Origin of the sequence: Nonomuraea cypriaca (assembly GCF_015645445.1) — a bacterium.
GTDB lineage: Bacteria > Actinomycetota > Actinomycetes > Streptosporangiales > Streptosporangiaceae > Nonomuraea > Nonomuraea cypriaca.
This window is the reverse complement of sequence record NZ_JADOGI010000024.1, coordinates 1-55269: the sequence shown is the minus strand read 5'-3', so window position 1 is coordinate 55269 and position 55269 is coordinate 1. Positions and strand designations below refer to the sequence as shown.

The 55269-nt window shown below is 69.2% G+C and carries 61 protein-coding genes and 3 pseudogenes (1 of these 64 only partly in view); 28 read left to right on the top strand and 36 right to left on the bottom strand.

What is annotated here, in order from left to right; genetic code table 11:
- The 7 genes from ITP53_RS10825 to mmsA form a co-directional block, all read right to left on the bottom strand.
- A protein-coding gene (locus ITP53_RS10825) for a CocE/NonD family hydrolase (RefSeq protein WP_195895210.1) crosses the window boundary here: on the bottom strand, window positions 1-24 show its beginning. Its footprint begins 1884 nt before the window's first position; 24 of the gene's 1908 nt are visible here — the first part of the coding sequence; its start codon is at window positions 22-24; the stop codon falls past the left edge of the window.
- Window positions 25-302: 278 nt separating this feature from the next.
- Window positions 303-1340 carry a phospholipase D-like domain-containing protein gene (locus tag ITP53_RS10820; protein ID WP_195895209.1) on the bottom strand — a complete coding sequence of 346 codons (1038 nt, stop codon included), beginning with the start codon at window positions 1338-1340 and terminating at the stop codon, window positions 303-305.
- An 18-nt stretch (window positions 1341-1358) separates the two neighbouring features.
- Window positions 1359-2165, bottom strand: a complete 807-nt coding sequence (locus ITP53_RS10815; RefSeq protein WP_195895208.1) for an LLM class flavin-dependent oxidoreductase — start codon at window positions 2163-2165, stop codon at window positions 1359-1361.
- A 51-nt stretch (window positions 2166-2216) separates the two neighbouring features.
- Window positions 2217-3398 (bottom strand): hypothetical protein, encoded by a 1182-nt coding sequence (locus ITP53_RS10810; RefSeq protein ID WP_195895207.1) that lies wholly within the window; start codon window positions 3396-3398, stop codon window positions 2217-2219.
- A 17-nt stretch (window positions 3399-3415) separates the two neighbouring features.
- Window positions 3416-4537 (bottom strand): substrate-binding domain-containing protein, encoded by a 1122-nt coding sequence (locus ITP53_RS10805; RefSeq protein WP_195895206.1) that lies wholly within the window; start codon window positions 4535-4537, stop codon window positions 3416-3418.
- Window positions 4538-4587: 50 nt separating this feature from the next.
- Entirely contained in the window at window positions 4588-5886 is a 1299-nt protein-coding gene (mmsB, locus tag ITP53_RS10800; protein WP_195895205.1) for a multiple monosaccharide ABC transporter permease, read from the bottom strand.
- Window positions 5883-7403 carry a multiple monosaccharide ABC transporter ATP-binding protein gene (gene mmsA, locus ITP53_RS10795; RefSeq protein WP_328814359.1) on the bottom strand — a complete coding sequence of 507 codons (1521 nt, stop codon included), beginning with the start codon at window positions 7401-7403 and terminating at the stop codon, window positions 5883-5885. Before mmsA ends, mmsB begins: the two co-directional genes overlap by 4 nt.
- A 282-nt stretch (window positions 7404-7685) precedes the next feature.
- Between mmsA and ITP53_RS10790 the strand changes: the two genes are divergently transcribed.
- Together ITP53_RS10790 and ITP53_RS10785 are read left to right on the top strand one after the other, a co-directional pair.
- Complete coding sequence (locus ITP53_RS10790; RefSeq protein ID WP_195895203.1) at window positions 7686-8927, top strand: ROK family transcriptional regulator; 1242 nt, start codon at window positions 7686-7688, stop codon at window positions 8925-8927.
- A gap of 156 nt (window positions 8928-9083) precedes the next feature.
- Complete coding sequence (locus tag ITP53_RS10785; protein ID WP_195895202.1) at window positions 9084-10244, top strand: extracellular catalytic domain type 1 short-chain-length polyhydroxyalkanoate depolymerase; 1161 nt, start codon at window positions 9084-9086, stop codon at window positions 10242-10244.
- Window positions 10245-10331: 87 nt separating this feature from the next.
- Here ITP53_RS10785 and ITP53_RS10780 read toward each other — a convergent pair whose 3' ends face one another.
- Complete coding sequence (locus ITP53_RS10780; protein ID WP_195895201.1) at window positions 10332-10694, bottom strand: hypothetical protein; 363 nt, start codon at window positions 10692-10694, stop codon at window positions 10332-10334.
- Between the two features lie 107 nt (window positions 10695-10801).
- Window positions 10802-11689 (bottom strand): AraC family transcriptional regulator, encoded by an 888-nt coding sequence (locus ITP53_RS10775; protein ID WP_195895200.1) that lies wholly within the window; start codon window positions 11687-11689, stop codon window positions 10802-10804.
- Between the two features lie 76 nt (window positions 11690-11765).
- Between ITP53_RS10775 and ITP53_RS10770 the strand changes: the two genes are divergently transcribed.
- The 5 genes from ITP53_RS10770 (at window position 11766) to ITP53_RS55940 (ending at window position 15695) form a co-directional block, all read left to right on the top strand.
- The gene (locus tag ITP53_RS10770) at window positions 11766-12602 is read left to right on the top strand and encodes an alpha/beta fold hydrolase (RefSeq protein ID WP_195895199.1); all 837 of its coding nucleotides are present in this window, start codon (window positions 11766-11768) and stop codon (window positions 12600-12602) included.
- A 17-nt stretch (window positions 12603-12619) separates the two neighbouring features.
- Window positions 12620-13252 (top strand): cysteine hydrolase family protein, encoded by a 633-nt coding sequence (locus ITP53_RS10765; protein ID WP_195895198.1) that lies wholly within the window; start codon window positions 12620-12622, stop codon window positions 13250-13252.
- On the top strand, window positions 13249-14505 hold the full coding sequence (locus tag ITP53_RS10760; protein ID WP_207755793.1) for an MFS transporter: 1257 nt from the start codon (window positions 13249-13251) through the stop codon (window positions 14503-14505). Before ITP53_RS10765 ends, ITP53_RS10760 begins: the two co-directional genes overlap by 4 nt.
- A 222-nt stretch (window positions 14506-14727) precedes the next feature.
- Window positions 14728-15231, top strand: coding sequence for a DoxX family membrane protein (locus ITP53_RS10755; RefSeq protein WP_195895196.1), 504 nt, complete (start codon window positions 14728-14730; stop codon window positions 15229-15231).
- A gap of 86 nt (window positions 15232-15317) precedes the next feature.
- Complete coding sequence (locus ITP53_RS55940) at window positions 15318-15695, top strand: hypothetical protein (protein ID WP_207755819.1); 378 nt, start codon at window positions 15318-15320, stop codon at window positions 15693-15695.
- On the opposite strand, the gene ITP53_RS61005 is transcribed toward ITP53_RS55940, so the two are convergent.
- From ITP53_RS61005 to ITP53_RS10735, 3 genes are read right to left on the bottom strand one after another with little or no spacing between them, the layout of a single operon-like run.
- Window positions 15583-15858 (bottom strand): NADPH-dependent FMN reductase, encoded by a 276-nt coding sequence (locus ITP53_RS61005; protein ID WP_207755791.1) that lies wholly within the window; start codon window positions 15856-15858, stop codon window positions 15583-15585. The two genes, ITP53_RS55940 and ITP53_RS61005, sit on opposite strands and share 113 nt — an antisense overlap.
- Window positions 15855-16460: an LLM class flavin-dependent oxidoreductase gene (locus ITP53_RS10740; protein WP_195895194.1), complete on the bottom strand. Its 606-nt coding sequence runs from the start codon at window positions 16458-16460 to the stop codon at window positions 15855-15857. Before ITP53_RS10740 ends, ITP53_RS61005 begins: the two co-directional genes overlap by 4 nt.
- Window positions 16461-16469: 9 nt before the next feature.
- A complete protein-coding gene (locus ITP53_RS10735; protein WP_195895193.1) occupies window positions 16470-16634 on the bottom strand; it encodes a hypothetical protein in 165 nt (54 codons plus the stop codon).
- Between the two features lie 84 nt (window positions 16635-16718).
- On the opposite strand from ITP53_RS10735, the gene ITP53_RS10730 reads away from it, so the two are divergent.
- Entirely contained in the window at window positions 16719-17825 is a 1107-nt protein-coding gene (locus ITP53_RS10730) for a hypothetical protein (RefSeq protein ID WP_195895192.1), read from the top strand.
- 51 nt (window positions 17826-17876) lie between these two features.
- Here the strand turns inward: ITP53_RS10730 and ITP53_RS10725 are convergent, their stop codons facing one another.
- From ITP53_RS10725 to ITP53_RS10715, 3 genes are all read right to left on the bottom strand, one after another.
- Window positions 17877-18089, bottom strand: a complete 213-nt coding sequence (locus tag ITP53_RS10725) for a hypothetical protein (protein WP_195895191.1) — start codon at window positions 18087-18089, stop codon at window positions 17877-17879.
- Between the two features lie 195 nt (window positions 18090-18284).
- Window positions 18285-19061, bottom strand: coding sequence for an ABC-2 transporter permease (locus ITP53_RS10720; protein WP_195895190.1), 777 nt, complete (start codon window positions 19059-19061; stop codon window positions 18285-18287).
- Window positions 19062-19099: 38 nt separating this feature from the next.
- A complete protein-coding gene (locus ITP53_RS10715) occupies window positions 19100-19816 on the bottom strand; it encodes an ABC transporter ATP-binding protein (RefSeq protein ID WP_195895189.1) in 717 nt (238 codons plus the stop codon).
- Window positions 19817-19979: 163 nt separating this feature from the next.
- On the opposite strand from ITP53_RS10715, the gene ITP53_RS60200 reads away from it, so the two are divergent.
- The gene (locus ITP53_RS60200) at window positions 19980-21128 is read left to right on the top strand and encodes a sensor histidine kinase (RefSeq protein ID WP_195895188.1); all 1149 of its coding nucleotides are present in this window, start codon (window positions 19980-19982) and stop codon (window positions 21126-21128) included.
- Between the two features lie 108 nt (window positions 21129-21236).
- A complete protein-coding gene (locus tag ITP53_RS10705) occupies window positions 21237-21629 on the top strand; it encodes a nuclear transport factor 2 family protein (protein WP_195895187.1) in 393 nt (130 codons plus the stop codon).
- Between the two features lie 47 nt (window positions 21630-21676).
- Here the strand turns inward: ITP53_RS10705 and aceE are convergent, their stop codons facing one another.
- Complete coding sequence (gene aceE, locus ITP53_RS10700; RefSeq protein ID WP_195895186.1) at window positions 21677-24136, bottom strand: pyruvate dehydrogenase (acetyl-transferring), homodimeric type; 2460 nt, start codon at window positions 24134-24136, stop codon at window positions 21677-21679.
- A 55-nt stretch (window positions 24137-24191) separates the two neighbouring features.
- On the opposite strand from aceE, the gene ITP53_RS10695 reads away from it, so the two are divergent.
- Window positions 24192-24836 carry a GntR family transcriptional regulator gene (locus tag ITP53_RS10695; protein ID WP_328814358.1) on the top strand — a complete coding sequence of 215 codons (645 nt, stop codon included), beginning with the start codon at window positions 24192-24194 and terminating at the stop codon, window positions 24834-24836.
- A 22-nt stretch (window positions 24837-24858) separates the two neighbouring features.
- Here the strand turns inward: ITP53_RS10695 and ITP53_RS10690 are convergent, their stop codons facing one another.
- The 5 genes and pseudogenes from ITP53_RS10690 to ITP53_RS10670 form a co-directional block, all read right to left on the bottom strand.
- Complete coding sequence (locus tag ITP53_RS10690) at window positions 24859-26583, bottom strand: protein kinase domain-containing protein (RefSeq protein WP_328814357.1); 1725 nt, start codon at window positions 26581-26583, stop codon at window positions 24859-24861.
- A gap of 178 nt (window positions 26584-26761) precedes the next feature.
- Window positions 26762-27493: a dienelactone hydrolase family protein gene (locus ITP53_RS10685; RefSeq protein WP_195895184.1), complete on the bottom strand. Its 732-nt coding sequence runs from the start codon at window positions 27491-27493 to the stop codon at window positions 26762-26764.
- Window positions 27494-27627: 134 nt separating this feature from the next.
- Window positions 27628-28911, bottom strand: a complete 1284-nt coding sequence (locus ITP53_RS10680) for a flavin-dependent oxidoreductase (RefSeq protein WP_236050676.1) — start codon at window positions 28909-28911, stop codon at window positions 27628-27630.
- Window positions 28912-28995: 84 nt separating this feature from the next.
- Entirely contained in the window at window positions 28996-29154 is a 159-nt protein-coding gene (locus tag ITP53_RS10675) for an MmyB family transcriptional regulator (RefSeq protein WP_195895182.1), read from the bottom strand.
- Between the two features lie 309 nt (window positions 29155-29463).
- Window positions 29464-29736, bottom strand: a pseudogene (locus ITP53_RS10670) (AraC family transcriptional regulator); the annotation flags it as partial.
- A gap of 164 nt (window positions 29737-29900) precedes the next feature.
- On the opposite strand from ITP53_RS10670, the gene pip reads away from it, so the two are divergent.
- The gene (pip, locus tag ITP53_RS10665) at window positions 29901-30833 is read left to right on the top strand and encodes a prolyl aminopeptidase (RefSeq protein WP_207755781.1); all 933 of its coding nucleotides are present in this window, start codon (window positions 29901-29903) and stop codon (window positions 30831-30833) included.
- A gap of 403 nt (window positions 30834-31236) precedes the next feature.
- Window positions 31237-32283, top strand: a complete 1047-nt coding sequence (locus ITP53_RS10660) for a DUF418 domain-containing protein (protein ID WP_195895180.1) — start codon at window positions 31237-31239, stop codon at window positions 32281-32283.
- On the opposite strand, the gene ITP53_RS10655 is transcribed toward ITP53_RS10660, so the two are convergent.
- Entirely contained in the window at window positions 32261-32506 is a 246-nt protein-coding gene (locus ITP53_RS10655) for a BON domain-containing protein (RefSeq protein ID WP_195895179.1), read from the bottom strand. The two genes, ITP53_RS10660 and ITP53_RS10655, sit on opposite strands and share 23 nt — an antisense overlap.
- 53 nt (window positions 32507-32559) lie before the next feature.
- Between ITP53_RS10655 and ITP53_RS10650 the strand changes: the two genes are divergently transcribed.
- The gene (locus ITP53_RS10650; protein WP_195895178.1) at window positions 32560-32733 is read left to right on the top strand and encodes a hypothetical protein; all 174 of its coding nucleotides are present in this window, start codon (window positions 32560-32562) and stop codon (window positions 32731-32733) included.
- Between the two features lie 75 nt (window positions 32734-32808).
- Here ITP53_RS10650 and ITP53_RS10645 read toward each other — a convergent pair whose 3' ends face one another.
- A complete protein-coding gene (locus ITP53_RS10645) occupies window positions 32809-34500 on the bottom strand; it encodes a sensor histidine kinase (protein ID WP_195895177.1) in 1692 nt (563 codons plus the stop codon).
- 61 nt (window positions 34501-34561) lie between these two features.
- Entirely contained in the window at window positions 34562-35002 is a 441-nt protein-coding gene (locus ITP53_RS10640) for a pyridoxamine 5'-phosphate oxidase family protein (protein ID WP_328814356.1), read from the bottom strand.
- Window positions 35003-35122: 120 nt separating this feature from the next.
- On the opposite strand from ITP53_RS10640, the gene ITP53_RS10635 reads away from it, so the two are divergent.
- On the top strand, window positions 35123-35779 hold the full coding sequence (locus tag ITP53_RS10635; RefSeq protein WP_195895176.1) for a helix-turn-helix domain-containing protein: 657 nt from the start codon (window positions 35123-35125) through the stop codon (window positions 35777-35779).
- 224 nt (window positions 35780-36003) lie between these two features.
- Here ITP53_RS10635 and ITP53_RS10630 read toward each other — a convergent pair whose 3' ends face one another.
- Window positions 36004-36843 carry a hypothetical protein gene (locus tag ITP53_RS10630; RefSeq protein WP_195895175.1) on the bottom strand — a complete coding sequence of 280 codons (840 nt, stop codon included), beginning with the start codon at window positions 36841-36843 and terminating at the stop codon, window positions 36004-36006.
- An 82-nt stretch (window positions 36844-36925) separates the two neighbouring features.
- Here ITP53_RS10630 and ITP53_RS10625 point away from each other — a divergent pair, with 82 nt between their 5' ends.
- From ITP53_RS10625 to ITP53_RS10610, 4 genes are all read left to right on the top strand, one after another.
- Window positions 36926-37945, top strand: a complete 1020-nt coding sequence (locus ITP53_RS10625; protein ID WP_195895174.1) for a Rossmann-fold NAD(P)-binding domain-containing protein — start codon at window positions 36926-36928, stop codon at window positions 37943-37945.
- Window positions 37946-38159: 214 nt separating this feature from the next.
- Entirely contained in the window at window positions 38160-38681 is a 522-nt protein-coding gene (locus ITP53_RS10620) for a phospholipase (RefSeq protein ID WP_195895173.1), read from the top strand.
- A gap of 96 nt (window positions 38682-38777) precedes the next feature.
- Complete coding sequence (locus ITP53_RS10615) at window positions 38778-39206, top strand: MarR family winged helix-turn-helix transcriptional regulator (RefSeq protein ID WP_195895172.1); 429 nt, start codon at window positions 38778-38780, stop codon at window positions 39204-39206.
- Window positions 39196-39696 (top strand): aspartate carbamoyltransferase, encoded by a 501-nt coding sequence (locus ITP53_RS10610; RefSeq protein WP_195895171.1) that lies wholly within the window; start codon window positions 39196-39198, stop codon window positions 39694-39696. The genes ITP53_RS10615 and ITP53_RS10610 overlap by 11 nt, the downstream gene beginning before the upstream one ends.
- Before the next feature lie 29 nt (window positions 39697-39725).
- Here ITP53_RS10610 and ITP53_RS55930 read toward each other — a convergent pair whose 3' ends face one another.
- The 5 genes and pseudogenes from ITP53_RS55930 to ITP53_RS10590 all read right to left on the bottom strand — a co-directional run bounded on the left by ITP53_RS55930 (window position 39726) and on the right by ITP53_RS10590 (window position 42990).
- Complete coding sequence (locus ITP53_RS55930; RefSeq protein WP_236050675.1) at window positions 39726-40019, bottom strand: hypothetical protein; 294 nt, start codon at window positions 40017-40019, stop codon at window positions 39726-39728.
- A 139-nt stretch (window positions 40020-40158) separates the two neighbouring features.
- Window positions 40159-40473 (bottom strand): annotated as a pseudogene (locus ITP53_RS61000) (class I SAM-dependent methyltransferase); the annotation flags it as partial.
- A gap of 66 nt (window positions 40474-40539) precedes the next feature.
- Window positions 40540-40980 carry a DUF4396 domain-containing protein gene (locus ITP53_RS10600; RefSeq protein ID WP_207755770.1) on the bottom strand — a complete coding sequence of 147 codons (441 nt, stop codon included), beginning with the start codon at window positions 40978-40980 and terminating at the stop codon, window positions 40540-40542.
- 169 nt (window positions 40981-41149) lie between these two features.
- Complete coding sequence (locus tag ITP53_RS10595; RefSeq protein ID WP_195895169.1) at window positions 41150-41800, bottom strand: class I SAM-dependent methyltransferase; 651 nt, start codon at window positions 41798-41800, stop codon at window positions 41150-41152.
- Between the two features lie 5 nt (window positions 41801-41805).
- The gene (locus ITP53_RS10590) at window positions 41806-42990 is read right to left on the bottom strand and encodes a cytochrome P450 (protein WP_328814355.1); all 1185 of its coding nucleotides are present in this window, start codon (window positions 42988-42990) and stop codon (window positions 41806-41808) included.
- Window positions 42991-43066: 76 nt separating this feature from the next.
- Between ITP53_RS10590 and ITP53_RS10585 the strand changes: the two genes are divergently transcribed.
- The gene (locus tag ITP53_RS10585) at window positions 43067-43660 is read left to right on the top strand and encodes a TetR/AcrR family transcriptional regulator (RefSeq protein WP_195895168.1); all 594 of its coding nucleotides are present in this window, start codon (window positions 43067-43069) and stop codon (window positions 43658-43660) included.
- Between the two features lie 458 nt (window positions 43661-44118).
- Window positions 44119-44985: a serine hydrolase gene (locus ITP53_RS10580; RefSeq protein ID WP_195895167.1), complete on the top strand. Its 867-nt coding sequence runs from the start codon at window positions 44119-44121 to the stop codon at window positions 44983-44985.
- A 280-nt stretch (window positions 44986-45265) separates the two neighbouring features.
- Here ITP53_RS10580 and ITP53_RS10575 read toward each other — a convergent pair whose 3' ends face one another.
- Together ITP53_RS10575 and ITP53_RS10570 are read right to left on the bottom strand one after the other, a co-directional pair.
- A complete protein-coding gene (locus ITP53_RS10575; protein WP_195895166.1) occupies window positions 45266-46177 on the bottom strand; it encodes an NADP-dependent oxidoreductase in 912 nt (303 codons plus the stop codon).
- Window positions 46178-46199: 22 nt separating this feature from the next.
- Window positions 46200-46880, bottom strand: a complete 681-nt coding sequence (locus tag ITP53_RS10570) for a TetR/AcrR family transcriptional regulator (protein WP_195895165.1) — start codon at window positions 46878-46880, stop codon at window positions 46200-46202.
- Between the two features lie 87 nt (window positions 46881-46967).
- On the opposite strand from ITP53_RS10570, the gene ITP53_RS55925 reads away from it, so the two are divergent.
- Window positions 46968-47498, top strand: a complete 531-nt coding sequence (locus ITP53_RS55925; protein ID WP_207755769.1) for an MFS transporter — start codon at window positions 46968-46970, stop codon at window positions 47496-47498.
- Entirely contained in the window at window positions 47495-48118 is a 624-nt protein-coding gene (locus ITP53_RS55920; protein ID WP_207755767.1) for an MFS transporter, read from the top strand. The genes ITP53_RS55925 and ITP53_RS55920 overlap by 4 nt, the downstream gene beginning before the upstream one ends.
- 47 nt (window positions 48119-48165) lie before the next feature.
- On the opposite strand, the gene ITP53_RS10560 is transcribed toward ITP53_RS55920, so the two are convergent.
- Window positions 48166-48744, bottom strand: coding sequence for an NADPH-dependent FMN reductase (locus tag ITP53_RS10560; RefSeq protein WP_195895164.1), 579 nt, complete (start codon window positions 48742-48744; stop codon window positions 48166-48168).
- Window positions 48745-48825: 81 nt separating this feature from the next.
- Here ITP53_RS10560 and ITP53_RS10555 point away from each other — a divergent pair, with 81 nt between their 5' ends.
- The 4 genes from ITP53_RS10555 (at window position 48826) to ITP53_RS10540 (ending at window position 50316) form a co-directional block, all read left to right on the top strand.
- The gene (locus ITP53_RS10555) at window positions 48826-49152 is read left to right on the top strand and encodes a PadR family transcriptional regulator (protein ID WP_195895163.1); all 327 of its coding nucleotides are present in this window, start codon (window positions 48826-48828) and stop codon (window positions 49150-49152) included.
- The gene (locus ITP53_RS10550) at window positions 49149-49505 is read left to right on the top strand and encodes a DUF1048 domain-containing protein (protein WP_195895162.1); all 357 of its coding nucleotides are present in this window, start codon (window positions 49149-49151) and stop codon (window positions 49503-49505) included. Before ITP53_RS10555 ends, ITP53_RS10550 begins: the two co-directional genes overlap by 4 nt.
- A 1-nt stretch (window position 49506) precedes the next feature.
- On the top strand, window positions 49507-49833 hold the full coding sequence (locus tag ITP53_RS10545; protein ID WP_195895161.1) for a DUF1048 domain-containing protein: 327 nt from the start codon (window positions 49507-49509) through the stop codon (window positions 49831-49833).
- A gap of 96 nt (window positions 49834-49929) precedes the next feature.
- The gene (locus tag ITP53_RS10540) at window positions 49930-50316 is read left to right on the top strand and encodes a DoxX family protein (protein ID WP_195895160.1); all 387 of its coding nucleotides are present in this window, start codon (window positions 49930-49932) and stop codon (window positions 50314-50316) included.
- 266 nt (window positions 50317-50582) lie between these two features.
- On the opposite strand, the gene ITP53_RS10535 is transcribed toward ITP53_RS10540, so the two are convergent.
- Complete coding sequence (locus tag ITP53_RS10535; RefSeq protein WP_195895159.1) at window positions 50583-51017, bottom strand: nitroreductase family deazaflavin-dependent oxidoreductase; 435 nt, start codon at window positions 51015-51017, stop codon at window positions 50583-50585.
- Window positions 51014-51775 (bottom strand): SDR family oxidoreductase, encoded by a 762-nt coding sequence (locus tag ITP53_RS10530; protein WP_195895158.1) that lies wholly within the window; start codon window positions 51773-51775, stop codon window positions 51014-51016. The genes ITP53_RS10535 and ITP53_RS10530 overlap by 4 nt, the downstream gene beginning before the upstream one ends.
- 70 nt (window positions 51776-51845) lie before the next feature.
- Between ITP53_RS10530 and ITP53_RS10525 the strand changes: the two genes are divergently transcribed.
- On the top strand, window positions 51846-54989 hold the full coding sequence (locus ITP53_RS10525) for a BTAD domain-containing putative transcriptional regulator (protein WP_195895157.1): 3144 nt from the start codon (window positions 51846-51848) through the stop codon (window positions 54987-54989).
- Here the strand turns inward: ITP53_RS10525 and ITP53_RS55915 are convergent.
- Window positions 54979-55269, bottom strand: a pseudogene (locus tag ITP53_RS55915) (DNA-binding transcriptional regulator); the annotation flags it as partial. The gene ITP53_RS10525 and the pseudogene ITP53_RS55915 overlap by 11 nt on opposite strands.

The following is a 55269-nucleotide window of genomic DNA, read 5'->3' as shown; positions in this document are numbered from 1 at the left end:
CGTCCTGCGACGTACCCGGCTCATGCGTGTTCCGCCAATGATGCAAGTAAAAGCGATATCATGCGGCGAACAGTACAAACGACCGTTCTGCGGAGCACTGGCCGTTTGTCGCAAACGCACGCGCTCGATTCCGACGGTTGACGAATCCCGCCGCCGGGTGCCTGACTGGATCACATGGGGGCATCCGGGGCGCCGAGATAAGTCGGCGGACAGACGTCCCATATCGGGCATCGCCGTTCCATTGCAGTTCCGCGACTGCGCCTTCGGTTTCTGGATCTCAGTGGCAGCACGTTCCCAAAGGATCACTCTGCTCGTTCGTCGGGTGACTCGACCGTGGAAGGCAGATTCCTGGCCTGCCCCTTGCTGGTCTGGACGTCGACGTCGGCGGCCTCCTGGACCTCCCAGAAGTTGTACTTGAAGGCGCGATGAACCTCGGGATCCGTGATCCGCAGCATGGTCTCGTCGTTCTCGCGGAGCGATGAAGGATTGAGATTCATGCTGCCGGTGAAGACCACCTTCTGGTTGATCTCGCCGTTGTACGTGCCGTCGATCAAGAGGTCCTTCTGGTGCGTTCCAGGAACGTTCCTGAACGTCCGGATCTCCGGACCGTGATAGCCGTTCGGCGGCTTCAGCAGCGCTTGCAGGGCGGCCTCGCCGGCGTGCCGGTACACGATGTCGACGTAGCAGCCCTGCTGGTCCAGGTCCCACAGCCGCCTCGCCACGGTCTCCCGCGCGATGTGCCAGGTGGAGACCCGGATGATCGTACGATGGTCGCCGGTGGTGCCGCCCTCCGTGTTCCCCTTGCACTTCACGTGGCCGAGAATGTTGTACATGGTGTCGCCGTCCTCGCGGGGCGAGTGATAGACCTTCATGGTGGGCGTCTCGACCGGCGGATGCGTCTCGTAGTAGTCGGGGATCAGCTTCATCTTCACCATGTCGTCGAAGTAGGCCAGATAAGCGTCGTAGACAGCCTTGTCGGAGAGGGTGTAGGAGCTGTTCCACTGGCCCGTCCCGGAGCCGCCTTGCTTGAGGTTGGCGCTCGACTGCATCACGACGTCGGCGCTGCCGAGGGTGTTGGAGAACAGATATAACTTGTTGTGCATCTTCGACCCGTCGTCGCCGGGGACATCGCCGATGCATGCGGTCGAGGAGCTGCCGTCGTGCCGGCAGTGGGTCGCCCAAGACGGGCTGCCGGTCTCGCCGCCAAGCGCCGCGGCGAGATCCTTGAATTGATCGGTGTCCTTGGCGCCCCCGTCGGCGAGAACCTTGACGTTGACGCCCTTGGCATGCGCGGCCTTCAGGGCGGCGGTCATGCCCTCGGCCGCTTTGTCCTGAGCCACGCCCGCACCGCGGGTGCTTCACGTGGGCGGGCCCGCCTTGACGCGCTGCACCAGCCGTTCCACAGAACCCCGGTAGCCGTGGAGGTGCTCCAGCCACCACGTGGCGCCCGCCTCGGCGTAGGCCCGCACCGGCGAGCCGGGCTCGCTCACCCCGATGACCACCACGTCGAGGTGACCTGCGGTAGCCCGGTGCCGGCGCAGTTCGCTGACGTGAGCGGCCAGGGAGTCGGGCGAGAGCGTCATGCGGCCCTCCTGGTCGTCGCCGGCGACGATCCAGCCGTCCCAGCGGGCGGCACGACGAAGGGCGCCCTGAGCCGTGCCGCCGACCCACACCGGGACCCGGGGCCGCTGGAGGGGCAGCGGCGCGAGCCGCACCCCGTCGACGGTGTAATGAGCTCCCCGGTGGTGCACCTCGTCGCCGGACCAGAGCGAGGTCATCACGTCGAGTGCCTCGTCGAGCACCACCCCGCCGGGACGCGCTGAGCCGAAGGCGGTGAACTCCTCCGTCACGCCGCCCAGCCCGGCGCCCAGGATCGCGCGGCCACCGCTCAGCCTGTCGAGCGTCGCCACAGTCTGGGCCAGCCTCTCCGGGCGGTGCCGGGCCACGGGCGTCACCGCCGTCCCCAGCCTGATGCGCGTGGTCGCCTGGGCTACGGCGGCCAGCGCCACCCACGGGTCGGCCGACGGCGTGCCCCAGGCGAAGGCCAGGTGATCCCACACCAGCAGGGCGTCCCACCCGGCGGCCTCGGCCTCCCGCGCGAGGGTGACCAGGCGCGCCGGCTCCGCGAGGTCACCGAGGATCGCGACGTCGATGCCGTAACGCATGCCCCCACCCAAGCACGCGGCACCGACAGTTCCCGGGGTGCCGTCGAACCGCTACGATGCCCGGCAGTTCGGGGGCTGCGGCTTGAAGCGGATCTCCAGGAAGCGCGCGCGGTTGTTGCTGATGTCGCGGAAGAGGTCATCGATGCCGGTGCTGTTGACGTTGTACGAGACGGCGAGCGTGTTCTTACGGCTCAGCACCGGGTGCGCCGCGACGTTGTAGGTGTAGATGTCGCCCGACGCGGTGTCGTCGTACTCGGGCTGTCCCTCCGGGGTGTCGTAGATCTGCCGGCGCGTGACGCCGGCGAAGGAGAACGGGCTTGACGCGGTCAGGGTGTAGATCGCGGAGCCCAGGAAGCTGTCCGTCGTGACCATGACGTACTGCTCGTTGACCTCGGAGACGCCGTACGACGAGCCGACGTCACCGGCGATCGCCGTCGCGTCGTGCTCGTTCGACGACCATCCGTCTCCCGTGTAGAACTCCCACGTCCCGTCCAGCTCGCCCTCGCCGGCCCGTGCGACGAGGGCCTCCTTGGTCCCCGGGAACTCCTTGAGCTGCCGTACGCCGTAGATGTAGATGTAGCCGTCCACGGGCAGAAGCTCGACACCCCAGGTGATGTCGGCCGAGTCGTAGGTCGGGACGACTCGCTCGACCTTCAGGTCCGGCAGCGAGAGAACGGCGAGGTCGGTCCCGATCCACTCGAAGCCGAAGTGGCCCTCCCCGGCCGCCTGCTGCTTCGCTTCGAAGACGTAGAGCCTGCCCTCGTCGACGATGCCGTCGGCGTTCCAGTACCACGGCTGGTCCGTGCCGGGCGGCCCCACGATCGGCAGCGGCTCCCCCGCCGCCGTACCGTCGCCCAGCACGGTGGTGACCGGCCGGTCACTGCCGCGCCGGGTCGTGACGATCGTGTTGTGCACCGGGTCGTGCGGCTGGATGGAGCGTCCCGGCCCGACCGGTCCGAGGAACGTGTCGTTGAACAGCCACGCGATGCGCCCGTCGGGCAGCGCGGCGGAGTACGTGCCGTCGGCTCCGGCCCATTCGCCGGCCACGGCGCGATCTCCGAAACGCTCCCAGTCCCGCTGAGTGCGCACATCGGGCTCGACGTCGGCGACGATGAGGTCGCAGGTGGGTGCGGTCCGCCCCGCTACCGCCCCGAAGGCGGGTGCGGCGGTCAACGATCCGGTCGCCCCCACGAGGAGCACGACGAGGACGGTCCGGGTACGCGCAAGTCTCACGACGGTGCCCTGCCTTGTTACTTGGTGAGGGGGGCCAGCTTCGGGTCGTTGGCGTAGGCCTCGGCCGCGTTCTCCTTGGTGACGATGACCGGCGGGAGGAGGTACGCCGGGACGACCTTGACGCCGTTGTCGTACGTCTTGTCGTCGTTGATCTCGGGCGTGCCCCCTGTCTGCAGGGTCTTGACCATGTTCACGGTCTCCGCGACCAGCTTCCGGGTGTCCTTGTTGATCGTCGAGTACTGCTCACCGGCCACGATCGACTTGACCGACTCGACCTCGGAGTCCTGACCGGTCACGACCGGGACCGGCTTGCCGGCGCCCTTCACCGAGGTGATGATCGCGCGGGCGAGGGTGTCGTTCGGGGAAAGGACGCCGTCGAGGGTCTTGCTGCCGTTGTAGGTCGAGGTCAGCAGCGAGTCCATCCTCTGCTGCGCGTTCTCGGCCTTCCAGCCCTGGATCGCGGTCTGCTTGATGTCGGTCTGGCCCGAGCCGACGACGACGTCACCCTTGTCGATGAGCGGCTTGAGCACCTCCATCGCGCCGTTGAAGAAGACGCCGGAGTTGTTGTCGTCCGGTGAGCCGGAGAACAGTTCGATCGTCCACGGGCCCTCCGCCTTCTTCGCCTTCATGCCGTCGAGCAGGGCCTGTCCCTGCAGCTGGCCGACCTTGAAGTTGTCGAAGGCGATGTAGTAGTCCACGTCCGGCGCGTTGGTGATGAGCCGGTCGTAGGCGATGACGGTCGCGCCGGCCTGCTTGGCCTGCGCCACCTGCGTGGCCAGCTGTGCGGCGTCGGTAGCGCCGATGATGATGACCTTCGCACCCTTGGTGACCATGGTGGAGATCTGCGCCTGCTGGTCCGCGACGGTGGTCGACGCGCCCGCGTACTGGACGTCGGACTTGAAGCCGGCCTCCTTGAGGCCGTTGGTGAACAGGTCGCCGGCGAGCACCCAGTTCTCCGAGGTCTTCGCCGGCAGCGCGACACCGATGAGAGCGTCGGCCGCGAAGCCCTTGGCGGCGCTGGTGCTGCCGCCGGTGTCGGCACTGGTGGCGCCTTCACGCTCGGTGGAGCATGCGGCGCTCAGCGTGAGCAGCGCCACGGCGCCGGCCACCGCGATGCTCCTGGTAAGGAATTGACGCATGGTAAGAAGCCCTTCTTGGGAGTGTGGCACCGTCTGTGGTGGTCGAGCGGTCAGCCGGCAACGGAGGCCTTGTCGGGATCGGAGCTCGTACTCGATCGATCTGCCGGTGTGGCCGGACCCTCCCGGCGGAACGGGCGCATCAGCGCCCCGATGATCGAGAAGCGCCCCTGACTCTTGTTGTAGACGTCCAGGGCGACGGCGAGGAGCAGGACCAGACCCTTGATGATCTGGACCATGTCGGAGCCGACGCCTTCGAGCTGCAGGCCGTTGTTGAGCAGGGCCATGACGAGACCGCCGACGATCGAACCGCTGATCGTGCCGAGGCCGCCGGAGACCGCCGCGCCGCCGATGAAGACGGCCGCGATGGCGTCGAGCTCCCAGCTCAGGCCGTCCTGCGGGCCTGAAGCCGCAGATCGCGCCACGAAGATCATGCCGGCCAGGGCCGCCAGCACGGACATGTTCATCATGACGAGGAAGTTGACCCGCTTGAGCTTCACGCCGGACAGCTCCGCCGCCCGGGCGTTGCCGCCGACCGCGTAGATGTGCCGGCCGCCGATGGTGTTGCGCGTGTAGTACGAGTACGCGAGCACCAGGACGATCAGGATGATGCCGGAGATCGGCAGGCTGGTGCCGACGCGGCCGCCGGCGAAGCGCAGCGTCGCGAAGATGATGACGCCCAGCATCACGGCCAGCCGCAGCAGCGAGATCCACATCGGCGCGACGTCGGCGTTCATCTCGCGCCGCGTCTGCCGTGACTTCCACTCCCGCCATATGACACCCAGACAGGCGGCCAGGCCGAGCAGCAGCGTCAGATTGTTGTACCCGGTGTTCGGCCCCACCTCGGGCAGGAAGCCGGCACCGATCTGGCGGAAGCCGGCAGAGACCGGCACCGTGTCGGCGTTGCCGATGTACTGGTTGCCGCCGCGGAACAGCAGCATGCCCGCCAGGGTCACGATGAACGCCGGCACCCCGACATAGGCCACCCAGAAACCCTGCCAGGCGCCGATCAACACGCCGACGAGCAGGCCGAGCACGATGCCCAGCGGCCATGGGATCGAGAACTCCTGCATCCCCTTGGCGACCACGATGCCGGTGAAGGCGGCGACCGAGCCGACCGAGAGGTCGATGTGCCCGGCGACGATCACCATCAGCATGCCGATGGCCAGGATCAGGATGTAGGAGTACTGGCTGACCACTGCGATGAGGTTGCCGGAGGTCAGGGTCAGACCGTCGGTCCAGATCTGGAACAGCACCACGATCGCCACGAGCGTGAAGATCATGCCGAACTGGCGGGCGTTGGAGGTCGTGCCTCCGAAGAGGTTCTTCTGCAGGTCTTTGAGTCGGCTCATGCGGTCGGCGTCTTCTTCATAGAGGTCATCTGCTTCATGAGCAGTTCTGGATCGGCGTCGCGGCGCGCCACATCGCCGGTGATGGTGCCTTCGAACACGGTGTAGATGCGGTCGCACAGGCCGATGAGCTCGGGCAACTCCGAGGAGATGACGATGACCCCCTTGCCCTGGGCGGCGAGCCGCTGGATGATCCCGTAGATCTCGTACTTGGCGCCCACGTCGATGCCGCGGGTCGGCTCGTCGAGGATCAGCAGGTCCGGGTCGGTGAACATCCACTTCGCCAGGACGACCTTCTGCTGGTTGCCGCCCGAGAGCTTCGTGACGCCCTCGTCGACGCTGGGCGTCTTGATCCTCAGACTCTTGCGGTACTCCTCCGCGACCCGGTGCTCGCGGACCTGATCGATGACCCCGCGCGTGGAGATCTTCGTCAGCTTGGCCGCCACCATCGAGGTCTTGATGTCGTCGATCAGGTTGAGGCCGATCGTCTTGCGGTCCTCGCTCACGTAGGCGAGGCCGTGCCGGATGGCGTCCGCCACCGACCTCAGCTGGATCTCCTCGCCGTCCTTGAAGACCTGGCCGGACAGGTAGACGCCGTACGAGCGGCCGAACAGGCTCATCGCGAGCTCGGTGCGCCCGGCGCCCATGAGGCCGGCGAAGCCGACGACCTCACCGCGCCGGACGTTGAAGGTCGAGGCCTTGCACACCAGCCGTTCGGCCGAGTTCGGATGCCGTACCGTCCAGTCGCGGACCTCGAAGAACACCTCGCCGATGTCGGCCGTGTGCTCGGGGAACCGGCTGTTCAGCTCGCGGCCGACCATGCCGCGCACGATGCGGTCCTCGTTGACCCCCTCGGCCTTGACGTCGAGGGTCTCGATCGTCCGGCCGTCGCGCAGGATCGTGATGGAGTCGGCGACCGCCTCGATCTCGTTCAGCTTGTGGGAGATGATGATCGAGGTGATGCCGCGCTCGCGGAAACCGCGCAGCAGGTCGAGCAGGTGCTGGGAGTCGGCCTCGTTCAGCGCCGCGGTCGGCTCGTCGAGGATGAGCAACTTCACGTCCTTCGCGAACGCCTTCGCGATCTCGACGAGTTGCTGCTTTCCGACGCCGATGTCCTTGATCAGGGTGTCCGGGTCCTCCACGAGCCCGACCTGTTCCATCAGCTCGAGCGCCCGGCGCTGGGCGGCCTTCCAGTCGATCGCGCCGCGCCTGCGCGGTTCGTTGCCGAGGAAGATGTTCTCGGCGATCGACATCCCCGGCACCAGCGCGAGCTCCTGGTGGATGATGACGATGCCGGCCTGCTCGCTGGCCCGGATGTCGTGGAAGCGGACCTCTTCTCCCCGGTAGACGATGTCGCCGTCATAGGTGCCGTACGCGTGTACGCCGCTGAGCACCTTCATGAGCGTGGACTTGCCTGCGCCGTTCTCGCCGCAGATCGCGTGGATCTCGCCCGCCCGGACCATGAGGTTGACATCGGCGAGCGCCGTCACGCCGGGGAACGTCTTGGTGATCGATCTCATCTCGAGCAGGCTCGAGGCATCAGTCATGGCCGGGGCTCCGCGCGTCGGGAGCCGCGAGGACCACGCTGATCCCGTGCTCGAGGGATGCGGGATGTCCTGGACATCAGCTTGCCTCCGATGGCCTGGTCTATCGGCCCGCAGTCACGGCGCCGTGCGCGGCTTTGCGGGGTGCCTATGTGTCCAACGTGTTACAGCTATGGGGAGGAGACTAAATCTATTTGTTTTACTAAGTCAACGCCCTGGTAAAGGATGTCCGAGGCGACATAGCAGAGAGGACCTCGGGTGCGGCAAGCAGGTACGAATCTCCCCAAGGTGGGGCGGTACAACCGAGCGGTCGTGCTGGACCAGATCCAGCTCTGCGACGGCATCAGCCGCGTGGAGATCGCCCAGCGCACCGGCCTCACACCGCAGAGCGTCTCGGGCATCGTACGCCGGCTGCTCGACGAGGGCATCGTGCGGGAAGACCACGCCAACCGGGTCTCCAACGGCGGAAAACCCCGTACCGCACTGAGGATCAACGCCGGCGCGGGCAGCGCGGTCGGCGTCCACTTCGACCCGGTCGAACTCACCTGTGCCGTGGTGGACCTGCTCGGCCGGCCGCTGGTCGTCAAGCGGCGCCCCACCCCACCCGGCATCGAGCCGTCGCACGTCGTCTCGGCCATGACCGAACTGGTCGCCGACGTGCTCGACGAAGCGGATGTCCCGCGCGGTCAGGTGCTGGGTCTCGGCCTGGCCACCCCGGGCCCGATCGATCAGGATCTCGGCTTGGTCGTCTCCCCGCCTCAGCTCGCGCATTGGACACGGGTGCCGTTGCAGCAGATGCTGCGCGACGGCACCGGCCTGCCGGTGACGCTGGACAACGACGCCACCGCCGCCGCGGTCGGCGAGCGATGGTCCGGCGCCGGCAGAGGGGTGGCGAACTTCGCGTACTTCTTCTTCGGCACCGGTATCGGCGGTGGACTCGTCCTCAATCACCAGGTCTACAGAGGCGGTTCGCTGAACGCCGGGGAGTTCGGCCACTCCTCCGTGGTGCCCGACGGGCCGGAGTGTTACTGCGGGAACCGGGGTTGCCTGGAGAGGCTGGTCAACCCGTCCGCGATCGTCACCGAGGTGCACCGCCGGCTCGCCCGCGGGCACGCCGCCGGCGTGCTGCGGGAGCCGTTCGACCGCGATCCGAGCTTGGTCGACCACGCCGCGATCCGGATCGCGGCGAGCACCGGCGACCCGCTCGCGGCCGCGGTCATCGACGAGGCCGCGGAACACGTCGCCTCGGTCGCGGTCAACGTCGCCAACTTCATCGATGTGGACCTCATCGTTCTCGGGGGTCACGGCATCGAGCACGTCGAGACGCGGTACGTCGATGCCGTCGCCTCGGCACTGGCCACCAGACCGCTGTCCCGCCGCATCCGGATCGTCGACGTCACGCCTTCCCCGCTCGGCGCGGCCGCCGCGGTCGTGGGCAGTGCCGCGCTCGTCCTGCACGCCACGTACTCTCCGCAACTGTCGGCGCTCCTCGCCGACTGATCAGAGCCGACTGATCGGAACAGGACGGTCATGGTGGCCGGCACGGGTGGTGCCGGGCGCACATGCCTGGCACCTCAAAACCGGGCTCGTGACACATATCAGGGGGTACGCGTAAAACGTACGGTCAGCGGCAAGTGCCTCACCCCGGAGTCGACCATGTATGCACTCCTCAGCCGCGCCGTGACCGCGCTCCTCCTCTCCTTCGCGCTGATCACCCTCCCGACGGCCTCCCAAGCGGCCACCCTCGTCAGGGTCACCGGGTTCGGCTCGAACCCCGGCGCACTCAACATGTGGGCCTACGTGCCCGACAACCTCCCGCCCGGCTCCCCCGCCGTCGTCGCCCTGCACGGCTGCACGCAGAGCGCGAGCGCGTACCACGCCAACTCGGGCTGGCGGAAGTTCGCCGACCAGCACGCCTTCGCCCTGATCTTCCCGGAGGCCACGACACCGCCCACGAACTGCTTCCAGTGGTTCCAGGAGGGCGACATCCGGCGCGGCCAGGGCGAGGCGCTGTCCATCGCCCAGATGGTGACGTACGCGACGAGCGCCTACCGGCTGGACCCGGCCCGGATCTCCATCACCGGCCTGTCGGCGGGTGGCGCGATGACCGCCGTCATGATCGCCACCTACCCCGAGTTGTTCCACGCCGCCTCGATCGTCGCCGGTCTCCCGTACCGCTGCTCTCCGCCCGCTTCAACCACCACCTGCATGCTCGGCCCGGTGAGCAGGACCCCCGCTGACTGGGGCTCCCTGGTCCGGGCCGCGTACTCCGGCTACACCGGCCCCAGGCCGAAGACGGCGATCTGGCACGGCCAGGCCGACTACACGGTCAACAAGGCCAACGGCGACGAGTTGAGAGACCAGTTCACCAACGTGCTCGGCCTGCCCAGGACCCCGGCCTCGACGGCGAGCCTGCCGGGCGGCACGACCCTGGAGACGTACGGGACGGGCGCGCTGCGGTACTACAAGATCGCCGGGATGGGCCACGGCACCCCGGTGGACCCGGGCGCCGCGGCCGACCAGTGCGGCACGGCGGGCGCCTATTTCCTGGACACCATCTGCTCGGCGTACCACGACACCCGCTTCTTCGACCTCGCCGGCGGCGCTCCCGACCCCGACCCCGATCCCGACCCGACGCCGCCGATCGGGTGCTTCACCGCCAGCAACTACGCCCACACCCAGGCGGGGCGCGCCCACCAGTCGGGCGGCTACGCCTACGCGAACGGCTCGAACCAGCCGATGGGCCTGTGGAACACGTTCGTGAGCACCACCCTCCGGCAGACCGGCCCGGCCTACTACGAGGTGGGCACCTGCTAGAGGCTCGGGGGTGGGCGCGCACGATGAGATGTCATGGCGGTTCCGCGCACCGAGGCCGGTCACGTCCGGTGGGCTCGGGAGGGTTGTTCAGCCGACGGAGCCGCTGAGGCGGCTGGTGCCGTCGCCTGATCCTGAGCCTGCGGTGCGAGTGACGAGCTGGCCGTCGACGTAGGCGGTGGCACTCACCGAGCCGGCGCCCTGGCGCCGCATGGTAAGGCTCCAGGTGTCCTCGCCCTGTTCGGTGAGGGTGATGTCCTTCCGCCAGGGAAGCCTCACCTGGGGCTCGGTCGTGGAACGGCCGTTGATGACGTAGGTGATGGCGAGCCTTCCTTCGCCGGTGACGTCGAAGGTGAGCGTGTGCGGCTCGTCACTGGAGGAGCAGGCGGCCAACAGCAGCACGACGGCGGCGGCGGGTGCCAGCGAACGCGGCCATCTGCCCGATGCGGTCATTCGACACTACTCTTCGCAACGATCATCGCACACAGCCTACAAGACACCACGAACCACAGCAGAACAACCATTGATCTTATGCCCTGGTGCAGATAGCGGTAGCCGTCTCACCTCCGGCCGGCGGTCGAAGCGAGATCCCTGGCAACGTGAGGCTTGGTGGGTGTTCGGTGGGTGGGCCAGGCGAGGTCGTCAACCGCCAGGAATGACTCGCCGGCCACGGACGCAGGGGTTACTCCGGTGAATGCCATGACGTCCCGATGCAGGTGGGACTGGTCGACGTAGCCGGCGTCGGCCGCGACTCGGGCCGCGCCTTCACCCGCGACCAGGCGGTGGGCGGCATGGTCGAAGCGGACCAGCTTCACGGCGCGCTTGGGTGGCAGGCCGAGCTGCGACCGGAACCGGGACCACAGGCGCTTACGGCTCCATCCGACCTCGGCCGCGAGTCCGTCGACCCGGACCAGACCGCGGCCGCCGACGATCCGGTCCCAGGCCCAGGCCACCTCCGGGTCCACGGACGGCCCCGCCTCGTGCCGGCGGGCGAGCAGCGCGTCCGTCAACGCGAAGCGATCCTGCCACGACGAGACATGGCCCAGTCGCTCACGGATCCGTGACGCGTCCCGGCCCCACAGGTCGTCGAGCGCCACCACGGCGCCGTCGAGGTCGGCGGGGGAGGCGCCCAGAATCGCGCGTGCGATCACCGGGGACAGGCGCACCTGCACGCACTCGACGTTCTCACCCCGCGCCCAGACCGCGCCTCCGGACCCGAGCCCTGGCCCAGCGACGACACTTCCCCGCTGCTGCCGCCCGCCGGCACAGTCCACGACGGGCGAACCCGGGCCGAACTCCAGAAGCAGTGTCACGGCCGGGTGCGGGACCATCCGGAGCGCGTCCAGGTCAGGGACGCGGAACCCGGCCATGGTGACACCGGCCACCCGGCTGGGCCGCTGCGGGCATGCGACGTCCCACGCAGCAGCGCCGTGCACGAACGTCCGCACCGTCCCATGCTACGCGAGCCGCCTGGGGGGAACATTTGTCCAATCCGCCGGCGAGTACCGGCGCGACAGTGGCCTCATGACCATTTCTGACATGAACGGCGACGCCGAGAGTTCGACCCTGTCCCTGGACGACGGCGACATCCACGTGTGCCAGGACGGCCCCCGCGACGCCCCCGCGCTCCTGCTCATCCACGGGTCCGCGTCCTCGGCCCGCTCGTGGGACGCGCTGGTTCCGTTGCTGACCAGATCCCATCGCGTCATCCGGATCGACCTGCTCGGGCACGGCCGGTCGGCCAAACCGGACGACCGTAGCTACGCGGCCCCGGACCAGGGACGCCGGGCCGGCGTGGCGCTGGACCGGCTCGGCGTCGAGCACGCCCTGGTCGTCGGCCATTCCAGCGGCGGCGTGGTCGCCACCGCCCTCGCCGAGCAGCGACCCGACCTGGTGACCGCGCTCGCGCTCATCAACACCGGACCCAGCCTGGACGCCTTCATCGCACCGGAGACCGCCGCGATCGGACCCTCGCAGTGGCCGCTGACCGACGAGCAGATCCGCCGGTTCGCGAGCACCGGTTTCAGCCGCACGGGCTACCGGATCCCACAAGAGCTCCTGGACGAGGTGCGCGGTATGACCTACCACACGCTCACCACGACGATGCGGGCCACCAGCGAGTACCTGCAGCAGCGGACGCTCCCGGATCGGCTGACGGCACTCGGCAAGCCGCTAATGGTGATCTTCGGCGAGGACGACCGCAGATGGCGATCCTCATCCGCCGCCGACTACCGGACCGTTCCCGGCGCGAAAGTCGAGTTGCTGCCCGGTCTCGGACACTCCCCCATACTCGAGGATCCGCCGCGGACCGCCACCCTCCTCCTGGCCTTCACCGCGATCCACGCGGCGCGGGCGTACTGAACAGTGCTGACTACTCCGTGGCGGCCGCTCTCGCCGCCACCAGCGCGGTCCTGCTGGCCGCCGCCTGCACCGGCGCCTCCTCGGGCGCCGCCAGCCAGAACGCCGAGGGCCTGACCACCATCACGATCGCCGAACCCCTCCACAGCGTCGGTTACCTCCCCCTGTACGCCGCGCGCGCCGCCGGGATCAAGGTCGTGTTCATCCAGACCACGCACGACGAGCTCGTCGACTCCCCGGCCTGGCTGGCCCGCCGCGGCGACCCCGACCGGGGTGTCAAGCCGGCCGTGCCCAACTGCGCCACCGGTACGTGGGGCGCGGAGTTCTACCAGGTCAAGCCCGAGCCGGGCGAGGCCGTGGTCAACAAGCACCGCTACTCCGCGTTCGCGGGCACCGACCTCGACATGATCCTGCGCGTGGCCGGCATCGAGTCGATCCTCCTGACCGGCGTGGCCACCAACGTGTGCGTGGAGTCCACGCTGCGCGACGGGCTGTTCCTCGACTACCACGTCACCCTCGTCGAGGACTGCTCGGCCGCCTACTCCCAGGCCGCCCACGACGGCACCGCGGAGAAGGTGGCCACCTGCTTCGGGCAGGTCATCACCAGCGACGAGGTCAAGGCCGGCTGGGCCGAGCTCGTCGCCGCCCAGTGACGACCAGGTCAGTGCGCTCCACGAAGATCCCGGGTACCGCGACCTTCGCGGTGCTCGGGATCTTCTACTGGTCGACGCACACCATGCTGCGCCCCCTGATGGGCCCCGCCGTCCTCGAGCAGGGCGGCACCCAGTGGGAAGCCAGTCTCGTGCTTGCCTCGTTCGCGATCCTGCCCACCCTGGCCGCCATCCCCATCGGGGCCCTGACCGACCGATGGGGCACCCGTACGCTGCTGGTCTGGGGAGCCGTCCTCATGGTCGCCGGCGGCGCGACGCTGTTCGCCCCGCCCCTGCTGTGGATCCTGATCGCCGGGCAGGCCATCATCGGCCTGGGCACCCTGGCCTTCTGGGTCGCCCTGCAGACGACCGCCACCCGTCCCCGTGACGGCGAGAGCACCGACCGCAAGAACTCCCGCATCGCCACCTTCTCCCTGTTCATGGCGGCGGGCCAGTCCGTCGGACCGGCCCTGGGCGGCTTCCTGCACACCGCGGGAGGCTACCTGCTGGCCTTCGTCGTCTACACCGCGCTGGCCGTCCTGCTGATCGTCCTGTCCCTGACGCTGCTGCCCGGTGACCGGCCCGCTCCGGCGACGACCGAACCCGTGACCACGCTGCGTTCGTACGGCGAAGCGGCCCGCATGATGCGCAACCCCACGGTCCTGGTCACCGTTCTGGTCAGCTTCGCCGCGCTGATCATCTTGGACATGCGCACCGCGTACATGCCGGTCCTGCTCGTCGACGAAGGTCTGCCTCAGTGGCGGATCGGCGCCCTACTCTCGGTGGCCGCCGTCGCCGGATTCCTCGCCCGCCCGTTCTTCGCCCCGGCGCTGCGGACCCTGGGCACGTCGTGGACCGTTGGTCTCGTCCTGGGCGTCGGAGCGGTCTCGGCAGCGCTCGTCGTGGTCGCCCCGACCAACGTCGCCGTCCTCGTGATGCTGTGCGCGGTGAACGGGTCCGCCGTCGGCTTCGCTCAGCCGTTGACCCTCACCCTCATGTCCGAGGAAACCCCCGCCGACAAGCGCGGCATCGCCTCCGGCCTGCGCTCGACGGCCAACCGAGGCGCTCAGCTCGCCGACCCCGCCCTGTTCGGGGCCCTCGGCCTGGTCATGGCCCTGCCCGCGGTGTTCCTGGCGGTCGGAGGACTGTCCCTGACCATCGCCGTCGTCAGCGCTGTCGCGCTCCGTCTGCCCCGAAGACCGCCCGCGGCCGGACGACGTCACGAAGAGAAGTCAGCGACACTGGCCGAACTCTGATCGAGCCGTACGCCACGGCTACGCCCGCTGGGGTATGACCGCAGGAGCTCTGACGTGGCGGTCCCTTTCCCTTGGGGGGAATCCCTGAGGTCTGTGGTGGTATGCGCCGACCCCGGGATACGTGCGAAGGCGTAGGCCAGTTGTCTCCCCCAGCCGGACGTTCCCAGCCGTCGATTTCGCGAGTCTGAACCTAGACGAAACGACATCGGCAGGGAGCACGAGATGACCACCACCATCGAAACCATGATCTCCAAACTGGCCGCCTGGCTGGCCCGGCACAGCATCGACGTCCTGCGTGTCAGTCTCGGGCTGGTCTTCGTGGCCTTCGGCACGCTCAAGTTCTTTCCAGGAGTCAGTCCGGCGGAGGCGCTCTCGGTGGCCACGCTCGAGAAGTTGTCCCTGGGAATGCTGTCGGGCTACGCGGCACAGGTCGTGATCGCCGGGATGGAGGTCTTCATCGGACTCACCCTGGTGACCGGCAAGCTACTGAGGACCGGGCTGGTCGTGATGGCCGGTGCGCTGGCCGGGTTCTTCGCACCGTACGTGCTGTTCTTCACCAACCTGTTCCCCGGCGCGCCGACGCTGGAGGCGCAGTACATCTTCAAGGACATCGTGTTGGCCGCCGCGGCCATGGTGATCGGTGCTCGCGCCCTCGGCGCCCGCCTGGTCCCCGCCCACGAGCGTATGGAGCGAGTGCATGACGGCCGCGAGCGTGTGGCGGCCTAGCCGGATGCGGTTGTGCCTTCTGGACCTGGTCCAGGAGGCACAACCGTCTGTGACGGTCGGCACGTGACGACGACGGCTTCGCCACCATGCTCGCCCCGGACGACAGCGCGGGGCTCAAGGTCTCGCCCCAGGAACTCGCCCGGACGCACGCACGCCTGCTGACCACCGCCGGTGACGACCCGCGCGCCAACCGGATCATCCTGCGGAACATCTACACCTGGTACGCCGACGTGCGTAAGCGGGATCGGGAGAAGCTGCCGGCCGGATGGGACCTGCGGCGCAACACCCAGCCCGCCCAGGAGTTGTACGCGCTGCGCACGACCTCCGGAAGCGCGCTGGTCTGGTACGGCATCACGGAAGAGGACACCTACACCGCCCGCGGCGGGGCGCCCGGGATGAAGTTCGACAGCGGCTCCCTGGCCGAAGACCTGAGCACTGATCGACGAGATCGAAGAAGTGCTTGAACATGCCGGGGTAGGAACCGCGGAACACCGGTGTCGCCGCGACCAGGAGGTCGGCTTCCTCGGCGAGCCGGATCGCGGCCTCGACCTCGCGCGTGACGTCGTCGCGCTCGAGCGCTCCGGTGAAACCTGGGCCCAGGCGGTACACGTCGATCCGAGAGGTCATGCCGCCTTCCCTTCACGCGCCTCGACCTCACGGCGCACGACCGGCGCCACCTCTGTGCCGAGCCGCTCGATCGCCTCGAGGTGCTCCTTCTGCGGAAGCCCACCGAAACCCATTTGAATCATGGCGCGGCTCAGGCCGTACAACTCGTGATAGGCGAGCAGCTTGTCGATGATCTCTTGCGAACTGCCCACCAGCAGACCGGACCCCCGCGACGTCTGTGCGTCGAAGGCGATCCGGGGAAGAAGGAAACCTTCGCCCCGCTGGTGGTTGTTATCCGCCATGCCCTTCGCGAAGTAGGGGTACATGACGTCTCTCGCCTGCTGACTGGTGCTCCCGACGTACCCGTGCACATTGATGCTGATCGGCAGCGTGTCCACGTCGTGGCCCGCCTTCGCGGCGGACTCCCGGTAGAGCGCGACGGTCTGCTCGTGGAGGGTCATCGGCCCCAGCAGCAGGGCCAGCGCCATCGGCAGACCGAGTCGGCCGGTGCTGACGGCGGACGCCGGCGATCCGCCGACCCCTACCCAGATCGGGATCGTGGCGCCGTCGGCGCGGGGCGCGATGTCGGCGTCGACCAAGGGTGCGCGGAAGCGCGCCGGCATTACAGCGATCTACGCGAACTGTTCTTCGGCCGGCTTGACGATGACGACCTCCGTTGTCTCGTCGGCATCTGGGCCCACCTCGACCCTGCCGTCGACACCGACCGCGACACCGACGAGACCTGCTGAGCGGCGTGCCGATTCACTCCTGAAGCGCCGCGGATCCTCGTCCGACATACTGTTCCAGCGCTCACCGGCGCGCGATACCGAAGGCCGGCGCGAGCGTCTCCCCCATAGTTCTCTCCTACTCCGGGTGGCAATATGGCCGGCGACACCGTGGAAGCGCCCGTACGACCTGATCGGACGGACGAGACCGTCCCCGACTTCGCCGACCGCCTCGCCGAGACACTGGCGCAGGGATATCGGCGAGCCTTGATCGTGTGGCTCGCGCGGCGCGTGGCCGTGCTCCTGTCCAGCACCAGGACCAACTGGCTCGCGGCGAGCGTGTCCGTGCTGGCGATGGCCTCCTGGCCGTACCTCGTGGACCTGGCGCTCGCGTTCATCGCGCCCGAGCAGTCGCTCCACGGCCCGCGGACCTCTCTGTACAGCGTGGCGGCCACGCTCTTCTGCGTGATCGCACTCGCCCTCGCCTGGGGCGCCTGGACGCACGCGGAGAAGCTCGTGGCCCCGCTCGCCGACCTGGTCGCCGACTCGCCGGAGAGGGAGGACCTGATCCTCTGGCTCCGCCGGCGGATGAGGTTACGCGGCCAACTACTGTGCGCGTTCGCCGGGGCTGCCTCCTCGGCGCCGATACTGGTGCTCACCTCCATGCAACCCGGCGACGTCATCGAGCCGAACGCGGCGGTGTACCTGCACACCTGCTGGCTGGGCTTCCTGGGCGGCATCACGCTCTACTGGCTCATCACGGTGGCCGACCTGCCACTGCGGCTGCGTAAGTACACCCGACTGCGCCTGGCGTGGATCGATCCCGCCCGCACGTTCGCGATAGTGCGACTGTGCCACTGCTACGCGCTGGTCTCCGCGGCCATGGCGCTGGGTGTCGTCACCATCGAGGTGGCCGCGATCGTGCTGGCCTACCAGAACCCCGGTCCGTATCTCAACGCCTTCCTCCTCGGCTTCCCGGTGGTGGCCGCGGCCATCGCTCTGTACGTGGGCGTACAGCCTTACGTGACTCTCTCGCGCATGGTCCGCCGCCACCTCGACGAGGTCATCTCACCGCTGATGGCGCCAAGCGACGGCCCGCCCGACGCGCTCACCCGGCTCGGCGACTCCGAGCAGGACATCAACGCGTACACCTATTTCGCCGCGCTACGGACGCTGCCGATCAGAACGGCGGCGATCCTGCAGTACGTCACCGGCATCCTGGCCTCACTGATCGTCTATTTCCTGCAGCAGAGCCTCTCATGAAGCTGCTTCCCGCGGCGGAGCCTCTCATGAAGCGCGGGCGAACCCGCCGCGTCATTCGCCGTGCCTGCCGGACGCGTTCCTGAGCCCGCGTAGCCCCAGGAAGGCGACGACAAGACCGGCGACGAGGACGACGGGCCCGATGATCGCCCACATGGTCACGCCGCTCATCACGCTGCCGCCGACGATGCCCAGCCCCTGAAGCGTCCACAGCAGGCCCATCGCTGCCAGGAGGACGCCGAGCACGAGAAAGACCCAGGCCTTCACCGCTCTTCGCCCCCGCGGACCAGGCTGTTCGGGATGCGTGTGGACAAGGACGTGGGGATGGTAGGTGACATCGGGGCACTCCCCTTCGGTGGCTTACTGCGATGCAGACCAGCATGGCGGTGGAATCACCTGCCGACAATGGGCCGGCGGGAACGCCCCGTCAGCGAGGGGTGTCACCGGGGCGCGCGCCTCACGTCAGTGCACCTCCTTGCGGAGCACGCGGACCGCGCCGAGCGTCGCCGGGAGGACGAGCCAGAAGACCATGGAGACGGCCAGCTGGGCGGCACCCAGGCCGGTCCAGCCGCCGCTCCAGAGGGGAGCCGTGGTGGTGCCCAGGTCGAGCCAGGAGGCCACGGACGCGCCCGCGTCGCCCGCCTGGGCGACGAAGGCCCACACCATCGGCGACAACAGGTAGATCACGATCGCGACGGGCGCGTTCAGCAGCAGCAGGCCCAGCGCCATGCCTTGGCACAGGCTGATGACGTTCATCGCCGTCAGCCCCAGCAGGGCGAGGGGGGTGACGTTCCAGGCGTCCTGAGCGCCGGCGACAGCCGTGACCGGCGCGGCGACCAGCACGGCGAACGCGGTCGCGACCACGCCGAGACCCAGGGCCGGCACGGACTTGGCGGCCAGTGCGCGCAGGCGGCGGGGTTCGAGTGTGAAGGTGGTCAGGGCGGTGCGATGGCTCCACTCGCCGGTCACCGTGAGGATGGCGATGACGGGGAGGAGGATGTAGCCGACACTGGCGGTGCCGATGAGGGTGTGCAGGTCCGCACGGATGGTGACGGCGCGGGCGACGACGGCGGCGACGGTCAGGGCAGGCACGATGGCCGTAAGGATCTTGCTGCTCCGGGTGTCGAACAGTTTGCGGGTCTCGACCAGCACCAGCCGGTGAAAGGGGACCCGCTGGGGCTGACCCGGCAGCTCGCCGGGACGGTCGATGGTGGTGTGGTCAGGGTGATGCGCGGTCATGCGGGGCTCCCGTCCGCGGTGGCGGTGTCGCTGAAGGGTCAGGGGGATACGTTTCTGCCGGCGGCCGCGGTCAGGTCGAGGAACGCCTGCTCCAGGCCGCGGCCCCGGCCGAGCTCGGCCGGGGTGCCCTCGGCGAGCACGCGGCCGTGCCCGATCATCACGATCTGGTCCGCGACCTGCTCCACCTCGTGCAGCAGGTGCGAGCTGAGCAGCACCGCGCAGCCCGCGTCGGCCAGGTCGCGCAGGAGGCCGCGCATCCACTGGATGCCCTGGGGGTCGAGGCCGTTGACGGGCTCGTCCAGGATGAGCGCCCTGGGCCGGCCGAGCAGGGCGTGGCCGATGCCGAGCCGCTGACGCATGCCGAGCGAGTAACCGCCGACGACGCGCCCGCCCTCGCGGCCGGTCAGCCCGACGAGGCCGAGCATCTCCTCCACGCGCGACCGGGGCAGGCCGAGCGTCATCGCGGCGAGGGTGAGGACCTCCCTGCCGGTGCGGCCCGGGTGCTGCGCGCTCGCGTCGAGGAGCGTGCCGACCTGGGCGGCCGGGCAGTCGAGCTGCTGGTACGTGCGGCCGAACAGGGTGGCCGTGCCCGAGGTGGGACGCGAGAGACCGACCAGCACGCGCAGGGCCGTCGACTTACCTGCGCCGTTGGGGCCGAGGAAGCCGGTGACGGTCCCCGCTTCGACGGTGAAGGACACGTCGTCGAGTGCCTTCACATCCTTGTACGCCTTGCTGACGTGGTTGAACCGAATCACCCCCACAGTCCATCGGAACGCCGGCCGCGGATCATCGGGCCCAGGTCGCGAGCCGGATGGCCGCGAGGCCACGCTCGCCGGCTCCAGGGGTGGACCCGCGTCTCCATGAAGGTCGACCTGGGTCGCTAAGAGCCACCCAGGTGCGCCTCCTAGGCTGTCGTCCGTGCACAACGTGACCGAGGCCCAGCCGCCGCTGGACAAGCTGGGCATCGCGCTGCGCTACCTGTTCGCCGCGATGCCGCTGCTGCTGTCCGGACTCATGCTGACCTTGCTGGCCCGGAACGAGAGCGTGCCGCGCGCGGTGCTGGTGGCGCTGCCGCTCGACATGCTGCTCGGGGTGGCCGCGCTGGTGCTGATGTGGTGGCGGCGCCGCTGGCCGAGGGTGATCGCGCTGGTCACCGCGGTACTGGCGGCGTTCTCCTCCTCGGCGATGGGGGCCGCGCTGGTCTCGTACGTGTCGCTGTGCGCGCACCGGTCGTGGCGATGGACCGCGCCGGCCGGTGTCGTGCTCTGGGGGTGCCTGACGATGGCGGGGGTCTGGCAGGGCAGCCGCTCGTTCGTGCTGGGGTACGCCGCGATCGCCGGCGTGGCGGTCGGCATGGTGACCGTGTTCGCCCTGTACCTGCGCGAGCGGCGTGAGGCGGCCGCGGCACGGCGTGCGGCGGACCTGGCCGGGCAGGCGCAACGGGTGGAGCAGGCCCAGCTGGCCGAGCGGCTCAAGATCGCGCACGAGATGCACGACGTGCTGGCGCACCGGATCTCGTTGCTGTCGATGCTCGCCGGCGGACTGGCCCACCGCACCGACCTGACGGCTGAGCAGCACCGCGACACCGCGCTGGCGATCCAGGAGAACGCGCATCAGTCGCTGAACGAGTTGCGCGCGGTGCTGGGATCGCTGCGGCGGGCAGACGGGCCGCAGGCGCCGCAGCCGACGCTCGGTGAGCTGGATGCGCTGTTCGAGGAGGTACGGGCGGCGGGCCAGCGGGTGGATGTGAGCAATGCGATCGACGGGCACGAAGGGTTGCCGGTGCGGACGGGGCGGCACGTGTACCGGATCGTCCAGGAGGCGTTGACGAACGCGCGTAAGCACGCGCCGGGCAGCCTGGTGCGTGCGGAGCTGGCCGGACGGGCCGGCGACGGCGTGCGGATCGAGGTGTCGAACGCGGCCTTTCCCGGAGTACGAGGACCGGGTGCGGGATTGGGGCTGGTGGGACTGGCCGAACGGACGCGGCTCGCGGGCGGCGGCCTCAGCCACGAGATACGAGACGGCCGGTTCGTGCTGGACGCCTGGCTGCCCTGGGACGCTCTCTGAGACCCTGTTCGACGTCCGCGCTCGACGTCCGGGCCGGCCACGTCACCGTTCGACTCCGCAGGCCCTTCGCGCGGATCAGGCCGGCCGGACCCTTGTAGGCTCCACGGCATGGATGCCGACCGGTTCGATGAAACGACGTTGGATGATGCCGAGAGCCGCTTTCAGGCCGCGCTGCTGGCCAACGATGTAGCCGCCCTCGACGGTTTCCTCCACGATGACGTGCGCTTCACCGGTCCCGACGGCTCGACGATCGACAAGGCCGAGGACATGGCCGCGCACCGCGCGGGCGCTCTCGTGCTCGCCACTGTCGCCGAGTTGAAGCGGGAGGTGCAGGTCATCGACGGGGTCGGGATAACGCGGGCATTACTGCATCTCGTCGGCACGGCCGGTGACGACAAGATCGACCTGACCCTCGCGTACACGCGGACCTGGGTCCCCTCGCCGGCCGGTTGGGTGGTGGCCGCGGCACATGGTTCTCCGGCCCCGCCAGCGCACAACTAGACTGCGACCTGGCCGCCGCCTGACGGCCAGGTCACGGTACCGCCCGTTCATCCCCGGGCGGCCTCCTCGACGCCCTTGAGCACCGCGTCGGCGATCGACCGCGGATCGACCCCGAAGTGCGCGCGTACCGACTCGCGGGTGCCGGACAGGCCGAACCCGTCGGTGCCGAGCGACGTCCACGGCCGGTCGATCCAGGGCCGGATCTGGTCGGGCACGGCACGCATCCAGTCACTGACCGCGATCACCGGGCCGTCGATCCCGGCCAGGGCCTTGCGCAGGTACGGCACACCCGTCGCGGTCATGGCGTCACGGCGCAGCTCGCTCCACGACGTGACGGACCAGACGTCGACGCCCAGGCCGTACTCCTCCTGCAGCATGCGCTGCGCGGCCAGCGCCCAATGGATCGCGGTGCCGCTGGCGAGCAGGTGGGCCTGGCCGCCGCCGGCGGCGTAGCGGTAGATGCCTCTGAGGATGCCCTCCTCGACCCCTTCCGGCATCGCGGGCTGGGGCATCGGCTCGTTGTAGAGGGTCAGGTAGTAGAACACGTCCTCACCGGCGGGCCCGTACATGCGCTTGAGACCGTCGCGTACGATCGCCGCCACCTCGTAGCCGAAGGCGGGGTCGTAGGCCAGGCACGCGGGGTTGGCGGAGGCGAGGAGCTGGGAGTGCCCGTCCGCGTGCTGCAGGCCCTCCCCCGTCATCGTGGTCCGGCCGGCCGTGGCCCCGATGAGGAACCCGCGGCCGAGCTGGTCGGCCAGCGCCCACATCTGGTCGCCGGTGCGCTGCCAGCCGAACATCGAGTAGAAGATGTAGAACGGGATCATGGCCTCGCCGTGCGTGGCGTAGCTGGACGCCGCGGCGGCGAACGAGGCCATCGAACCGGCCTCGGTGATGCCTTCGAGCAGGATCTGCCCGTCGGTCGCCTCCTTGTACGACAGCAGCAGGTCCCGGTCGACGGCCTCGTAGCGCTGGCCGAGCGGCGAGTAGATCTTGGCGGTGGGGAACAGCGACTCCATGCCGAACGTCCTGGCCTCGTCGGGCACGATCGGCACCCAGCGGCGTCCCGTCCCGGGCTCCTTCATGAGGTCCTTGACGAGGCGGACGAAGGCCATCGTGGTCGCCACCGGTTGCGTGGAGCCCTTCTCCAGCGCGCGGAACGCGCGCTCGCCAGGCGCGGGCAGCGGCTGGTAGGAGACTCGCCGACTCGGCACGGGACCACCCAGGGCACGCCGCCGCTCGGCCACGTAGCGGGCCTCCGGCGAGTCCGGCCCGGGGTGCAGGTACGGCGGCAGGTCGCCATCGAGCTCGCGGTCCTGCACGGGCAGGCCGAGCCGGTCGCGCAGGGCGCGGAACTCGTTCTGGCTGAGCTTCTTCATCTGGTGGTTGGCATTGCGCGCCTCGATGCCGGCGCCGAGTGTCCAGCCCTTGACGGTCTGCACGAGGACCACGGTCGGCGCGCCGCGGTTGTCCAGGGCCCTGCGGTAGGCGGCGTGCACCTTGCGCGGCTCGTGGCCGGCCCGCGAACCGCCGACGACACGCCGCAGGTCCTCGTCCGAGTACGGCACGTCCAGCCCGTGGAACAGGTGCTCCCTGATGTAGGCACCGTCGGCGGCGGCGAACGTCTGGAACTGCCCGTCGGGCACCGTGTCCAGTCTGGCCACCAGCTCGTCCGAGCGGAGCAGCTCGTCCCATTCCCAGCCCCACAGCGCCTTCACCACATGCCAGCCGGCACCCCTGAAGACGCTTTCGAGCTCTGTCACGATGCGGGTGTTGCCGCGTACGGGGCCGTCGAGCCGCTGCAGGTTGCAGTTGATCACGAAGGTCAGGTTGTCCAGCCCTTCGCGGGCGGCCAGGGTGAGGGCGGCCGTGGACTCCGGCTCGTCCATCTCACCGTCGCCGAGGAAGGCCCACACGTGGCCGTTCGACGTGTCCTTGATGCCGCGGTGGTGCAGATAGCGGTTGAAACGGGCCTGGTAGACCGCGTTGAGCGGGCCGAGGCCCATGGAAACGGTGGGGAACTGCCAGAAGTCCGGCACGGCCCGCGGATGCGGGTACGAGGGCAGCCCGCCCTCGGGCTCGCGCCTGAACAGGTCCAGCTGCTCGCGGCTCAGCCTGCCCTCCAGGAAGGCGCGGGCGTAGATCCCCGGCGAGGCGTGGCCCTGGAAGTAGACCTGGTCGTTCTCACCGTGGAAGAAGTGGTTGAAGCCCACCTCGTACAACCAGGCTGCAGAGGCGTAGGTCGCCAGATGGCCGCCGAGCCCCAGCTTGCTGCCTCTGGTGATCATGGCGGCGGCGTTCCACCGGTCGTATGCCGCGATGCGCTCCTCGAGCGCCAGGTCACCCGGATAGTCGGGCTCCTCCGGCGTCGGCACGGTGTTGAGGTAGCGGCTGCTCGTGGCCAGCCTGCGCAACAGGTAGTCGGCCCGTTCCGAGCCGGCCGCCCGCCGGACCGCCTCCAGCGATTCGAGCCATTCGGCGGTTTCCTGCGGATCGAGGTCTTTCTCCATACCACCATTAAACACCCTATGATCGATCGTTGGACATCTGTACTACGATGGTGTCGTGAAACCAGTCGTGCGCTCGCCGCTTCGTGACCAGATCCGGCAGGCTGTGCTCGACGGCCTCGTCGACGGCCGCTGGGGGCCAGGCGACGCTCTGGTCGAGCGCCGGCTCGCCGCCGAGCTCGGCGTCAGCCAGGCCCCGGTGCGCGAGGCGCTGCGCGAGCTGGTGGCGCTGCGGCTGATCGAGTCCTCCCCCAACAAGGGCGCGCGGGTCCGCAGGCTCACCGAGACGGATCTGCACGAGGTCTTCGAGGTGCGGGCGGGACTGGAGGAGACGGCCGTACGACTGCGCCGCCCTTCCGTGGCGGCCCTGCGCGTCCACCTCACCGGCCTGTACGCGGCGGCCGCCGCCGATTCCCTGATCGACCAGGTGCGCCACGGCGTGGCCTTCCACCGCGAGATCGTCAGGGCGTCCGGCAACGACGTGCTGCTGTCGGTGTGGGAATCCCTCGGCATCGAGGTGTGGACACACCTGTCGATTCGCCTGTTCCGGACGCGGGCGGTGGAGAACGCCGCCGATCACGAACCACTCGTGGCGGCGTTCGAACGCGATGACCCACACGTGGGCGTGCTGCTGCGCGAGCACATCCTCGGCTACTCCCCGGCCGCTCGCGGAAAAGAGCAGGCGCCGAGATCATCGAGCTGACGCGGGACGGCAGGCGGCTCGGTCAGGGGAGAGTGTTCCAGTCGCGGAGGGTCTTGGGGTCCTCGATCACCCTGTCTTCGTAGGTGACGTCGGTGACGCGGATCTTCATGTACTGAGTGCCGGAGAACACCCAGTAGTCGTTCCGCTCACCCGGCACGGGCATCACCGCGTCGATCCCCTGGCTGAACGCGGGGAACCTGCCGAGGGTGCCGGACCACCCGTCCAATGGCGACGGACCAGAGGTGACCTGGCCGCCGGGTCCTTCGCCGTCCAGCGTGGTACGGACGTACTGGTCACCTGCGAACACCCAGTACTGGTTCGGGTCGTCCGGCGTGCGCATCACCGCGTCGATGCCGTCGTCAGGAAGATCTCCGAAGGCGTTCTCCCAGTCACTGAGCGGACTCGGACCGGCCACCAGAGTGTCGTCGTACCCCTGGTCGGCGTCGGCGAGCCGGATGCGGAGGTAGTGGCGCCCGGAGAAAACCCAATACTCGTTGCGCGTGCCAGGAACACGTAACGAGGCGTCGATCCTGTTCTGGAATCCTGGCAGGTCCTTGAAGGTGCCGTCCCATGCCTGGAGTTGCGCGGGAGCCGCCAGGCGCTGACGCACCGGGTAGCCAGAGGCCGACATGTGGACCCGCATGTAGCGGTCGCCGGAGAACACCCAGTAAACGCCCGGGGCATCGGGATTCGGGTCGTCAGGGACCGGCATCACCTCATCGGTGCGTGTCGGGCCCGTGGCGGCCATGGAACTGGGGCCGGTGGACGGTTTCGCGCTGCCCGCCGTACCCGACGCTTCGGAATCGGCGCCGCTCCAGCGGCTCACCAGCGCACCCGCGCTGACGACGACGGCGAGCAGGAGAGCGGCGAAAGGCGCCGCCAAGCCGAGCAGGCGACGGCGCGGAACGGCGCCGGACTTCCGTGCGCCCTTCGTGACGTCCTGCGTGGCCGGCGCCGCCGTGGCGAGGGGCCGCAGCATCTCGCTCGCCTCCGCGATGGAGGGACGATCGGCGGGGTTCTTCCGCAGCAGCGCTTCGAGCGGGGCACGCAGCGGTCCCGCGGCGGCCGCGATCTCCGGTTTCTCCCGCATGACGGCGTTCAGCACGCCGGCGGGTTCTGGACGGGCGAACGGGGAACGGCCCGACAGCAGCACACACAGAGTGACCCCCAGCGAGAACAGATCACTGGGCGGCCCCACAGGCCCGTCGCTCAGCCGTTCCGGAGCGATGTACTCGAACGAACCCACCACCACACCCGTTGAGGTGAGCGAGTCGGATCCGCTCAGCGCCGCGATGCCGAAGTCGCAGAGGATCACTCTTCCGTCGCGGCGCAGCAGGACATTGCCCGGTTTGATGTCCCTGTGCAACGCACCGGCGGCGTGTACGGCCTCCAGAGCGGAGAGCAGCTGCAGGCCGATCCCGGCGACGGCGGAGGGACTCATCGGGCCGTTGGCCGCGAGGTGTTCCTTCAGCGAGGGCCCCTCCACGAACTCCATCACCAGCCACAACCGCTCATCGTGGCTCACGAGGTCGAAGACGTTGACGACGTTCGGGTGGGATATCCGGGCGATGGCGTGTGCCTCCCGGCGCACCCGGGCCGCCTGCTCGGCGAGCTTCTCACCCGTCGGCCGAAGGTGCATCTCCTTCACGGCGACGGTGCGACTCAAAAGCTGGTCAGTCGCACGCCACACCGTTCCCATGCCTCCACTGACGAGGCGATCCAGCAGTAAGTACCGATCGGAAAGCACAAGTGGTCCCCCATTGACAGCCACAGAACCAACCTACTGATCGTCTGCGCTCCAGGTACAGACGATCAGTGATCTGTCCCCCATACCACCCCAAGGTGTCCCGGTAGCCCGCACCTGCACGCGAATGCGCCGGCCGGGATCGGATCCCGACCGGCGCATCGAGGACTACGGACGGGTGTCAGCTCAGATGCCGGGCGAAGAACCGCAGCGAGCTGTCCGTTTCGAATCGCGGCAGGTCGCCGTGCTTGCCGGGGTTGGCGTGCAGGGTCTTCTCGGCTGAGGCGAAGGCGTCGAACACCGCCAGGCTCTGGGCCCGCGGCACCCGCTCATCGTCCCACTGGACCAGGAACCGCACCGGCACGGTGATCCGCGCGGCGGTCTCGGCCAGCTCGGGCGACCCCTGCAGGCCCAGCACCGCGGCGCGGACCCGGGGTTCCGCGGCGACGAACGGGGCACCGAGCCCGCAGCCCATCGACATACCCCAGTAGCCCACCGGACCATCGCCGACATGGTCGAGTCGCTGGACCGCGGTCAGGACCGCCTGCCATTCCGCGACGGTCTGCCCGGCCACGAGAGCGTGCAGGCCGGCGACCAGCGCGGCCGTATCCTCGCCTGCGGCCATACGGGCCCGGTTCTCGGTCGCGAGCCGGTCGAGCTCCTCGTCCTTCGGCCGCTCACCGTGATTGGGCGCGTCGATCGCGGCGACCGCGAAACCGGCCTCGGCGACGAAGAGGCGCGCGCGGGCCAGGATGCCGGGAGCCTTCTTGTGTTGCCCGCCGCCGTGTCCCATCAGGATCAGGGGGCGAGTGCCCAGGGCGTCTTCCGGTGTCCACAGCACACCGGGGATCTCGCCGAGGGTGAAGAGTTGTTCTGTGACGCCGTCCGACGACGTCTGGGAGGTGAAGCGCACAGCGTTTCAAGCCTTTCGGGATGCCTTCCGCGGGCGCTCCCTAGACCATGCGAGGGAGGGAGCCCCGACCTGTCACAGCGTTGATCGGTCTCACCTCCTCGTGTTCACAGCGGTGCACAGCGCCGCAAAATATATCACAAAGGCAAACGGGACACGGTCCAAGACGGGCGCTCGTTGAGCGTCTGTACGTCCATGTCGGCGACGCGCCTGTGGGCCTCGGCCATCCGCGAGAGCTCCTGAGCGGAGAGGACCTCACTGATGTCGGTGAAGCCGCCGGGGGCGCGCTGCTCGGCGAGCTTGACCATCTCGTCCACTTCGAAGCGGTGGCCGGACCGGACGAGACCGTCGGTCTGACGCCGCCGCTCGTGCTCGTAGCGGGCCAGCGCGGCGGCCGGGTCGGGCTCGGACGCCAGGGCCAGGGCCAGATAACGCGCGTCCAGCACCGCCTGGGAGCCCCCGTTGGACCCGACCGGATACATCGGATGGGCGGCGTCGCCGAGCAGGGTCACCCGGCCGGCGCCCCAGTAGGGCAAGGGCTCCTTGTCCACCATCGGGTACTCCAGGATCCGCCCCGCCCCCGCGATCAGCTCGGGTACGTCCAGGTACGGCAGCACCCAGCCCGCGAAGTGCGGCCGTACGTCCTCCAGCCGGCCCGCCCGCCACCAGTCCGCCTCGGTGGTGGCGGTTCCCGCCTGGGCCGTGCGTACCTCGGCCACCCAGTTCACCAGTGCCCGGCCCCGGGCCCTGGCCTGCGGGCAGATGGGGTAGGCCACGATCTTGGCGCCGTCCTGCGTACCGACGACCACCATCGTGGCGCCGTCGAAGTAGGGGGCGCGTTCCGTGATGCCCCGCCACATGGTGATCCCGCTCCAGCGCAGCTCGTCGCCGCGCGGGTGCAGCCGGGCCCGCACCGCCGAGTGCACGCCGTCGGCGCCGACCACGACGTCCGCCCCGTCCGCCACCTGCCGGCCCGTGGTGGTCTCGCGCAGTCGCACCTTGATCGGGCCCGCGCCGGCTCGTTCCAGGGCGCCGGGCGCGAAGTCCTCGAAGGCGAGGCCGGCGCGCACCGCGTCCTGGCCCAGCCGGTCCTGGACCGCCCGCAGCAGGAGCATCTGCAGGTGGCCGCGGTGGATGGACAGCTGCGGCCACCGGTATCCGGCCGCGCGGCCGCGCGGCACGGTCATGACCACGTCGCCGCGTCGGGTGGCATAGGTCAGGGCCCTCGTCGGGATCCCGGTCCGTACGAGGTCCTCGCGCAGACCGAGGTCCACCAGCTCTCGCACGGCATGCGGCTGGAGGTTGATCCCCACGCCGAGCGGCTTCAGCTCCGGAACCGCCTCCACCACCGTGCAGTCGATTCCGGCGGCGTGCAGGCTGAGGGCCGTCGTGAGCCCGCCGATTCCTGCACCGATAACCATTACCATCATGGCGGTCCGCGTGCCCTCAGCCGCGGGCGGCATGTGGGCCTTTCCCGTTCCGGACCAGACCTTGACCTGCCGCCGTCACCCTGTCGAAGGCGGTGCGGCCAGTAGGACCACGGACAGGTCGGGGTGATCGGGGAGTCGCATGGTGATCCGCTCGAAGGTGAGCGTGCCCGCCCGGGGGTGCTCGACCTGTTTGACGCCCCGCTCCGTGGCGTCAAGCAGCTTTCTACAGTGCACCTATATAGCTGTCAGGGCCTGGAACTGCGATTTATAGGCATCAAAGGTCTGCTGGAGTTGGCGGCAGTCATCCAGCGGCTCAAGGAACAGAGCGCCCTGCGGGAAGGGGGTGCGGCATCACCGTCAGCTGGCGATCGGAGGTGAGCCGGGCCCTCCACGACCCGGCCGACGACTTCCTCGCCCTTCGGGTGGGCCGATTTGCCGGAAACCAACCAGATTGCGGCGATTCGGATGCTGGCGCTGCTGGTGGAGCGACGGTTATCCCGTCCGGCCAGGCGGTTACTCCCTGGCCTCCGGCGTGCTGCTCCCGCTCATGTTCGCCCACCGCGCCATGTCCGTCACCGTCAGCGGCTGGTCCAGCCGTTGCTGGACCCAGGCGAGCAGGCCGGCGAGCATGTGGTCGCCCGTGACCCGCATCGGCGTGGCCACGAACTGGGCCTGGCCACCGGGCCGATGCGGCGGCATGACGAGGCGGCGGGCAACTGAGTTGGCGACGCCGGCGCCGTGGTCGAGGTGGATCAGGTGCAGGCAGAGATCGACGGCGGCGGCCTTCCCCGCAGCGGTGAGCACGCTGCCGTTGTCGGCTGGGCCGGGCCATCCGGGCGGAAGACGTGATCAAGCTCGACTGCAACCACTGGACGGTGCTGCAGCGGCCCGCGCAGGTCGCCGCCGCCCTCGAAGAGCACTGGCGGCGCCACGAAGGCGGCTGATCCTGCTGTCAGGATCGGGACGCTACCTTGACGGGCATGTATTCCCCGATTGAGCCATACGACCAGGGCATGCTCGACGTAGGCGACGGCAACCAGGTCTACTGGGAGGTCAGCGGCGACCCGGCGGGCAAGCCGGCGATGATCGTGCACGGCGGTCCAGGGGGTGCGGCCTCGGCGAACTGGCGGCGCTACCACGACCCCGAGGCGTACCGGATCGTTCTGTTCCATCAGCGAGGGTGCGGTCGCAGCACGCCGGACGCCGGGCTGCTGGAGACCGACCTGTCGGTCAACACCACCCAGCACCTCATCGCCGACATGGAGCTGCTGCGCGCGCATCTGAGCATCGAGCAGTGGCAGCTCCTGGGGGTCTCGTGGGGTTCGACCCTGAGCCTGGCCTACGCGCGGCAGCACCGGGAGCGGGTGAGCGAGCTGATCCTCTTCGCGGTCACCACGGGCCGCCGCAAGGAGATCGAGTGGATCACACGTGACGTCGGGCGGATCTTCCCGCGGGAGTGGGAGCGCTTCCGCGACGCCGTACCCATGCGGGACCGTGACGGGAGCCTGCCCGCGGCCTACGCCCGGCTCCTGGCCGATCCCCGGACCCGTGAGCAGGCCGCCCGCGACTGGTGCGACTGGGAGGACACGCACGTGAGCCTCGACCCTCAGTATCGGCCGAACCCGCGCTTCGAAGATCCCGCCTTCCGCATGACGTTCGCGCGGCTGGTCACTCACTACTGGGCCAACGACTGCTTCCTGCCGGACGAAGGCGACTTGGTGGAGCAGGCTCATCTGCTGGAGGGCGTCCCCGGGGTGCTGGTGCACGGCAAGCTCGACGTGAGCGGGCCCCTGGAGACCGCTTGGGAGCTGCACAAGAACTGGCCCGGCAGCGAGCTTGCGGTGGTCGACGAGGGGCATGGCGGGACCACCATGATGGAGCGGGTGATCGCTGCAACCGATGGGTTCCGCTGACTCGCCGGCTCACGTCAGACCTCGCCGGTGCCCAGCTGGACGGGCAGGAAACCCTCGCGGTGAAGATCCCAGGAAGAACCCGCCCGCCAGCGGCATCGGCAGCGAGGTCTGCCCGGCCACGCCGATGAACAGGACGGGCATGGCTCCAAGCCTCGGGCTCATCACCCCTTCCGCGGCAGGGACCAAAGTCCCCACTCACAGGTCCGATGGACGATCAGACCCGAGACGTGGCCCACCTCAGGTCCGGAGGTGGGCGGGTGGCCGTGCGCACCTCTGCGGATAGGGGCTGCGCCGGATGATCGGCTGACGGCGGCCGAGTTGGCCGGAAGTACGGTCCGGGCTGCCGCGAACACTTCTTTCGACCGATCCGGCCCCGGAACCGGGGACCGCAGGATGGGGTCCCATGTCACCGGAAACGCTTCCCCCTGCGCCGGCTGCGGTTGTCTCCGGCCGGCCGCGTATCGCCGCGCTCGACGTGCTGCGCGGGTTCGCCCTGTGCGGAATCCTGCTGGCCAACGTCAAGCCGATCGCCCACATGCTCCACACCGAATCCGCCACGCGGCCCGTGGTGACGGCGGGTCAGGGGGACGCCTGGCTGGGGCTGTTCGTCGACCAGCGCTTCTTCCCGATCTTCTCCGTGCTGTTCGGCATCGGTTTCTCGCTGCTGCTGAGCTCCGCCGAACACCGTGCCGCCCGCCCGCGACTGCTCCTGCTACGCAGGCTCCTGGTGCTGCTCGCCATCGGCCTGGCCCACATGTTCCTGCTGTGGCGGGGCGACATCCTGACCATCTACGCCGTCGTCGGCCTGCTGGTGCTGCTGCCCTCGACCTGGCTGCCACGCCCGGCCGTCGCGGGGCTCGCCGCGGTCCTCGTCGTGGTGCCGCCGATCCTCGGCAGCAACGGCGTGACGCTGGTGCCCGGACTGTTCCTGCTGGGTTCGGCGCTGACCCGGTACGGCGTGATCGACCGGATCGAGCGTTCGGCCCGCGTCCCGGCCGTGCTGGTCCTGGTCTTCGCGGCGGGGGCGGTGCCGGCCACCTGGCTGCAGGCGGACGATCGCACCTCCTGGTTCGCCCTCGCCGGACTGCTGACGGCGGGTGCGTACGTCTGTGCCCTGCTGCTCCTGCTCAGAACGCCGCTCCGGCCGGTGCTCCAGGGGGTCTTCGTGCCGCTGGGCCGAATGGCGCTGAGCAACTACCTGTCCGCCACGATCCTCGTCCTGGTGGCCGCCCGCCTCATCGGCGGTTCGCCGGACGGCTGGTCCGAGGGGACGGTGCCGCTGATCGCCGCGGCCATCCTCGTCCCCCAGTGGCTGGTGTCCACCCTCTGGCTGCGCCGCCACCGACAGGGGCCCCTGGAATGGCTCTGGCGCTGGGCCACCTGGGCCCAGCGCCAACCCTTGCGCCGCAGCGGGTCACCATCGCCTCCTACATCAGCGGGGGAACGATGACGAGGTCGTCCTCGTCTGCGGCCACCTCGCAGGTCACGTCGATGACGCCTTCGATGGCGCGTACCGCCTCGGTCATCGCGATGGCCTGGGACCTCCACGGCACGCGGCCGCTCAGCTTCACCACGCCCTGGCCGATCTCGAAGGAGACGGCCCCGGAGTCGGGAAGCACGGCGTTGACGTCCGCTTCCGGCTCCGCGGCCGGACGGGTGAAGACGCGCAGCACGTCACGCTGGTGCAGGGTGCCGACGATGCGCCCGGTGACCGTGTACGTCCCGAGTGCCGAGGTCCAAGGTCCTCGATCGGCCGGCGTTCCAGTCCGGCAGGGATCCCGTGCTCGGCCAGGAACGCCGTCACGTCGGGGCCCTCGTGATCGCTGCGGCCTACGTATCCCCCGCCGTGCAGCACGAGCACGAAGCCGTGCCCGCCGTCGGTGGCCAACGCCGCCGCTGACGGATGCGGCACGAGCCGTGGGGTAACACGGTCCTGCTTGTCACCGGTCCTGCGCCCCGAGGGGTGGAACTCAGCTCAGAGGGGGGCCGTCCAGCACAGCCGGGTTCCTCCCCCGTCGGGGTCGTCGAGTCGCGCGGTGCCGCCCAGGCGGGCGGCCCGTTCCTCGATGTTGCGCAGGCCGCTGCGGCGTCCGGCCTCCCCCAGGCCGACGCCGTTGTCCGCGACCAGCAGGGTGAGCGCGTCAGCCGAGACCTCGACGGAGACGTCGGCACGCGAGGCGTGGGAGTGGCGTACCACGTTGGACAGGGCCTCGCGCAGGACGGCCAGCAGGTGCTCGGCGACGGGCTCGGTCACCAGCGTGTCGAGCTGCCCTTCCATCCGCAGGCCCGGCATGAAGCCCAGATGGGAACCGGCGCCCTCCACCAGGTCGACGATCTGCCCGCGCAGGCTCGACTCGGCCTCCTCAGAGGACACCTGCAGGGCGAAGATGGACGAACGGATCTGCCGGATCGTCTCGTCCAGCTCGTCGATGGCGTGCTGGAGCCGCTTGGCCGCCTCCGGCCGATCCACCAGCCGGACCGTGCTCATCAACGTCATCGCGGTCGCGAACAGGCGCTGGATCACCACGTCGTGCAGATCCTTGGCGATCCTGTCCCGATCCTCCAGCAGGCCGAGCCGCTCGGCGTCCCTGCGCGCCTCGGCCAGCTCCAGCGCGATCGCCGCCTGACCGGCGTACGCGTGCAGCATCTGCCGGTCCGCGCCGCTGAACGGCGGCCGCCCGCTCCTCCTGGCCAGCACGAGCACCCCGCGCACGCCCGGCGCGGCGCCCAGCGGCACCATGAGCCCCGGCCCGTAACCCAAAGCCGACAGCGGCGAGCCAGGATGTGGGACGCTCCGCAGGTCCTCCGACCTCGGCTCACCCCGGGTGAACACGTCACCCGCGAGCGTGGCCGCCACCTCGCAGGCGGTGCCCAGCAGTTCCCCTGCGCCCTCGCCCTCCACGACCTCCGCGATCAGCGACTGCCTCGACGACTCCGGCAGCAGCACCTGCACCAGGTCCGCGTCGCTCATCCGGCAGGCGCGGGAGGCCACCACGGTCAGCACCTGACCGGGGTCGGAGCCGGACAGCAGACTCGTGGTCACCTCCGACGACGCCTGCAGCCACGTCTCACGCCGGCGTGACTCCGCGTACAGGCGGGCGTTCTCGACGGCGACGCCGGCGGCGGTGGCCAGCGCGATGACGATCGCCTCATCCTCCTCGTCGAACTCCCCGCCGCCGCGCTTCTCCGTCAGGTAGAGGTTGCCGAACACCTCATCACGTACCCGCACAGGGACGCCCAGGAAGGTGCCCATCGGCGGATGTCCCGGCGGGAAACCGTACGACTCGGGATGGTCGGAGATCCGGCTCAGCCGCAGCGGCCGGGCATCCTTGATCAGCAGGCCGAGCAGGCCGAGACCGTGCGGCCAGTGCTCGATCCTGGCGATCTCCTCCTCGCTCAGCCCGACCGGGATGAACTGGATGAGCGTGTTCTCCTGCCCCACCACGCCGAGCGCCCCGTAACTGGCATCCACCAGCTTGGTCGCCGTCTCCACGATCCTGCGCAACACCGTTTCGAGGTCGAGGTCGCTGCCCACCGACACGACGGCTTCGAGCAGTGCGTGCACCCGATCCCGCGTGGAGAGCACGGCGTTGAGCCGCACCTGCAACTCGGCCAGCAGGTCATCAAGCCGCATCTGCGGCAGCAACGGACGGTGCTCGCTCTCCATATCGATCAGTGTCGCATCCGGGCGGAACTACGCATACGCACCCTCTCAAGGGTAGGTGCGGTCACCCGGGAACGGCGGCGGGGACCAGTTCGAAGCCCGTGATGATCTCCGGGCGGATTCGGATCACCTGCTCCATCTCCGCCGCCACCCAGGGCCGGAGAAGGGACTTGAATCGCGCCGCCTCCTCGGGATCCTGCACGAGCTGGGCGACGCCGGTGACGACTACGCTCCAGCCGAGGCGCTCCTCGGCGTCCAGCTCGTCCACCTCGAAGGCCACCACGGCCTCCAGGGCCGCCACCTCCGCGCTGAGAATGGTTCCCGTGCTGGAGCGGATGACGATCTGGCCGTCGGCGACGATATGGTTCACCGGCCGTACGGCCGGGAGGGCATGCCGGGTGAACACGACGCGTCCGAGCGGCACACTGGCCAGCCGCCGCAGAGCGTCGGCTGCTGATAGTTCCTTGAGGTTACGGCCGTTCATCGCCGGACCGCCTGTCGTCACGCAACATCACCGTAAACAGCCTGGTCCACGAACGGAACCGGCAATAGAGTCGAAAGGCCCTGTCCGGCGCCGGTACGGGTGGGTAGCGTCGGCCGGACCGTAACCGTGGAGGGCAGGCTCATGACAGGAACCGGCGACTTCGGACACCGCCTCAGCCACCACCGTCAGCGGCTTGGCCTCACCTTTGAGCAGCTCGCCGACCGCGCGGACATGTCCGCGGGCTACATCCAGCACCTGGAAAGCCACGTGGAGAGCCCGGACAGAGGCACGATGGCGCGCCTGGCAGGCGCACTGGAAACCACCGTTCAGGAGCTGCTGGGTGGCGGTCTTGATCACCCGCCCGGCACCGGCCCGGCCATGGCCGACCCAGCATCGGAAGCCCTCGACGCCGCGGAGTGCCTGCGTCTGATCGCCCCGGGCGGCATCGGCCGGGTGGCGTTCAACGGCTCGCACGGCCCGACGGTGCTGCCCGTCAATTACAAGCTGCACGACGGCGCCATCGTCTTCCGCACCGCCCACGGCGGCCCGATGGACCGGGATCTGCGTACCGGGGTGGCCGGCGTGGAGATCAAGATCGGTTTCGAGGTGGACCGGATCGACGAGGCCAGGCGGCAGGGCTGGAGCGTCCTCGTCCAGGGTCCCGCCCACCACGTGCCCGACGACGAAGCCGCCAAGGCGGCCGAGGCCGACGTCACCCCGTGGGCGGGCGGCGATCGCCGGCTCTACATCCGCATCGTCCCCCACCAGATCACCGGCCGCCGCATCCACGGCCTGTAAGCCCCGGCAGTGCCCCGCAGGCCGCCGTCCTCGCCTTCGGCGCGTTCGCGGTCGGGACCGACGGCTTCGTGGTGGCCGGGCGCTCGGCTCCAGGCATGGGTCGGCGCGGCTGCCGTACCTGATCGGGCGGGGCAGCGGACACGCGCGAGCCGAAGGACCCCTCCGGCAGGGACCTTCGGCCCGATGTCCTACGGACGGAGCCGTCCCGCCTCGAACAGTTCCTGCTACTCGCCGTGCGCCTCGGCGAACACCGACAGCGCCACGTTCTGCTGGTACGCGGCCACGATGCGGCTGTCCGCCTGCCGGAGTGCGTCAACGGCGTGCTGGTGGCATGCCGGCACCGCCTCGTGAGCGATGTCGGGACGAAGCAGCTCGACGACCGGATCGGCGGGACAGTCGTCCGCCCCGCAGGCGATGTCTCCGCGGATGATCAGGGATGCATGAGTGTTCGTCGCGGCATAAGCGTCCGCGGTCAGCGCGGCGAGCAGTCCGATCGCGAGCACGGCGGTGGGGTCGGCCGGAGTGGGAGAACGCAGCGCCACCGCGTGCGCGGCCACCACTACCATGTCGAACGCGTCGATCCGCTGTGCCGGCGATGCCTTCTCGATCTCAGTGAGCCGCTTACGTAGATCTGCCTGCCATGGCGATTCCCGCTGCCCCTCGGTCGCGGCCAGCACGGCCCGGACGCACTCCGTGAACTGGTCACCACGGCTGTTCCACCACTTGAGCTTGCGCTGCTGCCCCTCGGCCAGTCCGGCGAGTCCTGGCCACTTGCGCCGGGCACCCTGCCTGGTCATCCCCGCCGCGTCACCGATCGCGGGATAGTCGGCACCGCGTTGGGCCGCCGAGAGCGCCGCGGACGCCGCCAGCTGTTCCGCGCTCTCCCGGATCGCCAGCAGTGAGGTCAGCGCGGCCAGCCACATCTGCCGCAGGTCCGCGTCCGGCAGGTCCGAGCGGGGCCCCGCATCCGGTTCGAGCTCCAGCATTTCCCTGGCCGCTGTCCACGCCAGTTGATCAACGGCGGTGGTCAACGCGGCGCGTTGCGCGTCGGACAAACCTCGCACGGCGACTCCTTGACAACACTTGTTTACGTCGCCCACCATAGCACGTGCGACAACATCCGTTGTCAACGAGAAGGGTAGGAACATGAGGTTATTGGTCATCGGCGGCACATCATTCGTCGGACGCACGATCGTGGGCGAAGCCCTCGGACGGGGACACGAGGTCACGACCTTCAACCGTGGGCTGACCGGCAAGGACGTCGACGGCGTCGAGGCGCTTCGCGGCGACCGGTCCACCGGCGAGGGTCTCCGGCAGCTCGACGGGCTCGTCTTCGACGCGGTCATCGACCCGGGCGGGGTGGTGCCGGCCCACGTGCTGCGCACCGCGCGGGCACTGGCCGGGTCGGCGCCCTTCTACGCGTTCGTCTCGACCACGGCCGTTTACCGGACCTGGAACACCGCTTCGGTGGACGAGTCGACCGCGACCTGGCCGGGGGTGGCGGACGAGGAGGGCGACCCGGCCGACTTCGAGAAGCTGCCCTTCCACAAACGCGGGTGCGAACTCGCGGTCGAGCAGACCTACGGACCCGACGCCTGCCTGATCGCGCGCGCCGGGTCCATCGTGGGACCGCACGACAACCTGGGCCAATTGCCGTGGTGGCTCACCAGGACCGCCGAGGGCGGCCGGGTGCTCGCGCCCGGCGACCCCGGCCGCGGGCTGCAGCTGATCGACGTGCGCGACCTGTCCGCGTTCGTGCTGGACCAGGTCGAGGCGCAGGCGGGCGGCATCCACAACGCCGTCCCGGATGGACCGAACACCACAATGGGCCGGCTCGTCGGCAACTGCGTGCAGGCCACGGGTTCGAACGCCACGCCCGTGTGGATGGACGAAGGTTTCCTGTTCTCCCAGGGCGTTCAGCCATGGGCCGAGCTCCCGCTGTGGATCCCGGACGTGCCGGACACCGCCGGTTTGCGGGCCGTGTCCGGCACCTCCGCAAAGGCGGCCGGCCTGCGCACACGGCCGTTCGGCGAGTCCGTACGGGAGGTCTGGGAATGGTTGCGGTCGGGCGGCGAAGTTCGGACCGCACCCGGCACCCCGCCGTTCGGCCTCTCCGGCGACAAGGAACAGCAGGTGCTCGCGGCGTGGGACTCCCGCGAAAAGTGATCAACCGGTGACCACCGGGCCTCGGCCGTCCGCCAACTGACACGGCTATTGACAGAATGGCGGCTAAATGTAAACAGTCGTCTTCCTTGAATTCTCCCGGAGAAATTGAGCAAGATCTGCTTCCGTGTTTCCCGGAATTTCGCTTCATCGTTAGGACGTCGGGCGAACCTTGCCGCGACAGGCATCCGGTTCCGGGCAACAGAAGCAGGTTCTCATGATCAGACGCTCCCTGGCACTGCTAACCCCCGCCGTCCTCAGCGTCATCGCGTTCGCCTTACCGGCTTATGCGGTGACTCTGGAGCAGAAAGTCGCCGCGCTCTCCGGATTCAGCCAGCCCACCGCCCCCAGCGCCACCTCCTGGCGCAACGCCTGGCAGAACCAGGCGTCCTGGACCGACTACAGCTTTGACTGGTCCACCGACCTGTGCTCAAGCAGCCCCGACCAACCGCTCGGCTTCGATTTCCGGATGTCCTGCCGGCGGCACGATTTCGGTTACCGCAACTACAAGGCCGTGAGCCAATTCCCGGCGAACAAAGACCGCATCGACAACTCGTTCTACTTCGATATGCGGCAGGTGTGCGCCGGATACTCGGGAATCTCCAAGTCAACCTGTGACGGCCTCGCCTGGACGTACTACCAGGCGGTCCGGCAGTTCGGCGACCTCCGCGTCACGGACGAGCAGATCCAGCAGGTCCGGCGCCAGGCCGAAATGAACGCCCAGAACTCCACCGCCTGAAACAGCGGGGCGGGGATGCCGCCGCATCCCCGCCCCCGGCTCTCGCTCTCGCGGAGATGGTTGCACCACACAACCAGATAGTTGTACGGTCGAACCATGGGGGATGAACGCGAGCTCCAGGACGCTGTCAGCCGCTTCGTACGCGCCTTCGGCCTCCACCAACCCGATCAGACCCCTTGCGGCAGGCCCATCCCGGTCTCCGAGGCACACGCACTCGGCGAACTGGCCAGGGACGGAACCCTGCGTCAGAACGATCTGGCGCACCGCCTCCGCCTCGAAAAGAGCACCACCAGCCGGCTTGTCACGCAGCTCATCAACCGCGGCTGGGCCGAACGCACCACGGCCCCCGATGACGGGCGCGGCGTGCTGGTCCGGCTCACGACCGCCGGCGCGAAGGCGGCCGAGCAGCTCGCCGAGGCGCGGGCCGCTCGCTTCGCCGCGGTCCTGGAGCGGGTCCCCCCGGACGAACGCACCGGCGTGCTCCACGCCCTGACCATCCTCACGGAGGCAATGGATGAACCTTAGGCGACTCGCCTTACTCATCTCCGCCCTCGCGGCCATCGCCGTCGCCTCGGGCGCGTACCTACTCGTCGGACAGGAACAACAGGCGGCGCGCCAGGAGGAGATCGCGGACAGAGGCGGGCAGGTGATGCCGTTCGACCTGGAGAGCACCACGCATCGCTTCACCAAGTCCGCCACCGGCGGCCTCCAGACGGTCACCGCGGACGACCCGGCCGATGCGGAGCAGGTCACACTCATCCGCGAACATCTCACGGAGGAGGCGTCGGGCTTCAGCAAGGGAGACTTCGGTGATCCCGCCTCCATCCACGGCACGGAAATGCCCGGCCTGCGGGAGCTCGAACAGGGCCACACCCGCATCGAGATCCGCTACGCGCCGATGCCGGCCGGTGCTCAGCTCACGTACACCACCTCCGACCAATCCCTGATCAAGGCGCTGCACGCCTGGTTCGACGCGCAGGTCTCCGACCACGGGCGGCACGCCGAACACGGCTGAACCGCACCGGCGCGGAGGCGCGCCTGACGTCATTCCTCAGCCCGGGTGGCGGAGGCGAGGAAGAGCGGGAGGGCGAGGAACAGGCGGTTCTGCTCGGCACGCCGCGCCTGCTCGGCGGTCCAGCCGTCGCACTGCTCGCGGGTGATGACACCTGCGGCGTGAACCGCCTCCGCGATGCCGGTCAGCATCCCGAGCATCGTCTTACCGGTGAAGATTCCGACGTGCACCTCCACCTCCACCTCGTCGAAGCCGGCGTCCAGCAGCAGATTGCGGTAGCCGCGGGCGGCGCGCGGGTTGGTGATCAGATCGGCGCGGGAGTGCACGATCGTTCGCGTGAGCCCTGGCTGGTCGGAGTCGATGAGGATGGCGTCCCAATCCTGTCCGGTGAGGACGATCCGCCCACGGGGTCAGCACGCGCCTGGCCTCCGCCAGCGCAGGGGTGGCGTCGGCGAACTCGTGGAAGACCTTGTCGGCTCGGTAGCCGGCCATCTCGTGATCGCGCAGGGGAAGCTCGCAGGCGTCGCCGACGCGGAGATCCGCGCCGGGCCGGCGCTCGCGGGCGACGGCGATCATATCCTCGCTGACGTCCACGCCGACCGCCGTGACCCCCCTGTCGGCCAGCTCGGCCACCGCCCGGCCCGCGCCGCACCCCACATCGACGGCGGAATCCCCCGGCCGGAGCCTGAGCAGTTCGTACGAGCGAGCGCGGAGCAGGGCGGCGGCCGGGACGGCCTCACCGATGTCGAGCAGCTTGATGAGTTCCGTGTGGTTGGACATACATGCCACCATGCGACTTAATGTCGACATGAAGTCAAATCGGCGACATTAGCGGCCCGGCGAGCGTCAGTGATGGTAGGCGTGGACCACCGCGTGCCCCTTGCCGCGGCCGATGACCCACTTGTTGATCGGGGTCGTGACAAGGAATGCGACCAGCAGCGAGAACGCCAGAGCGCCCCAGAACAACACGGATGCCAGCCCGGCGTCCATGGCACCCGGAATGACCAGCATGACGCCGTTGTCGACGATCTCCATGACGAGAATCGACAGGGTGTCGGCGGCGAGCGCGAGCCGCAGTGCCGTGCGCCAGTCGACGCCCGCCCGGAACAGGCCGCGCAGAGTGAGCGCATAGCCGAAGACGAACGCGAGGACGACGGCCAGAACGATGCTGGGCAGGTTGTGCCAGCCCAGCGCGGTGGCGATCACCATGCCGAGCACTTCACCAATGGCACAACCGGTGAGGCAGTGCAGCGTCGCCGACACGGCCACACCCCACGTCGCCTTCATCGGCCCCTGATGGCCCTGGTGTACGTCTTGATCATGCGCGTGCGGACCGGACCCCTGATCGCGTCTTTCGCGTCCGGCGTCACGCATCGATTCAGACATATCCGCCTTCCTGCTCAATCCACCGCTTTTAGATTCGGCCAGTATACCCCCGCCCCGTATTCGCTGTACATCACCCGGCACCGCCGGCGACCGCCGTACCGAGAACGTAGAAAGACAGCGGGGTTCGCGCCGGCGGGAAATGGAACCGTTCCAGGTGCTCGACGCGCAGGCCCGCGCGCTCGATGGCGGCCAGGGTGTCGCGGCCGGTGTGGCAGCCGCCCAGCAGGTGGGGCCAGATCGTGGCGTCCAGCACGTCCTGCACCCGGGCGAGCCGAGGAGTGTCAGCGCGTACGTGCTCCAGGAACCGGACCTGGCCACCGGGCTTGAGCACGCGGACCGCCTCGGCCAGCGCGACCGCCTGGTCCGGCACCGAGCACAGCACCAGGGCGAACACCACCGCATCCACGCTCGCGCCGGCGACCGGCAGCCGCTCGGCCATCCCGGCATGGACCTCGACGGACACCGGCGCCGCGGTTGCGGCGGCCGTGGCCAGGGCGCGCAGGTGCGCCTCCGGTTCGACGGCCAGCACGCGCTCGACGCTGGCCGGGTAGTGGGCGAAGGTGGCGCCATCTCCGGCGCCGACCTCCACCACCTGGCCGCTCAGGCCGGCCGGCAGATCCCGCCGCCGCTCGGCCATGCCGCCTTTGTCCATGGCCCTGGCCATCAGCGGATACACCCGGCCGAAGATCGGCCGGCGCCTGCTCGTCCTCGTCGGAGGCATGGCTGTCACCAGGTGACCGGCAGGGCGGTCAGCCCGCGGGTCAGCACATCGGCGTTGAAGGTCAGCTCCTCGACCGCGCACCCCAGCCGCAACGTGGGGAAGCGGGCGGCCAGCTGCGAGAAGACCACCTGCAGCTCGATGCGGGCCAGCGGCGCGCCGATGCAGTAGCGGACGCCGTGCCCGAAGGTCAGATGCGGCACGGCAGGCCGGTCGAGGTCGAACCGGTCGGGATCGGCGAACACCGACGCGTCGTGGTTGGCCGACCCGGTGTCCAGCAGCACCAGGTCCCCGGCCCGCACGTGTATCCCGGCCACCTCGAGGTCGGTGCGGGCATAGCGGGGGATGCCGCCGCCGCCCATGCGGGGCGCGCGCAGGATCTCCTCCACCGCGGCGTCGATCAGGGACGGATCGCCTGCCAGCGCCTCCCATTGGCCGGGGGTGGCCAGCAGCCACAGCGCGCCTTCCCCGATGGCGGTGACCGTGGTTTCGTGTCCGGCGAACAGCAGGAACATGCCCATCGCGGCGGCCTCGTCGTCGCCGACCCCGTCGGTCGCGGCCAGCCTGGAGATCACATCGGCATCCGGATCGCCGTCGGCGCGTTTGCGTGCCACCAGTTGCCGGCCGTAGCCGAACAGTTCGGCCAGCCCCTGCTCGGAGCGGGCGCGGTCGGTGATGTCGGCGGCGGCCTGGGTCCAGGCCCTGAACTGGGCGCGGTCCTCGTACGGCACGCCGAGCAGCTCGCAGATGACCGCGATCGGCAGCGGAAGCGCCAGCGCGGTATGCAGGTCCGCGGGCGGACCGGCGGCGGCCAGCTCATCCAGCAGGCCCGCGGTGAGCGCCTCGACCCGGTCGCGCAGCGCGCGCATGCGCTTGGGCGCGAAATGCGGCTGCAGCAGCGAACGCATCCGCCGGTGGTCGGCCTGCTCGTTGTCGAAGTCGCCCATCGGTCCGCCGAACAGGGCGGACTTTCCCGTACGGGAGGCGCGTTCGGGCTCGGGGTGGGCGCGGCCGAGGCGGTCGTCGTCGAGGAGCCGGCGCACCTCGTCGTACCCGGTCACCCACCAGGCCGGGTCGCCGACCGCGGTGCGGATGGCGTGGACGGGGCCCTGGGCCTGCAGGGCGCGTAGCAAGGACGCGGGCCGCATGGGGCCGTTGTCCTGCTGGAACGGCAGCTGAACGGGGTCAGGCACGGCTCCTCCTTTTGTATACTCGGATGTATAGAACGCTACTTGTATACTTCAAGTTCTACAAGTAGAGGAGGCTCTGTTGAGCGACCCTGAGCCCGCACCCGCGCAGACGCCGGTGCGGCGGCTGCGCCGCGCCGCGCGGCGCGAGCAGATCCTGGACGCGGCCACCCGCGCCTTCGCACGCGCCGGCTACACCGCCACCGGCCTGGACGACGTCGCCGCCGAGGCCGATCTGACCCGGGCCATGCTCTACCGCCATTTCGACTCCAAGGCCGACCTCTACCGCGCCGTCCTCGACCGCGCCTGCCTGCGGCTGGCGGAGACCACCGGCACCGACGACTTCGACGAGAACGCCATCCCCGCACTCCTGCGCGCCGCCGCCGCCGATCCCGACGGATTCCGCCTGCTGTTCCGGTACGCGGCCCGCGAGCTCGAATTCCGCGACCTGATCGACTCCATCACGGCCGCCTCCCGCGAGATCGCCCACCGCAACCTGGCCAGGCAGATCCCCGCGGGCCCGTGGCTGGACTGGGCCGCGAACCTGATCCCCGCGTTCACCATCGAGGCAGTCATCGCCTGGCTGGACGCCGGCCGGCCCGACCCCGGCCAGGCCGCCGACCGCATCACCCAGGCCGTACACGGCGTCATGGCCGCCGCCCAGCCCGCACCATGACCGCGCCGCTCTGTCAGGTCCGGCTACTGAGGAACCGGTCTTCTTCGACAGCCTGGCGACCTTGAAGACCGTCACCTCATCGCCGAACGGGTAGTCCTCCACCGACCCTGGATGGGCGCTGCACGTCGCGACACCCCCGCCGACGGACTCCAGCTACTCGATCTCACAACATGAGACTGCTTCAGCCCCGCTGAGGGAGCCCCTGACATTTACATTTCGGCAAAGATGCCGAAATACCGGGACCGTAACGTCTGACGCGGATTTTTGACATACCAAATCCCTCATTCTGGTTTCCCCCATTTGAACCAGATGCCTGAAGGAGGATGTGCCGTGCGGCATGGGCCCGGACACACTGACGTTCGCGATCAATCAGCCGAAAAGACCGTGGACGAGGTGGCGTAAAAATGCTCCTACGCCCACGTCAGGCGGCGATCGTCGCCACCATCCTGACAATCTGCATGGCCCTCTTCGTTGCACCGGCGACCGCCGATCCGCGGAAGACGGACCTCAAGCAGCTGACCGACATCGTCCAGCCGCTCGTCGACGACGCCGCGGCACACGGCGTCCGGGTCTCGGTCGGCTTGACGGATCTGAGCCGTCCGAACGGCCAGAGCACGATCCTCGGCTCACTCGCCTCCTACAACCCCGCCAGTGTCATCAAGCTTTCCCTGCTGGCCACCCTCATGCGACAGGTCGACCGCGGCCTCATCTCGCTCGACGCACCGGCGACCGTCTCGCCGTACATGGTCGTGGGGGGAAGCGGCACCATCCAGGACGAACAGATGCCGTTCAACACCACGGTGCGTGAACTCGCGCGTCGGATGGTGGTCGTCAGCGACAACACCGCCACGAACGTCCTGCTGTACTACGTGGGCATACCGACCGTTCAGAAACTGCTGGACGATCTCGGCCTGAAGACGATGAAGTTCAACCGCCAGATGTTCCCCGGCGATCTCATCAGCGCCCCGACGAACGTCCTCGACGCCGCGGACACGCTGGCACTGCTCAAGGCGATCCACTCTGGCCGGCTCCTTTCGCACAAGTCCACGGACCAGATCGTGGACTGGATGCTGCACCAGGAGGTCGACACCAAGTTCGGCGCGGTTCTGGACGGCAAGCCGATCGCCCACAAGACCGGAGAGACCGGCAACGTCACCCACGACGTGGGCTACTTCCTCGTCCCCGAGCACGAGACCGCCGTCGTGGTGCTCACCGAGGTGACCACGACGACCAGCTTCGACGAGGCTCAGCGGATCGGCAACCCGATCGTCCAGAACATCGGACTGGCCGTCTACAACCACCTCGACAAGCTCGACCACCGCTAGAAACGATCTCCGCGCTCGGCCTCGCCCCTCGCTCCTTACGCCCCGAAGCCGAGCGCGCAGAGCGCCGTCGTACGGCAACTCGATCTGCCGGTGTTGACGATTCCGACGAAAAAGAAGTGGCACGACGGCTCGGCGTAGGCGCCATATCTCGCTGCGATTTCCGCTCAGCCATGCGGGGCCGTCCTTTCGGCACGGGGGGACGAACCCGAGCCGCGGCCCATCTCGTCGTGATCAGCCGGTTACGGCGTGTCGGAACGCACGCGCAGATCGGCGTGTGCGTTCAGCTGATGTTGATCACGACCTTGCCGCGGCTGTGACCGCTCCCGACGTCACGCTGTGCCTCCGCGGCGTGGTCGAGGGTGTATTCCGCTCTGATGTGCACGGAGATTTGGCCCTTCTCGTGGTAGGAGAGCATCTCGGTGAGACCTTCGGCGCTGCGGACACCGGTCCAGTCGCGGATGCCGAGGGCGGCGATCTCGTCGGAGAAGACCATGGTCACCACGCGTTCCGGGTCGTGGGCGATTCCGAGTGCCGCGCGGAGCCCGTCGACTTCGAACCCAAGAGCGGCGTCCACGCCGTTCGGGGCGATGGCGCGAAGCCGTTCCACGAGCCCTGGCCCGTAGGCGACCGGGACCGCCCCAAGGGACCGAAGGTAGTCATGGTTGGCCTCGCTGGCGGTGCCGATCACGGTGCTCGTCCCCATCGCCTTCGCGAGTTGAACCGCCATCGTGCCCAGCCCGCCGGACGCGCCATTGATCAGGACGACATCGCCGGTGGTCACGCGCATCTGATGGAGGGCGTTGCGGGCGCCCTGGGCGGCTCCGGAGAACCCGCCGGCGATCTTCCACGGCATGTCGGCCGGCTTCGGCACGACCTGGTCGTACGGCACCGCGACCCACTCCGCGTAGCCGCCGAGCGTACTGAAGCCAAGAACGGCGTCCCCGACCGAGAATCCCGTGACGCCCTCACCGATTTGGTCGATCGTGCCGGCGAACTCGTTTCCCGGCACGATCGGGAAGTCGCCCACGAGCGAGCGGGGGAAGCGTCCCTCGCGGACGCCGCAGTCGAAGGGTTGGACCCCGGCGACCTTGACCTGGACACGCACCTGCCCAGCTTGCGCGTGAGGCTCGTCCAGTTCGACGGTGCGGAGCACCTCTGGGGGTCCGAACGAGGACAAGGCGGCGGCTTTCACTGGTGTCTCCTTCTGTCGACCTTCACTCGGGCGGCTGGGCGCCGTCTACTCGAGGCGCCCATCTCATGGCGAACAACTCGTATCCAGTGGGCTGGCCGGGCACTGGCCCCGCATGAACGGCCCTGAGGCCGTCGAGCGCGATGGCGATGACGCGTTCTCTCGCGTTCCGGGCGGCGTCATCCAGTTCGGTCCGTCCCTGCCGCTGCAACTGTTCCTGGAGCGGGGACTTCGAGAGCTGTTCGATGAGTAGCTCGAGATCGACCGGGGTCACTCCGGCACGGAGCACCTTGGCCTGATGCGCGCGCTCGACGAGCCGAGCCACCGCGCGGTCGCCCTGCCGTCCCAGTTCGGTCATCTCGTCGGTGACTTCGAAGGTGCCGGCCACCGGCGCCAGCGAACCGGGGCCCGACCGGATCGACGCCATCGCGTAGTGCGCCAGGCCTTCCCACGGGTCCTCCATGGCCAGGCCCTCTTTCGCCGCGTCGAGGTATTCCCGCAGCGCGATCAGGCACAGCCGCTGGAACAGCTCCTGCTTCGTGCGGTAGCGCCGATACAGCGACCCCACCCCGACTCCGGCTCGGGCCGCGATCGACGCCACCGTCGCGTGCGCGCCGTCCACCGCCAGTACCTCACGGGCCGCTCGCAACAACGCCCGGTCGTTTCTGGCGACCTCCTCGCTGCGCCATGAACGCGAACTCGTCATGCCGGCAGTCTACACACTTGCGGAGTGATTCGCTCCGCAAATATGGTGCACTGCGGAGCGAATCGCTCCGCACTGGAGGGGGATGACATGGCCACTAGCACATCCGACATCGGTGGCACCGATCCGGCACCTCGGCGCGCACGGGTCCCCCGGCCGCTCCGGCCGTTCCGGACGGGCCAGTACCGGCTGCTGGCGACCGCGCTCGGTCTGAGCCTGGGCGGCAGCGGCATGTGGGCGGTCACGGTGGTGTGGCAGGTGGTCGCGATCGGCGCGGGTCCGTCGGAACTCTCCTTGATCGCCACCGCGAGCGGCGTCGGATTGGTCGCGACCGCCCTGCTGGGAGGCGTCGTCGCCGACCACGCGTCCCGGCGGCGCATCATCTTGCTCGCCCAGTCCGCCAAGGCGGTGGCCGCCGGCTCGGTCGCGGTCACCGCCACCATGGACCTGCTCACTCCTGGACAGCTCATCGTGGTCGCCGCGGTGCTCGGGATCGCGGACGGGTTCTTCTATCCCGCCTACTCCGCGCTCGTCCCCTCAGTCGTCCCGGAAGACTCATGCGCCAACCCGAGACACGCGCCCATACAGCGCGGGCGGGCAGCCCCATCCGGTCGGCGGTGAGCGACCTCGGGGCCGGGTTCGGCTACCTGCTCACGACGCCGTGGCTGGTCGGCACGCTTACGTTCGCCGTCACGCTTGTCCTGGTCACCAACGGGCCGATCCAGGTCCTGCTGCCGTTCGCGATCCGCGATCAGGGGGCGGGCGGACCGCAGGAGTTCGCGCTCGCCCTCGCCTGCTACGGCCTCGGCGGGGTGAGCGGCTCGCTCACGATGTCCGCGCTGCCTCTCCCGCGACGCTACTTGTCCGTGATGCTTCTTGCCTGGGGTGGAGGCTGTCTTCCGCTCGCCGTCCTTGGGGCGGCCGACCAGCTGTGGATCATGATCGCTGCGCTCTTCCTGTATGGCGCCCTGACGTCCGGCGCGGGCGTCATTTGGGGAACGCTGCTGCAACGTCGCGTCCCCCCTGCCATGCTCGGCCGGGTCTCCAGCCTCGACTTTTTCGTCTCGCTCAGCGCGGCCCCCCTGTCCATGGCGCTGGTCGGCCCGGCGGCGGCGGCCTGGGGAAACCGGCCGGTCTTCCTCGTGGCAGCCGTCGCCCCGCTGACGGTCGCCGTACTGGCCATCGCGCTCGCCCGCCTCCGGCGTGACGAGATCGACCACCCCCTCACCCGCGCGAGATGAGCAGGTCACGCCCGCGTCAGGCTCAGGGGCGAGGGCATTTGCGGGCATCAAGGCCGGGCGGGCGTTGTGCCGTCACGCAACGCCTTCAGCGCACCGCCCCAGGCGACGACCTCGTCCAGCATGGCGGAGACCGCGCGCTCTTGGTGAGCGGCCGGTTTGAGGACGCTGAAGTTCTCGAAATCGGTAGCCAGGGACAGGGCGACCTGGGAGCTCACGCCGGCCACCTTGAGCTCGCCCATGATCAGCCGCAGATGCTCCACCGCCCGAGCACCGCCCAGACTGCCGTAGCCGACGAACCCGGCCGCCTTGTTGTGCCATTCGGCGTAGAGGAAGTCGATGGCGTTCTTCAACGCGCCGGAGGTCGAGTGGTTGTACTCGGGTGTGACGAACACGTAGGCGTCGAAGGAGGAGATCTTGTCGGCCCATTTCCTGGTGTGGGGGAGGTCGTAGTGTCCCATCGCGGGCGGCATCGCCTCATCCAGGTGCGGCAGGCCGAAGTCCTTGAGGTCGACGAGTTCGAACTGGGCGTCATCGCGCGTCGCCGCGAGGTCGTGAACCCAGCGGGCCACCGCCTCCCCATTGCGCCCCGGACGTGTGCTCCCGATGATGATCGCGACATTGATCATGGGACATTGGTTCACTACTCCGTGATACCGTGTAGTGGTACTCGGTACTACAAAGTACCTAGAGAACGAAGAGGACCCACGATGGACGACCTGACGGAGATGCTGAAGGGCACGCTTGAGGGCTGCGTGCTTGAAATCATCGGCAGCGAGGAGACCTACGGGTACGCCATCACGCGTCGGTTGAACGAACTCGGCTTCGCCGATGTCGTCGAGGGGACGGTTTACACCATCCTGCTGCGGCTGGAGAAGAACGGGCTCGTCCAGGTGACGAAACGACCGTCCGGGCTGGGCCCGCCGCGCAAGTTCTATGCGCTCAATGAGGCGGGGCGCGAAGAACTCACAACGTTCTGGGCGAAATGGGAGTACGTCTCATCACGGATCGACAAGCTCAAGGAGGGCGGGAGATGAACTTCTGGGAGACCATCACAGGCAGCGATCTCACCAGGGAATGGAAGGAGTTCGAAGTCCGGGCCGCGGCATTGCCGGCCGACTACCGGGCGGCGTGGGGAGAGATCATAGGTCATCTTTTTCCCTACGCGGACTTCACAGGTCGAAACCTGATGCCGATTCTCGACGGTGCTCTGGGGCTGCTTGAGGAGACGGCGTCCGATGGGCAGAGCATTCACGAGGTGCTGGGTGACGACATCGGGGGCTTCTGTGCGGCGCTGGCCGGCGGAGAAGGGGCTCGGAGCTATCGCGACCGGTGGCGCGAGCAGTTGAACAGGAACGTCGCAAGGAAATTGGGCCGGCTAGGAGGCTGACGTGGGCATCCAGGACATCATCGAGGGCAAGAAGCAGTGGCGGGCGCACATGGCGCGGGTCAAGGCGCTCCCGCCGGACTATCAGATCGTCTACAAGGAGATCCAGAGGTACTTCTTCAAGGTTGGACCGATCGACTTGTTTGACGGGTCCCTGCTCTCAGGGATCGTCGATTTCTTCGAGGAGGGCGTCGCGGCCGGCAAAGGAGTCCTGGAACTCATCGGCAATGACGTCGCTGCCTTCTGCGACGACCTGGTCAAGGACTCGCGCACCTACGCGGACATCTATCAGGAGTCCATCAGCGGGGAACCCGGCACGGCCGAGAAGTAACATCCGTCGACCCAAGGCATGTCGCGGTGGCCATGGCACAAATCGCCACTGGCAGGCGTCTCCATTTCGGAACCCGCGCCACAAAGGAGAAACCGCATGAACGTCGCACTGTGGATCGTTACCGGCCTGCTGGCCGTTGTCTTGCTGGGCAGCAGCTCCAAGATATTCGTGCCCAGGGAGAAGATGGCCGGCATGTTGGGCGACGCATCGAGATGGGTCGAAGACTTCAGCCCTGCTGCCCTTAAGGCCATCGGAGTTCTTGAGCTCCTGGGGGCGGTGGGCCTGATCCTGCCCGCCGTACTCGACATCGCGCCGGTTCTGGTGCCGCTGACTGCTTCGGGTGTGGTGTTGTTGTTCGTTGGCGCGGTGATCATGCGCCTCCGCCGTGGTGAGAGGGTAACGATCGCGGGCGACCTGGTCTATCTCGCCATGGCCGCCTTCGTGGCGTGGGGCCGCTTCGGCCCCGCGTCCTTCACCGGCTGACCGATGAACACAGTCGCCGGTACCAGCCAACGACGGCATCGTGATCCTGCCGACCGACCACCCCGACGACGAGACCGCGGCACAGGTGCGCGACGCCGTCACCCTGTGCCCATCCCGAGCCCTATCCATCCTGATCCATCCTGCAGGTACCGCTCGACTATTACGGTATGCCGCCCGCGGACGTCTTACGTGAACGGGGCCGTCCTCACCGTGGACGGTGGGACGGCCCTGCTCGACCCCGGGCACTCTCCCGTTCGGCTACCGGTTCACCCGTCGGTGACGCGCTCGAGGACGACGATCGGGATCGTCCGGCGGCTGCGGGCTTCGTAGGTGCGGTAGATGGGGGCCTGTTCGACCATCAGGTTCCACAGCCGTTCGCGTTCCGAGCCTACGGCGGTGCGGGCGCGGGCGGCAAAGCGTTCGCCCTTGATCTGGACTTCGACGTCCGGGTTGGCGGCCACGTTCAGGTACCACTGCGGGTGCGTGTGCGTGATCGCCGATCCGGAGGCGACCAGGACGTAGGAGTCGTTGTCCTGGCCGAAGAAGAGGCCGGTGCGGTAGAGCTTTCCTGACTTTCGGCCCCGGTAGGTGACGATGAGGTTGGTCGTCCCGCCCTCCATGTAGCCGCTCTCGCCGTCGGTGGCGATGTAGCGCCGGACGTGCTCGGTCACCGAGGCGTCCGGACTGTCGACGACGTTCACTCATCTGCCCCCAGTCCCTGTGCGAAGCCGCCGTCCACGGCGAGCTCGACGTTGGTGGTGAAGGTCGCGTCCGCCGCCAGGAACAGCGCCGCCTTCGCCACCTCCTCGACCGTGCCGTTCCGCTTGAGCGGCGTGGAGACGTCGCCCTGCCGCTCGAACTCGCGGCGCTGCTCCTCGGTCAGGCCCGCCACACCCATCGTCGGTGTCTTGATGTAGCCGGGTGCGACGCTGTTGACCCGAATCCTGCGGGGCAGCAGTTCGACGGCCAGGACGTGCGCGAACGCCCGCGTCGCCTCCTTGGAGGCCGAGTACGCGCTGATGCCGGGGAACACCACGTCGTTGGCGACCGTGGTGAACACGATCGACCCGTCGTCGGCGAGCAGCGGGGTCAGCGCCTGGACGGTGAAGAACGCGCCCTTGGTGTTGATGTCGAAGTGCCGGTCCCATGCCTCTTCCGTCGCCTCCTCCAGCGTGGAGAACTCGGCGAAGCCGTGGTTGACGAAGAGGTGGTCGACGCGGCCGAGCGCGCCGCGGGCCCGCTCGGCGAGCGCCGCGACGTCGGCCATGCTCGCCGCGTCCGAGCGGACGACGTGCGCGGCCCGGCCTTTCAACGCGGTCCTGGCCTCTTCGAGGGTCTTCTCGTTGCGACCGGTCAACAGGACCTCCGCACCCTCGTCAAGCAGCGCCTGGACGATCGCCAGTCCCATGCCGTGCGTGCCACCGGTGACGATGGCCTTCTTGTTCGTGAATCGGCTCATGCGAGGACTGTCGCGGACGACGCATTCGATCGGTCTTCGGATCGTCTTCGGCGCCGAATACGATGGTTCGATGCGCTTCGGGGTGCTCGGTCCGCTGACGGTGTGGACGCCGGACGGTGCGCACGTCGCTGTGCCTGAGGCGAAAGTCCGCGCCCTGCTGGCGGCGTTGCTGGTGGAACCGGGGCGGGTGGTCTCGGCCGACCGGCTGGCCGACGAGCTGTGGGACCGTCCTCCGGCCCACCCCGCGCGCGCGTTGCAGACCCTCGTGTCTCGGCTACGCGGTGCGCTCGGCGCGGAGGCGGTTCTGCGCCGTCCGCCTGGCTACCTGCTGAACGTCGAGGACGAGGCGGTGGACGCAGTGCGTTTCGCCGCACTGGCCGATCGCGCCCGAGTCGCCGGTGACCCTCGCGAACAGGCTGCGATGTTCTCCGAGGCGCTCGGTCTGTGGCGCGGGAAAGCGTTCGACGGATTCGCCGACGAACCCTTCGCGCAGGCGGCTGCGGCGCGACTGGAAGAACAGCGCCTCCTGGCCTGGGAGGACTACGCCGAGGCGCGCCTCGCGCTGGGCGATCACGGCCCGCTGGTGAGCGAACTCGCCGATCTGACCCGCGGCCACCCGCTGCGCGAGCGGCTGCGCGCCGCCCACATGCGCGCCCTGTACGGCGCGGGACGCGCGAGCGCGGCGCTTGACGTCTTCCAGGACGTACGCCGCCTCCTGGACGAAGACCTGGGCCTGGAGCCGAGCCCCGAACTGGTCGAGCTGCAGCGACTGATCCTGCGCCAGGAACTCGCCGGCCAACGTCCCCGGAGCAACCTCCCCGAGCCGCTCACCGGCCTGGTCGGACGATCGGAGGCCGTCGCGGGCGTGCGGGGCCTGCTGGACGAAGAACGTCTGGTCACCCTGACAGGCCCGGGCGGGGTCGGCAAGACGCGGCTCGCGCTGGAGGTTGGGCACGCGGAGGCCGAGGCGTTCCCCGACGGGGTGTGGCTCGTGGAACTCGCCGGGGAGCGGCCGGGCGGGGAGAGGATCGCGGAGGCGGTGGCCGTCGCGCTCGGATTCCGGGACGAGCCGTCGCCGTCCGGCGTCGCGCACCGGCTGGCCGAGGCGCTGCGCGGGCGGCGGCTCCTGCTCGTACTGGACAACTGCGAGCACGTCATCGACGCGGTGGCGGAACTGGCCGGGCTGCTGCTGCGCACCGCGGCGGGCGTGCGCATCCTGGCCACCAGCCGCGAGCCGCTGGGCATCGCGGGAGAGCGGCAGTGGCCTGTTCAGCCCCTCGACGTGCCGGAACCGGGCGCCGACCCGGCGGAGGTCGCGCGGTCGGGCGCGGTCCGGCTGTTCGTGGCGCGGGCCGCCGCCGCGTCGCCGGGGTTCGCCGTTTCGGCGGAGAACGCCGAGGCCGTCGCCACGATCTGCTGCCGCATGGACGGCATCCCGCTCGCCCTGGAGTTGGCGTCCACCCGGGTCCGCGTGCTGGGCGTGGCGGAGCTGGCCGAGCGGCTCGACGACCGGTTCGGGCTGCTGGTCGGCGGCCGCCGCGACGCCCCGGCCCGGCAGCGGACGCTCAAGGCCGTGATCGATTGGAGCTGGGACCTGCTGACCGGCGCCGAGCGGGCCGTGCTGGGCCGCCTGGCGATCCACCGCGACGGCTGCACGCTGGAGGCCGCCGAGGTGCTCTGCTCCGGCCGCGGCGTGAAGCCCGCCGAGGTCGTGGACTTGCTGGCCTGCCTCGTGGACCGGTCGCTGGTGGTCGTGACGGGCGACGATCCGCCGCGCTACCGGCTGCTGGAGTCGGTCGCCGCGTACTGCCTGGAGCAGTTGCCGGAGGACGAGCACGAAGCGCTGCTCCACGCCCACGCCCACTACTATGTCGTCTTGGCCGAACGCGCCGACGCGCACCTGCGCGGCAGCGACCAGCGGCGGTGGCTGCGCCGTCTGGACTCCGAGGCGGCCAACCTGCGCGCCGCACTGGAGGCCGCCGATGAGGAACTCGCCGGACGGCTGGTGCGGGCGATGGCCTGGCACTGGTTCCTGCGCGGCCGGTTCGCCGAGGCCAAGCGATCGCTGACCGTCGCGTTGGAGACCGATGCCGATCGCGCCTGGCTTGCCGGGATGACGCTGCTCTCCGGAGAACCGTGGCGAGGTCGTCCCCCGATTGAGGCGGCGGGACGGGCCAGGTGGTTTCTGGGGTACGCGGAGACCCTCTTCGGCTCCCTGGGGGCGGCCGAAGAACTGATCCGGCGCGCCATGGACGAGTTCCTGGATCAGGACGACCGCTGGGGCGTCGCGGCAGCCGTGACCGTGCGGGGCCTGCACCGTTACGTGCGCGGGGACCTCGCCGGCTCACGACTCGACGCCGAGGAGGGGCTGGCGCTGTTCACGGAGACCGGTGACCAGTGGGGACGGCTCCAGGCCATCGGCGTGCTCGGCAGGCTCTCCGAGATCGAGGGCGACTATCAGGCGGCTGAGGCCCGGCACCGCGAGGGCCTGGCCGTCGCGGAAAGCCTCGACCTGTGGGGTGAGGTGTCCGGCCGCTGGTCCGAGCTGGGCCGGATCGCGCTGCTGTCCGGCGACTTCGCGCGCGCCGACAAGCTGCACGAACGCGGCCGGCGGCTGGCCGTGACGCACGCCGACCGGCGCGCCCAGGAGTTCGCCGAGGTCGGCCTCGCCCTGGGCGCCCGCCGCCAGGGGCGGCTCGACGAGGCCGAGAAACACCTGCGCACCTGGCTGGAATGGAACCAGGAGTTCGTCGCGGAGAACGGCGCGGCGCTGATCCTGGCCGAGCTGGGCTTCGTCGCCGAACAGCGCGGCGACGCCCCCGCGGCGCTGGGACTACACGAACAGGGTCTTGAAGCCGCCCACGCCACCGGCGACCCGCGGGCGGTAGCCCTCGCCTACGAGGGACTGGCCGGAGCGCACAGCCTGGCAGGCCGCTACGAAGAGGCGGCCGCCCTGCTGGACAAGGCTTCCCGACTGCGCGAGAGCGTGGGCGCACCGCTCCCGCCCGCCGAACGCGGCGACGTCGACCGCATCACCGCAGCCCTGCGGGCAGGGGCGTCATCCCTTGATGGCGGGGAGACGCGGCCTCCGGGCGGATGCCCCCCGCCCGGCTCACCAGGTCTTGCCAGCCTGCTCCTGGATCGTGCGGTTGATCCCCTTGTTCTGGGTGCCCTGCAGGAGGCACTCGATCTTGATCAGCGGTTCAGCTGCTGACCAGGTCCGGGGGGCTCGGGGGCAAGAGGATCACGTGGGCCAGCCTGGCCATACGGTATCGGAGCTGGGGAAGGCCGGTGTCCATCACGGCGCCCAAGGTGCCGTGGTCGTCGACGGCCTCGACGACGCCCATGCCCGACCAGACGCGGTCCGCGACGGTTTCCGCGGATTCGTGCAGGGTGACGGTCGCCTGGCACGGCCAGGCCCGTGCTGACAGCCGATGTGTCAGGTAGGTGGCGACGTCGCCCTCGGGTGGTGGCCTGGGGGCGAACCGGGGGCC

Coding starts and splice junctions, on each gene's coding strand:
- ITP53_RS10815 (WP_195895208.1), bottom strand. CDS start 2,165: ATGCGTTACGGCATCGACGTCGCGATCCTCGGTGACCTCGCGGAGCCG.
- ITP53_RS10805 (WP_195895206.1), bottom strand. CDS start 4,537: ATGCGTCAATTCCTTACCAGGAGCATCGCGGTGGCCGGCGCCGTGGCG.
- mmsB (WP_195895205.1), bottom strand. CDS start 5,886: ATGAGCCGACTCAAAGACCTGCAGAAGAACCTCTTCGGAGGCACGACC.
- mmsA (WP_328814359.1), bottom strand. CDS start 7,403: ATGAGATCGATCACCAAGACGTTCCCCGGCGTGACGGCGCTCGCCGAT.
- ITP53_RS10785 (WP_195895202.1), top strand. CDS start 9,084: ATGTATGCACTCCTCAGCCGCGCCGTGACCGCGCTCCTCCTCTCCTTC.
- ITP53_RS10780 (WP_195895201.1), bottom strand. CDS start 10,694: ATGACCGCATCGGGCAGATGGCCGCGTTCGCTGGCACCCGCCGCCGCC.
- ITP53_RS10770 (WP_195895199.1), top strand. CDS start 11,766: ATGACCATTTCTGACATGAACGGCGACGCCGAGAGTTCGACCCTGTCC.
- ITP53_RS10755 (WP_195895196.1), top strand. CDS start 14,728: ATGACCACCACCATCGAAACCATGATCTCCAAACTGGCCGCCTGGCTG.
- ITP53_RS55940 (WP_207755819.1), top strand. CDS start 15,318: ATGCTCGCCCCGGACGACAGCGCGGGGCTCAAGGTCTCGCCCCAGGAA.
- ITP53_RS61005 (WP_207755791.1), bottom strand. CDS start 15,858: ATGACCTCTCGGATCGACGTGTACCGCCTGGGCCCAGGTTTCACCGGA.
- ITP53_RS10740 (WP_195895194.1), bottom strand. CDS start 16,460: ATGCCGGCGCGCTTCCGCGCACCCTTGGTCGACGCCGACATCGCGCCC.
- ITP53_RS10735 (WP_195895193.1), bottom strand. CDS start 16,634: ATGTCGGACGAGGATCCGCGGCGCTTCAGGAGTGAATCGGCACGCCGC.
- ITP53_RS10730 (WP_195895192.1), top strand. CDS start 16,719: ATGGCCGGCGACACCGTGGAAGCGCCCGTACGACCTGATCGGACGGAC.
- ITP53_RS10720 (WP_195895190.1), bottom strand. CDS start 19,061: ATGACCGCGCATCACCCTGACCACACCACCATCGACCGTCCCGGCGAG.
- ITP53_RS10705 (WP_195895187.1), top strand. CDS start 21,237: ATGGATGCCGACCGGTTCGATGAAACGACGTTGGATGATGCCGAGAGC.
- aceE (WP_195895186.1), bottom strand. CDS start 24,136: ATGGAGAAAGACCTCGATCCGCAGGAAACCGCCGAATGGCTCGAATCG.
- ITP53_RS10680 (WP_236050676.1), bottom strand. CDS start 28,911: ATGGTTATCGGTGCAGGAATCGGCGGGCTCACGACGGCCCTCAGCCTG.
- pip (WP_207755781.1), top strand. CDS start 29,901: ATGTATTCCCCGATTGAGCCATACGACCAGGGCATGCTCGACGTAGGC.
- ITP53_RS10660 (WP_195895180.1), top strand. CDS start 31,237: ATGTCACCGGAAACGCTTCCCCCTGCGCCGGCTGCGGTTGTCTCCGGC.
- ITP53_RS10645 (WP_195895177.1), bottom strand. CDS start 34,500: ATGGAGAGCGAGCACCGTCCGTTGCTGCCGCAGATGCGGCTTGATGAC.
- ITP53_RS10635 (WP_195895176.1), top strand. CDS start 35,123: ATGACAGGAACCGGCGACTTCGGACACCGCCTCAGCCACCACCGTCAG.
- ITP53_RS10625 (WP_195895174.1), top strand. CDS start 36,926: ATGAGGTTATTGGTCATCGGCGGCACATCATTCGTCGGACGCACGATC.
- ITP53_RS10620 (WP_195895173.1), top strand. CDS start 38,160: ATGATCAGACGCTCCCTGGCACTGCTAACCCCCGCCGTCCTCAGCGTC.
- ITP53_RS10615 (WP_195895172.1), top strand. CDS start 38,778: ATGGGGGATGAACGCGAGCTCCAGGACGCTGTCAGCCGCTTCGTACGC.
- ITP53_RS10610 (WP_195895171.1), top strand. CDS start 39,196: ATGAACCTTAGGCGACTCGCCTTACTCATCTCCGCCCTCGCGGCCATC.
- ITP53_RS10600 (WP_207755770.1), bottom strand. CDS start 40,980: ATGAAGGCGACGTGGGGTGTGGCCGTGTCGGCGACGCTGCACTGCCTC.
- ITP53_RS10595 (WP_195895169.1), bottom strand. CDS start 41,800: ATGCCTCCGACGAGGACGAGCAGGCGCCGGCCGATCTTCGGCCGGGTG.
- ITP53_RS10580 (WP_195895167.1), top strand. CDS start 44,119: ATGGCCCTCTTCGTTGCACCGGCGACCGCCGATCCGCGGAAGACGGAC.
- ITP53_RS10570 (WP_195895165.1), bottom strand. CDS start 46,880: ATGACGAGTTCGCGTTCATGGCGCAGCGAGGAGGTCGCCAGAAACGAC.
- ITP53_RS55925 (WP_207755769.1), top strand. CDS start 46,968: ATGGCCACTAGCACATCCGACATCGGTGGCACCGATCCGGCACCTCGG.
- ITP53_RS10560 (WP_195895164.1), bottom strand. CDS start 48,744: ATGATCAATGTCGCGATCATCATCGGGAGCACACGTCCGGGGCGCAAT.
- ITP53_RS10555 (WP_195895163.1), top strand. CDS start 48,826: ATGGACGACCTGACGGAGATGCTGAAGGGCACGCTTGAGGGCTGCGTG.
- ITP53_RS10550 (WP_195895162.1), top strand. CDS start 49,149: ATGAACTTCTGGGAGACCATCACAGGCAGCGATCTCACCAGGGAATGG.
- ITP53_RS10540 (WP_195895160.1), top strand. CDS start 49,930: ATGAACGTCGCACTGTGGATCGTTACCGGCCTGCTGGCCGTTGTCTTG.
- ITP53_RS10530 (WP_195895158.1), bottom strand. CDS start 51,775: ATGAGCCGATTCACGAACAAGAAGGCCATCGTCACCGGTGGCACGCAC.
- ITP53_RS10525 (WP_195895157.1), top strand. CDS start 51,846: ATGCGCTTCGGGGTGCTCGGTCCGCTGACGGTGTGGACGCCGGACGGT.